Here is a 57671-nt window from a genome sequence, read left to right as displayed (position 1 = left end):
CGTCATCTTACAATTTTATAACGCAACCTTTATGAACATTTTGCATCTACTAATAAATAGTTGGGAAGATATTGCTATGAAACAAATATTAAGAATGCTTTAAACGCAGACTAACTCAAACTATTCTTAGGAAGCACCTGTTTTATAAATGGGTGCTTTTTTTGTGATTATTGTGCTAGTTTTTTTAAAAATTGTAACTTTGTGCCTTAAAACAATCTTTAACCTTAAAACATTAGTATAGCATGCAACTGTACAATAAATTAAGCGCAAAAGAAAGAGCCGAATTAATAGACCAAGCAGGAAAAAAACGTTTGACGCTTTCTTTTTATCAGTACGCTAAAATTGAAAATCCACAAATTTTTAGAGATCATTTATTTTTAACCTGGGATGCCTTAGAGGTATTGGGTAGAATTTATGTAGCTCACGAAGGTATTAACGGGCAACTCTCTTTACCTGCCGACCGATTTAATGAATTTAAAGAACACTTAGACAGTATCGATTTTCTAAAAGGAATCCGATTGAATATCGCTATTGAGCAAGACAACAAGTCGTTCTTAAAGCTAAAAGTAAAAGTACGCAATAAAATTGTTGCCGATGGTTTGGATGATGATACCTTTGATGTAACTAACAAAGGCATTCACTTGGCAGCAGAACAATTTAATGATTTTATTGAAGATGAAAATACCGTTTTGGTTGATATGCGAAACCATTACGAAAGTGAAATTGGCCATTTTAAAAATGCTATAACCCCCGATGTGGATACGTTTAGGGATTCTTTAGATATTATTGAAGCCGACTTAAAAGACCATAAAGAAGATAAAAATTTGGTAATGTATTGCACCGGTGGTATTCGTTGCGAAAAAGCCAGTGCCTACTTTAAGCACAAAGGTTTTAAAAACGTGTACCAATTGGAAGGCGGCATTATTGAATATACCAGACAAGTAAACGAACAAAAATTAGAGAATAAATTCTTAGGAAAAAACTTTGTGTTTGATGACAGGCGCGCGGAAAAAATAAGCGACGATGTGATAGCCAATTGCCACCAATGTGGCGAACCTTTTGATGTGCATACCAATTGCGCCAATGAAGCATGCCATTTGCTATTTATTCAATGTCCAAAATGCAAGGAAGAAATGGAAAACTGTTGCTCTACAACCTGTATGGAGATAAACCGTTTGCCTTATGAAGAACAGAAGGAACTGCGTAAAGGACAAGGCAATAGCAACGATATCTTTAAGAAAGGACGTGCAGACCATTTGCCGCATAAAAAGGATTTAAGAAACATTTTTGATCATTTTCAGAAGCAAAACAAGTAGTTTTTTTATTTGAAATACGATCTTAAAAATTCTTTGCTTTAAGTCTTTAGAATAATCTTATCTTTACGTTTTTAAAAGAATTATGAACCTTCTTCCGGTAAAGCTCTGGTTTTAGTCGGAATCAATATATAAAAACTTATGGCTTGTAACAGTTGTTCAACTGGAAAAGACGGTCAACCAAAAGGATGTAAAAATAATGGCACATGTGGAACGGACAGTTGTAACAAACTAACCGTGTTCGATTGGCTTGCCAACATGTCGCTTCCTAACGGAGAAAAACCGTTTAATTGGGTTGAAGTCCGTTTTAAAAATGGTAGAAAAGAATACTATCACAATACCGAAAATTTAACATTAAGTATTGGTGATGTGGTAGCTACACAAGCCCAGTCTGGTCATGATATTGGTATGGTTACCCTTACGGGGGAATTGGTGCGTGTTCAAATGAAGCGCAAAAATATTTCAGAAACCCCTGAAGAAATTCTAAAAATTTACCGAAAAGCAAGTCAAAAAGACATTGATATTTGGAAAGATGCACGTGAAAAAGAAGAACCTATGAAGGTGCGTGCACGTCAATTTGCGATTGATTTAAAGTTGCAAATGAAAATTTCCGATATCGAATTTCAAGGCGATGCCAGTAAAGCCACTTTTTATTACACCGCTGAAGAACGCGTAGATTTTAGAGAGCTTATCAAAGTATTTGCACGCGAGTTTAGAACCCGAATTGAGATGAAACAAGTTGGTTTTCGTCAAGAAGCTTCAAGACTTGGCGGTATTGGTTCTTGTGGTCGCGAATTATGTTGTTCTACCTGGTTAACCGATTTTCGTTCGGTAAGCACATCGGCAGCACGTTACCAGCAATTATCGCTAAACCCATTAAAACTTGCAGGGCAATGTGGTAAACTAAAATGTTGTTTGAACTACGAATTGGATAGTTACCTAGATGCTTTAAAAAGTTTTCCAAAAACAGAAATAAAACTTCAAACCGAAAAAGGAACAGCCGTATGCCAAAAAACCGATATTTTTAAAGGACATATGTGGTATGCTTACGAAGGGGAGTGGGCAAATTGGCATAGAATAACCACCGATCAAGCTAATGAAATTATTAGCTTAAACAAGAAAAACCAAAAGGTTGCCAGTTTAGAAGAATACGCTTCAGAAGTTTCGGAAGATACTAAAACCGATTTTGGGAACGTTGTAGGTCAAGATAGTTTAACACGATTTGATAGTCCAAAACCGAGTAAAAAACGTAAAAACAATAGACGAAAACAAAATCAAGGTAATAAAAATACTGCTCCTGAAAACAAAACGAACCAAAGTCAAGGTGCTAAAAAAAATAATAACAGAAACAAAAAGAATAGAAATAAACCTCAAAACACTAAAAATGTTGAGAAATAGTGCACCTTTATTTTTTTTATTAGTTTCTTTTGTGTTTACATCTTGTGACCCAAATCGTGTTTTCGATGTGTATGAAACGGTACCAAACAAATGGCATAAAGATTCTGTGGCAACCTTCAATATCAAAGCTCCAGATTCAACAAACGCCTACAATTTGTTTGTTAATTTAAGAAACACCAATGCCTATAAATACAATAACATCTTCCTAATTGTTGAAATGACTTTTCCACATGGGAAAACTCTAAAAGATACTTTAGAATACAAAATGGCAGATCCAACAGGCAAACTTTTAGGCACAGGTTTAACTGGTATAAAAGAAAACAAACTTTGGTATAAAGAACAGGTTGTTTTTAAAGAAAAAGGAAACTATGTGGTTAAAATTCAACATGCTATGCGCGAAAATGGCAAAGTTAATGGCGTTGTTGAGCTTGAAGGTATTACCGATGTTGGTTTTAGAATTGAAAGACCTAGCAAAAAATAATTTTATAAATTAAAAATCTTAAGCCACTTAAACTATGGCAGCAAAAAATCAAACACCAGAAACTCAAGACTTTTCAAAATACATTCGTTGGTTTTGGATGCTGTTTTTAGGAGGTATTCTGTTTGCAATACTTATATTTTTATTTGCCTCTTGGGGGCTTTTTGGTGAGATGCCAGACCACACGGTTTTAGAAAACCCCGAAACAAATTTAGCCGCTGAAATTATTTCTTCTGATGGAAAAACAATAGGTAAGTTTTATTTAAATGATAATAGAACGCCAGTTGAATATGATGGATTACCAAAGCATTTAGTAGAAGCTTTACTGGCAACTGAAGATGCACGTTTTCACGACCATTCTGGTATCGATGCCGTTGGTACATTAAGAGCTATTGTTAAATTGGGCAGAGGCGGTGGCGCCAGTACCATTTCTCAACAATTAGCAAAACAGTTGTTTCATGGGGAAGGTTCTAAAAACAAATTGGGGAGGATGACCCAAAAAATTAAAGAGTGGATTATAGCTACCCGTTTAGAGCGCCAATATACCAAAGAAGAAATTATTGCCCAGTATTTTAATATATACGACTTTTTAAACAATGCCGATGGTATTAGAAGTGCCGCTAAAATCTATTTTGGGAAAGAACCCCAAGATTTGGATTTAAAAGAATCGGCAATGCTTGTTGGGATGTTTAAAAACTCATCTTTATTCAATCCTAGAAAGCGTCCTGAACTTACACTTCAACGAAGAAATGTGGTATTGGCGCAAATGTATAAGTACAATTATATTGATGAGAAAGTTAAAGACTCTCTTCAAAAAACACCACTGGATTTAAACTACAATCCAGAATCACATCGTGATGGTCTTGCTACCTATTTTAGAACCTATTTAGATGGGTTTATGAAGGATTGGATAAAAAACAATCCGAAACCAGATGGTACAAAATGGAATTTATATAATGATGGTTTAAAAATTCATACTACTATCGATTATAGAATGCAGTTATATGCTGAAAACGCTGTGCAAGATCATATGTCTAGGTTGCAAGCGGCTTTCTTCAAACAGAATACACCTGAAAAAAATAAAACAGCTCCTTTTATAGATTTATCAAAAGAAGAAATCGACAAATTGTTAAAAGGCGCTATGAAGCAATCAGAACGTTGGAGAAAAATGAAATATGATTTAGGAAAGTCTGATAAAGAAATTGAAGCCTCTTTTTACAAACCAACCGAAATGTCTGTTTTTGCATGGGAAAAAGGAAAAGCGACAGAGTTTGATACGGTTATGAAGCCTATTGATTCTATACGTTATTATAAAACATTTTTACGTACAGGTATGATGGCCATGGAGCCGCAAACAGGTTATGTTAAAGCATGGGTTGGCGGTATTAATTACAGGCATTTTCAATACGACATGGTAAAGCAAGGGAAACGACAAGTTGGTTCTACCTTCAAGCCATTTGTTTATGCTACGGCCATAGATCAATTACACTATTCACCTTGCGATGTATTTCCAGACACCCCTTTTTGTATAGAGGCAAACAAATACGGAAACCTACAAGACTGGTGCCCTAAGAATTCTGATGGTGGTTATGGAGGTTCTAGAACGCTAAAAGATGCGTTAGCAAATTCTGTAAATACAATTACAGCACGTTTAATGGATAAAGTAGGGCCTAAACCTGTGATAGATTTGGTTAAAAAACTAGGTGTTGAATCTGATATTCCTGCGGTACCATCCATCGCATTGGGAACAGCCGATTTAAGCGTTTACGAAATGGTAGGTGCTTATGCAGCCTTTGCCAACAAGGGAGTTTATACAAAACCCGTAATGGTAACTACTATTGAGGATAAAAATGGTACTATTTTATATCAGTTTAAACCAGAAACACGCGATGTTTTAGGTGAAGAAGAAGCCTATGTTACCGTAAAATTACTTCAAGGAGTTGTAGAATCTGGTTCTGGTGCTAGATTGAGAAGAACTGGCGAACCTTATGGTGTTTATAAAGAAATTATTACAGGATTTCCTTATGCATTTACAAACCCGGTTGCCGGAAAAACAGGAACTACCCAAAACCAAAGTGATGGATGGTTTATGGGTATGGTACCAAATCTTGTAACAGGTGTATGGGTTGGAGGTGAAGATAGGGCTGCACATTTTAGATCCATAACTTATGGACAAGGAGCTTCTATGGCTCTACCAATTTGGGGATTGTTCATGAAAAGTTGTTATGCAGATAAAACCCTAGATGTATCAACCAGTAATTTTGAAGTGCCCAGAAACCTTTCTATTAATGTAGATTGCTCTAAAAGTAATGGTAACTATGTTGATGGTAATGATTCTAACACTCCAGATGATTTAAATTTTTAAAATAAGTTTTGTAATTTTTAACATAAAATTGAAAAGCCATTCCTTTTAGAATGGCTTTTTTATTTTGTATTTTTAAAAAGCAATAAACGAAATAAGCATGATTAATAAAAAAGTAGCCAACGTTGAAGATGCACTTAAAGGCGTTACCGATAATATAACCTGTATGGTAGGTGGTTTTGGACTTAGTGGTATTCCAGAAAATGCCATTGCGCAGTTAGTTAAATTAGGAGTTAAAGGTTTAACCTGTATTTCAAATAATGCAGGTGTAGATGATTTTGGTTTGGGTTTGCTGCTTCAAAAGCACCAAATAAAAAAAATGATATCTTCTTATGTAGGTGAAAATGATGAATTTGAACGCCAAATGCTTTCTGGCGAATTGGATGTTGAGCTAATTCCGCAAGGCACTTTAGCGGAACGTTGCAGAGCAGCTCAAGCAGGTTTTCCAGCTATTTACACGCCTGCAGGTTATGGAACGGAAGTGGCTGAAGGAAAGGAAACCCGTGAATTTGACGGGAAAATGTATGTCTTGGAACATGCTTTTAAAGCGGATTTTGCATTTGTAAAAGCTTGGAAAGGTGATGCAGTGGGCAATTTAGTTTTTAAAGGAACCGCTAGAAATTTTAATCCAGTGATGTGTGGTGCAGCTAAAATAACAGTTGCCGAGGTAGAAGAACTTGTCCCTCTAGGAACTTTAGATCCCAATCAAATTCATATTCCAGGAATTTTTGTTCAGCGTATTTTTCAAGGTAAAAATTATGAAAAACGTATTGAGCAACGCACGGTTAGAGCTAGAAATTAGTCAATTCGATAATCATGCGATTTGAAAATGAGAAATGATTCGGATAATTTAATAGTTAGATTAACATTTGAACTTGCATTGGATGTAGTTTCATTTTCCGAAAAAATTAGAGCAGGAAATAGGTTTGAAATGGCCTCTCAAATATTTAGAAGTGGAACATCTATTGGAGCTAATATTCGAGAAGCTCAGAATGCTGAAAGTAAAAGAGACTTTATTCATAAATTTAAAATTGCAGCAAAAGAAGCAGATGAATTAGAGTATTGGCTGAAACTTTGTCAATCTTCTGAACATTATCCAAACCCTGATGAAAAATTATTAAAAGATTTAAAATCTGTCATTCTAATAGTTTCTAAAATAATCTCATCTAGTAAAAAGATATAATTAGCTAATTTTCAAATCATCACATTAAAAAAATTAGAACATGTTAGACAAAACAGGAATAGCAAAACGAATCGCTAAAGAAGTGAAAAATGGTTACTACGTAAACCTTGGTATAGGTATTCCAACCTTGGTTGCAAACTATGTTCGTAATGATATTGAAGTAGAATTTCAAAGTGAAAATGGTGTTTTAGGCATGGGACCCTTTCCTTTTGAAGGAGAAGAGGATGCCGATGTTATCAATGCAGGCAAACAAACCATTACAACATTGCCCGGAGCGAGCTTTTTCGACTCCGCTTTAAGCTTTTCAATGATTCGTGGTAAGCATGTAGACCTAACTATTTTGGGCGCCATGGAAGTAGCTGAAAACGGCGATATAGCCAATTGGAAAATACCAGGAAAAATGGTTAAAGGCATGGGGGGTGCTATGGATTTAGTGGCCAGTGCCGAAAATATCATTGTTGCCATGATGCACACCAACAAAGCAGGTGAGTCTAAATTGCTTAAAAAATGTACACTGCCATTAACGGGTGTTGGTTGTGTAAAAAAAATTGTCACCAATTTAGCCGTTATAGAAGTTACCAATAAAGGTTTTAAACTATTAGAACGCGCTCCGGGGATTTCGGTAGAGGAAATAAAAAAAGCTACCGAAGGTACCTTAATAATTGAAGGCGATATTCCAGAAATGGTTATTTAATTTTTTGGTTAAAAGATAGACCGTTTTAAATATCTTATAAGATAGAAAATCCGTTTAAAATCGATTAAATGTTAAAAGTTTAAACACTTAATCGATTTTTTATGTTTTTAAACAGATTTATAGAAAATTTATTTGATATTAGCAGTAACCAAAAAAACCAAGCAAAATAAAAAAGTACCCAAATCTACCATAAACTTGAAGCCTATGAATTTTGCAACAAATCTACCTGAACAACCTACATTAAGTGAAAGTAAATTCAAAGAAACTGTTCGTGAGAATTTACAATTTTTAAGAAGTTTATTGTATTTAACTAAGAAAATTTTTATGCTATAATCCTTTCGGAATAGCGTTGATAAGTTTTTTTGTATAATCTGTTTTGGGCGATGCGTAAATAATATCAGCATCGTCCAATTCTTCTATTTTACCTTTATTCATTACCAATAATTGATCGCTCATATATTTTACAACCGCCAAATCGTGCGATATAAAAATATAGGTAAACCCAAACGTTTCTTTTAGTTCGTTTAGCAAGTTTAAAACTTGTGCCTGCACCGAAATATCCAACGCAGAAACGGATTCATCACACACTATTAATTTAGGTTGCAAGGCAATAGTTCTGGCAATACCAATACGTTGCCTTTGTCCGCCCGAAAACTCATGTGGATAGCGATTAAAGTAGTCTTCAGTTAAACCGACTCTATTTAAAATTTCAATGGTTTTTTCTTTGCGTTCCGCATCATTATTATAAAGCTTATGGACTATCATAGGCTCCATAATAGCTTCACCCACAGGAATTCTTGGGTTTAATGAAGAATAGGGATCTTGAAAAATTATTTGAATGTCTTTCCTAAGTTTTTTAATTTCTGCTTTTGAAAGCTTTGTGATATCAACACCATGGTACAAAATTTGTCCTGCGGTGGCTTTATCCAACTGAAGGATGGCATTTCCTAAGGTCGATTTACCGCAACCCGATTCGCCTACCAAACCCAAGGTTTCGCCTTCATACAATTTAAAACTCACATCGTTTACGGCTTTAAACGATTGCGGTTTTGTAAACCAACCCGATTTTGAAATATATTCTTTTTCAACATTTATAACTTCTAGTAAAGGCGGTTTGCTGTATAGTTTTTCATGATTTAATTGACGTTCTTCTTGCGTAATAATCTCATGTTTGGTAGTGTTTTCCAGATAATCTTTAATACTTGGCAATACTTTTAAACGTGTTTTTAATGATGGTCGCGAATTAATAAGTGCCTTGGTGTAATTATGTTGAGGTGTTTTAAATATGGTTGAAACAGCGCCTTGTTCTACAATATCGCCTTTATACATTACCAATACGCGGTTTGCTATTTCAGATATTAAAGACAAATCGTGCGTAATAAAAATAATGCTCATTTGAGTTTCAATCTGCAGTTCTTTTAGCAATTGAATGATGTTTTTTTGAACGGTAACATCCAAAGCTGTTGTAGGTTCATCGGCAATTAAAATATCGGGTTTGCAGCTTATGGCCATGGCAATCATAACCCGCTGCTTTTGTCCGCCCGAAATTTCATGTGGGTAGGCATCGTAAACACGCTTAACATCTGGAAGCTTTACTTTTTCAAAAAGTGAAAGGGTTTCTGTTTTTGCTTCTTGTTTAGATAATTTGGTGTGTTGTAATAAAATTTCCCGAACCTGTTTTCCGCAAGTCATCGATGGATTCAAAGAACTCATGGGTTCTTGAAAAATCATCGCTATTTTTTTGCCTCTTATATTTTGGAATGCTTTTGATGAAATTGAGGTTAAATCTTCATCCTTATATAAAATACTTCCCGAATTTATTTTTGAAATTTTCTTTGGAAGCAACCCTAAAATAGCCAAGGAAGACACCGATTTCCCAGAGCCCGATTCGCCTACAATTCCTAATATTTCATTTTGGTTTAAATGATAGGAAATGTTATGGATTACTTCGTTCTCTCCGAAGGAAATTGAAAGGTTGTTGATGGATAAAATGGTATTTTGAGGCATTTGTAAATTAAATAGTATGGTTGCTTTTTTTATTTTGAAGACCTCACAGGTTTTGAAAACCTGTGAGGTCTATTTATATATGTATAATTTCATCTTCGGTCAATAGATTATCACCACGTAAGCGCAAAAATATTTGAGCTACGGCAATGGTGTCTTTTTCGCAATAGATAATAATGCGGTCAATTTCATTTTCTTCATAGTACACCCTATAAACTTCACTACCGTCAATATCATCCTTTGGCGATGGAATACCTAACACGTTGGTTAATAATTTTAAGGATGTATAAGATTTATAATCGCCAAATTTCCACAATTCCAAAGTGTCTAAATGCGGAATTTCCCAAGGTTTTTTTCCAAAAAGATTGAGTTTATATGGCAATTCTATATTGTTGATTATCATGCGTCGGGCAATGTACGGAAAATCAAATTCCTTACCATTGTGCGCACAAAGTAAATGTTTTGTTTCACTAAAATGCGAAATAAGCAAGTTTTTAAAATCCTTTAAAATTTTAATTTCATCGCCGTAAAATGAGGTCACTCTAAAGTTTCTTATATCGCCACGGAAGGTAAAATAGCCCACCGAAATACATACTATTTTTCCAAATTCAGCCCAAATGCCTGCACGTTCGTAAAAATCTTCGGCCGTTTCATCTTCTTTTCTTTGGTATTTCGATTTGTGTTCCCACAACGCTTGTTTGGTTTCATCCAATTCAGAAAAATATTGAACTTCTGGTACGGTTTCAATATCTAGAAATAAGATGTTTTCTAAATGGAGCTTCGAAATCATTTTTCAAGCATTTTATAAGCTTCTTCAATATAAACTGAAATGTCTTGGGTAAACTGTCCCACACCCTCATCGGGCGATTTTCTATGTCCTAAACGCACAATAATCACATTATCGTTAGGTTCTACAATAACGTATTGCCCAAGGTGCCCACGCATCATAAAAAAATGTTTATCGCCAATATCTTTTAGCCACCAACCGTAGCCGTATTGCGGACTTTCCTTAAAACGTGGTGTGATGGATTTTGCAACAAACGCCGAATCCAATAGCTGTTTACCGTTCCATTTGCCGTGGTCTTTATAGAGTTTTCCAAAGCGTGCAAAATCCCTAGCGTTACTGGAAATACAGCAAAATGCTTTTGCTAAACGGTGTTCACCATCATCCAATTGCCAAAGTGCATCCTCGGTAGCGCCCATAGGTTCCCAAAAACTTTCAGAAAGGTAACTGGCTAATGATTTCCCTGTCGCTTTTTGAATAACCATTCCCAATAGTTGGGTGTCGCCACTTAAATATTTGAATTTTTTACCGGGTGTTTCCACTATTTTTTGGTTTAACATGGTTTCGGCCAAATCATCGTCGTAGTTAGCTCGAGCAGTAATGGAAAACGGTCCTGTATAATCTTCAACCCAATCTAAACCAGAAGCCATGGATGCTAAATCACCCACCGTTGTTTTGGCATCTTTATATTCTGGGTAAAAATCGCTTAAAGGCTGGTCTAAGCTTTTAATATAGCCTTCCATAATGGCTTTACCTAGTAAGGATGTTGTGATGCTTTTTGCCATGGAAAACGAGTTGGTTTTAGATTCATCGCTAAATCCGTTATAATAATTTTCAAACCAAATACTATCGTTTTTTATAATAAGGTAAGCAATGGTACCCCAATCTTTATGCACTTCAGCAAGTTTTTTGGTCTCCTTAACGCTGTTATATGCTTTGTGGTGGGGCCAAGGGTTGGTATTGGTTCCTTTTTTTATGGTATCATTTTCAAAATAGGGGTAATCATCTATAAAAGCCGTATCGTGCCCCGTAAAATAAACTACCCTAACACCTTTTAAAATATAACTATAATCGAAAACATAAAGCAGAATTATAATGACTCCTACTGTAATAAGAATCCATTTAAGGAGTTTTTTTAAGAATTTCATATGTTTTATTTGATTGGGTTTCGTTGAATTAAATATAGGAAATATTTTATGTATTTCTAAAAAGCTCCTAAAATAAAGATTGCTGTTTAAAAGGGCTTTCATGTTCCAATAACCATTGCTTGCGGTGTAAGCCCCCGGCGTAACCTGTTAAACTGCCATCGGTACCAATAACACGATGGCACGGAACAATAATCCACAACGGATTTTTACCATTGGCACTAGCAACGGCTCGAATGGCTTTTACATCGCCCAATTGTTTAGAAAGTTCTAAATAGGAAATGGTTTTTCCATAAGGAATTTGCTCCAGCTGCTTCCACACTTGCTTTTGAAAATCGGTGCCTTGTGGATTTAATTTAAGGCTGAATGGTGTGCGAGATCCTTCAAAATATTCGTTAAGTTGAAATACGCAATCTTCCAATTCAACAGGAATGATATCAGTTATTTTTTCTTCGGAATTAAGCACAATCACCGAAGCAATGCCATCTTCATCACCAACAATTTTGGTAAAACCTAAAGGCGATTTGATGATGCAGGTTTCCATAAGATTAAATTTTAACGCTAATGTACAAAAACCAATCAAAATAAAAATTTGTAAGAATTTGTTTTATATTGGTATGATAATTGTGAAGGGTTTTAAACCAAACTAAATTTTTTATGAAAAACCATTACCGTGTCCTCCTTTTCAGTTTCTCCCTTCTTTTTTTAAATTATCAAGTTCAATCTCAAGAAAAGACATTGGTTATAGATTCCAAAAACGCATATGCCGAAAAAATCTATCTGCAACTGAGCAGCACCGTTTTTACCACCGACAACACCATTTGGTTCAAGGCCATAGTGACTGATTTTGCACACTTACCGACCAAAATAAGCAGTGTCCTACATGTGGAACTCATTGATTTCGACAAGCGCATCATAGACAAAAAACTGTTGAAACTGGAGTATGGAAAGGCCGATAGTTTTTTCGATTTGAATGAAGAGTTGCCCCCGGGACGCTATATGGTACGAGCCTATACCCAATGGAACAAAAATTTCGACAACCAATTCATATCCCAGACCTATATCGATATCTACACAGCCAAAAAAGTTACGGAAAGCGAAGAGGCCATCAGGAACATCACCCTTACGGAAACCGCACCCAACCAATTTGAACTTTCGGCAAAGGCCTACCCAAACTTACTGAACCCAAAATACAAGGGCAAGTTAAAAATGTACATCCATACCGATAAAAAAACAGATTCGGTAGAAATAAAAAAAGGTGCCGATGAAGGCTATACATTTCAATATGTACTGCCAAAAGATGTGATAAAAGCCCGTATGGAACTAAAACTGGACTCTGTAAAACTAAGGAACAACAATTTGGGACATGTAAGTTCATACAGTAAAACGGTGGCGGTAAACAAGGAGTACCTGGATTTACAGTTTTTCCCCGAAGGCGGCAAGTTGGTAGATGGACTCACAAGTACCATCGGTTTTAAGGCACTCGATTATAACAATAAAGGAAAGGAAGTCAACGGTTATATTGTAGACCAGGATAGCAACATCATCATGCCCTTCCAAAGCAACACTTTGGGCATGGGTACGACCTATTTAACACCCGACATCCAAAAAACCTACTACGCCAGCGTAAAAGGTAAGGACGATATAGAATACAAATACGAACTGCCCAAACCCAACCCAACGGGCGTGGTTATAAAGGTAAAGGAGCTACAGGAGTATATCATCATCACCTTAAACTCCAAAGACCCGAACCAAGAGGAACTGCACGTAAATGCACAGGCACGGGGCGTGGAGTACGATAGTTTCTATCTGCCATTCAAAAAAGGAGTTGCCAATACGGGTATAGAAAAAAGCATGTTTCCCGAAGGCATCATAAAATTCACCATCACCAACAAACAAAACCAAATTGTTGCCGAACGCTTGTTTTTCAACTATAAAGAAGAGGAGCGCATCAACATAAACGCCACCCCACATTTAAAACATTACAGACAACGGGATAAGACCGTTTTGAACCTGAGAACTAAAGATAAAGACAGTAATGCCATTAAAACCAATCTTTCGGTATTGGTGGTCAACAAGGAACAATTGGGAAGCATGAACGATGCACGAAGCAACATTCTATCCTATTTTCTGTTGAACTCGGAATTAAAAGGTACCATAGAAACCCCTTCCCATTATTTCAACCCGAACAACCAGAGCAGAAAACACGATATGGATGCCCTGTTATTGACCCAAGGTTGGAGCAATTATAAATATGAAAACACGGAGTTTAGTACCGACTTTGAGTTTCTGCCAGAAACAAGTTTATCCGTTACAGGAAGGGTAAGGAACTTGTTCGGTGTCAACAAACCGTTAAGAGACCCCGTAGACCTCACTATGGTTTACGGCCCTTTAAACGTAGCAACCCAACAGGTGGACAGTACGGGGGTTTTCCATTTTCTATTGGAGGATTATTATAAAGATGATTTTAAAGTTACGATCCAGACCAAAAACGAAAAAGGAAATAAAAAGGATTATACTATAAATTTGGATACGCCTATAGGTCCAAAAGTGGAATTTTTAAGAGAAGAACAGGTACAATTGGCAGATAGTGTCAATGTTTTTGTGGAAGAGAGCATTGCCCGAAAGCAAGCATTGGAAGACTTTAAAACAGCCAATGGCACCATTGCTTTAGATGAAGTGAAATTAGATGGGTATAACATGACACCAGCTAGGGAAAAGATGATGGAGTTATATGGCCCACCGGATTTAGTTATAGAAAATGAAGAGTTGATGACTAAAACAAAAAAATGGCATTATGGATTGTATAGTTTATTGCTATTCAGTTATCCTAATGATATTGATATAATAGAAATCGATTCACCGTCACCTCCTTTTCAATATTTAAAAGCTAAAGTATATGGTACAGACCGTACAATTATCCTTATTGATGGCATTCCAGTAAAACGTTTTGATTATCCATATTTACAAAGTTTACCTACCGAAGAAATTAAAAGTTTTGAGATAATAAAGCATCCTAAACGATCAGGATACTCCGAAGATGCGCTTTCGGAATTTTCTGATTTGGAATTAGAAGAAGATATGCTTCCTGAAATTAATATTGCAGGAAGGGTATCAATTATAAGCATTTATACCTATGCAGGAAAAGGATATTATGGTATACAAAGGGCAAAAGGCATATTTAAAGGCAATGTTTCTGGTTTTTCACCTAAACGTGAATTTTATGCGCCAAAATATGATGATAACACTGAAAATGATTGGAACTTGCCCGATTTACGTTCAGTAGTCCATTGGTCACCAAATTTCAATACAGATGAAAATGGAGAGGCAAAAGTTGAGTTTTATAATGCAGACAATATAGGCGATATGCTTGTTATAATTGAAGGCATTACCAACCAAGGCAACATTGGGTATTTTGAAACTACCTATAGCGTTGATAAAAAGTTGTAACAATAGGTTAATTTATGAAACCATCATCAAAAAACATACTCCATTTGAAAGCACATTTTCACATCGCCCTGTTCAGTTTTTTTGTTTTAGTAACAAACCCTCAGATTCATTCCCAAGAAAATTCCTTAGGTAAAATAGGTTCAAAATCCGCATATGCCGAAAAAATCTATCTGCAACTGAGCAGCACCGTTTTTACCACCGATAACACCATTTGGTTCAAGGCCATCGTGACGGATTTTGCACACTTACCCACCAAAATAAGCAGTGTCCTACATGTGGAACTTATTGATTTTGATAAGCGCATCATAGACAAAAAACTGTTGAAACTGGACTATGGAAGGGCCGATAGTTTTTTCGATCTAAATGAAGAGTTGCCACCGGGGCGCTACATGGTGCGTGCCTATACCCAATGGAACAAAAACTTTGATAGTGCATTCGTATCACAGACCTATATCGATATCTACGCAGCCAAAAAAGTTTCGGAAAGCGAAGAGGCCATCAGGAACATCACCCTTACGGAAACCGCACCCAACCAATTTGAACTTTCGGCAAAGGCCTACCCAAACTTACTGAACCCAAAATACAAGGGCAAGTTAAAAATGTACATCCATACCGATAAAAGAACAGATTCGGTAGAAATAAAAAAAGGTGCAGATGAAGGCTATACATTTCAATACGTCCTACCAAAAGATGTGATAAAAGCCCGCATGGAACTAAAACTGGACTCGGTTAAACTAAGGAACAACAATTTGGGACATGTAAGCTCGTACAGCAAAACCGTAGCGGTAAACAAGGAGTACCTGGATTTACAGTTTTTCCCCGAAGGCGGCAAGTTGGTAGATGGACTCACAAGTACCATCGGGTTTAAGGCACTCGACTATAACAACAAGGGGAAGGAAGTCAATGGCTATATTGTAGACCAAGACAGCAACATCATCATGCCCTTCCAAAGCAACACTTTGGGCATGGGCACGACCTATTTAACCCCCGACAACCAAAAAACCTACTACGCTAGCGTAAAAGGTATGGACGATGTTGAATACAAATACGAACTGCCCAAAGCAAACCCAACGGGCGTAGTGATAAAGGTTAAGGAACTACAGGAATATATCATCATCACCTTAAACTCCAAAGACCCGAACCAAGAGGAACTGCACGTAAAGGCACAGGCACGGGGTGTGGAATATGATAGTTTCTATCTACCATTCAAAAAAGGAGTTGCCAATACGGGTATTGAAAAAAGTATGTTTCCCGAGGGCATCATAAAATTCACCATCACCAACAAACAACACCAAATTGTTGCCGAACGTTTGTTTTTTAATTATAAAGAAGACGAACGCATCAGCATAACAGCCACCCCACATTTAAAGCATTACAGACAACGGGATAAAACCGTTTTGAACTTGACCACGAAGGATAAAGACAATAGCGTCATTAAAACCAACCTTTCGGTATTGGTGGTCAACAAGGAACAATTGGGAAGCGTGAACGATGCGCGTAGCAACATTCTATCCTATTTTCTGTTGAACTCGGAATTAAAAGGCAACATAGAAACACCTTCCTATTATTTCAACCCAAACAACCAGAGCAGAAAGCACGATATGGATGCCCTGTTATTGACCCAAGGTTGGAGCAATTATAAATATGAAAACACGGAGTTTAGCACCGATTTTGAGTTTCTGCCAGAAACAAGTTTATCTGTTAAAGGAAGCGTAAGGAATCTTTTCGGTGTCAACAAACCGTTAAGAGACCCCGTAGACCTCACTATGGTTTACGGACCTTTAAACGTAGCCACCCAACAAGTGGACAGTACAGGGGTTTTCCATTTTCAATTGGAGGATTATTATAAAGATGATTTTAAAGTTACGATTCAGACCAAAACCGAAAAGGGAAATAAAAAGGATTATACTATAGATTTGGATACGCCTATTGGGCCGAAAGTGGAATTTTTAACGGAAGAGCAGGTACAATTGGCAGATAGTGTCAATGTTTTTGTGGAAGAGAGCATTGCCCGAAAGCAAGCATTGGAAGACTTTAAAACAGCCAATGGCACCATTGCTTTAGATGAAGTGAAATTAGATGGGTATAACATGACACCAGCTAGGGAAAAGATGATGGAATTATATGGGCCACCAGATCTGGTTATTGAAGGTAAAGAACTTTTAACTAAGGTAAAAAAATGGCATTATGGACTATATAGTTTATTATTATTCAATTACCCCAGGGACATTGAAATTACGGGTACAGATTACTTGAGAGCTAAAGTTTATGGTACAGACCGCACAATTATCCTTATTGATGGCATCCCAGTAAAACGTTTTGAGTATCCATATTTGCAAAATTTGCCTACAGAAGAAATTAAAAGTTTTGAAATAATAAAGCATCCAAAACGATCAGGTTACTCCGAAGGCGTGTTTTCAGAATTTTCTGATTTGGAATTTGAAGAAGATACCCTTCCTGAAATTAATATTGCAGGAAGGGTATCTATTATAAACATCTATACCTATGCTGGAAAAGGATATTATGGTGTACAAAGGACAAAAGGCATTTATAAAGGAACAGTTTCTGGTTTTACAGCTAAGCGTGAATTTTATGCGCCAAAATATGATGATAACACTGAAAAAGACTGGAGCTTACCCGATTTACGTTCAGTAGTCCATTGGTCACCAAATTTCAATACAGGTGAAAATGGAGAGGCAAAAGTTGAATTTTATAATGCAGACAATATAGGTGACATGCTTGTTATAATTGAAGGCATTACCAACCAAGGCAACATTGGCTATTTTGAAACTACTTATAACGTTGATAAAAAGTTGTAACAATAGGTTAATTTATGGAACCATCATCAAAAAACATACTCCATTTGAAAGCACATTTTCACATCGCCCTGTTCAGTTTTTTTGTTTTAGTAACAAACCCTCAGGTCCATTCCCAAGAAAATTCCTTAGGCAAAATAGGTTCAAAATCCGCCTACGCCGAAAAAATCTATCTGCAACTGAGCAGCACCGTTTTTACCACCGATAATACCATTTGGTTCAAGGCCATAGTGACTGATTTTGCACACTTACCCACCAAAATAAGCAGTGTCCTGCATGTAGAACTTATTGATTTCGACAAGCGCATCATAGACAAAAAACTGTTGAAACTGGACTATGGAAAGGCCGATAGTTTTTTCGATCTAAATGAAGAGTTGCCCCCGGGACGCTACATGGTACGTGCCTATACCCAATGGAACAAAAACTTTGATAGCGCATTCATATCACAGACCTATATCGATATCTACGCAGCCAAAAAAGTTTCGGAAAATGAAGAGGCCATCAGGAACATTACCCTTACGGAAACCGCACCCAACCAATTTGAACTTTCGGCAAAGGCCTACCCAAACTTACTGAACCCAAAATACAAGGGCAAGTTAAAAATGTACATCCATACCGATAAAAGAACAGATTCGGTAGAAATAAAAAAAGGTGCAGATGAAGGCTATACATTTCAATACGTCCTACCAAAAGATGTTATAAAAGCCCGTATGGAACTAAAACTGGATTCCGTAAAACTAAGGAATAACAATTTGGGACATGTAAGCTCGTACAGCAAAACCGTAGCGGTAAACAAAAATTTTTTGGATTTACAGTTTTTCCCCGAAGGCGGCAAGTTGGTAGATGGACTCACAAGCACCATCGGGTTTAAGGCGCTCGATTATAACAACAATGGAAAAGAAGTCAACGGATACATTGTGGACCAGGACAGCAACATCATCATGCCCTTCCAAAGCAACACTTTGGGCATGGGGACTACCTATTTAACACCCGACATCCAAAAAACCTACTACGCCAGTGTAAAAGGTAAGGACGGTATAGAATACAAATACGAACTGCCCAAAGCAAACCCAACGGGCGTAGTGATAAAAGTAAAGGAGCTACAGGAGTATATCATCATCACCTTAAACTCCAAAGACCCGAACCAAGAGGAGCTGCACGTAAAGGCACAGGCACGGGGTGTGGAATATGATAGTTTCTATCTACCATTCAAAAAAGGAGTTGCCAATACGGGTATTGAAAAAAGTATGTTTCCCGAGGGCATCATAAAATTCACCATCACCAACAAACAAAACCAAATTGTTGCCGAACGTTTGTTTTTTAATTTTAAGGAAGAGGAGCGCATCAACATAAACGCCACCCCACATTTAAAGCATTACAGACAGCGAGATAAAACCGTTTTGAACTTGACCACAAAGGATAAGGAAAGTAATGCCATTAAAACCAATCTTTCGGTATTGGTGGTCAACAAAGAACAATTGGGAAGCGTGAACGATGCGCGGAGCAACATTCTATCCTATTTTCTGTTGGACTCGGAATTAAAAGGCAACATAGAAACACCTTCCTATTATTTCAACCCAAACAACCAGAGCAGAAAACACGATATGGATGCCCTGTTATTGACCCAAGGATGGAGCAATTATAAATATGAAAATACGGAGTTTAGCACAGATTTTGAGTTTCTGCCGGAAATAGGATTGAGTATTTCTGGAAAGGTTAAGGATATATGGTTTTCCAAAAGAGAATTGAAAAAGCCCGTAGAGCTTACAGCTGTTTACGGTCCATTAAACGTAGCAACCCAACAGGTAGATAGCACAGGATATTTTAATATGTATTTAAACGATTACTATAAAGATGAATTTGATGTGGTGCTTCAGACTAAAAACGAAAAAGGGAAGAAACAAGAGTTTACCATCGAATTGGATGAACATGAAAGCCCGATTATAAACTACCATGAAGAAGAAAGGGTTTATTCGGCAGATAGTGTCAATGTTTATGTGGAACAGAGCATAGCCCGAAAACAGGCCGAGGAAGATTTAAAGGTGGCAGATGGTACCATCGCACTAGATGAAGTGAAACTGGATGGCTATAACCTAACGCCGCAAAGACAAAAAATGATGGATTTGCATGGACCACCAGATTTGGTGATAGAAAATAAAGAATTAATAAGCGAAGCTCCAAAATGGAATTCAGGATTGTTCAGTGCTTTACAAGCTAGTTTTCCTGATGATGTAGATGTAAGTGATGCTGGAGGGTTTTTACAAGCTAAATTATATGGTAGTAACTTTACTTTCATTGTAATAGATGGTGTTCCCGTAACATTGTTGGACTATCCCTATATCCAAAGCTTGCCCATTGAAGAAATTAAAAGTTTTGAATTGATAAAGCATCCTAAAAACGCCAATTATTATATTAATGAAGTTTTCCGAGAACCTTTTGGTGAAGAAGAAATTAGACTTATAGGACCTATACCCAATCTTTCGTACAATCTTAAGGGAGGACTTGATGGTATAGGGTTGTTTGAAGATAGGCTAATAAGAGATCCAAAAACATCCATTATAAGCATATATACTTATGCAGGCAAAGGATTTAATTATGTTAGCAATAATAAAGGAATTGATAGATTCTCGGTTCAAGGCTTTACCCCTAAGCGTGAATTTTACGCCCCAAAATATGAAACAGATGACATTAATGATTGGAAGATACCCGATTTACGTTCGGTAGTACATTGGTCACCAAACGTTGATACAGATGAAGAAGGCCATGCAAAAGTTGAGTTTTATAATGCAGACAATATAGGTGACATGCTTGTTATAATAGAAGGCATTACCAATCAAGGCAACATTGGGTATTTTGAAACTACCTATAGCGTTGATAAAAAGTTGTAAAATAATGCTGTTAGTAGCTTCAATAATTATCGGATAACGAAGCAGTTGGTTTAATCAATGACGACATTATTAAGCTTTTGCTTTATTTCGTTTTGTCTTCATCTTCACCATTAATCATCCCAAGGCGTTTGGCACGTTGTTCCCAACTTTTTCGGGCTTGTAGTTGTAAGTCTTCTACATTATCGCTTTCATCCATAATTTCCAATCCAAGAAGTGTTTCAATAACATCTTCCATGGTTACCAACCCCGAAACGGTACCATATTCATCAACCACCAATGCCATGTGGTTTTTACTTGCTACCAACTTTTCAAATAACGTAGGGATGGGAAGTTTTCTTTCTACAATAATGATGTCTCTTCTAATATCGGCTAAGGTTCTTTCATCATGATCTAGCGCCATTTCTTTGTAAACATCATCTTTTAATACCAATCCGGTAATATTATCAGGGTTCTCTGAATAAATGGGTATTCGTGAAACACGTAGGTTTTGATTTTTTTCGAAGAAGGTTTTTACCGAAGTATTTTCATCTTCCGATACCATAATGGGTCTTGGCGTCATAATATCTTTGGCAAAAATCTTCTTGAAATTGATGAGGTTTTTAATCACCTTACTTTCCGATTCTTGAAAAACGCCTTCTTCATGTGCAATGTCGGCCATGGCTAAAAAACTATCACGACTTACGGTACTAACATGGGCGTTTTTTCCGCCAATTAATTTCGTTGTTAGTTGTAACAACCAAAGAATGCCTGTATATTTTAAAGGAAAAATAAGAATGTTAAGTCCTGTTGCCGTAAAGTTTGCCAAACCTTTCCAATAGGTAGCTCCAATGGTTTTAGGGATGATTTCCGAAAGCACCAAAATTAGAAACGTCATAACAGCCGATACAATCATAATGGCATTGTCTCCATTTCCAAAAACTATTTCTGCCTGTACACCAACCAAAATAGCACCAACAGTGTGTGCAATGGTATTTAGCGTAAGAATGGCAATTAGTGGCTTGTCAACATCCTTTTTTAGTGCATCTAAAGTTGTTGCATAGCTTCTACCTTCTTTCTTTTTTATATTAATGAACGTTGGTGTGACGCTTAAAAGTACAGCTTCCAAAATGGAGCATAAAAACGAAAAAAAGATGGATATAATGGCATATATAATTAGGAGCGTCATAGGTACAAGGTTTTTGCTAATTTAAGAATATTCTGCTTTCGTTCCTTCAAATTGTGCATGTAATTATTATGCTTATTAGCTCTCCAAAATAATGCTTGTATTGGGAATACCATATTGAGAAATTCGTTCAATGAATATAACTAAATCTTTATGTCCTTTAAAAAAAGCCAAGATTTGTAAGCGGTCTTCACCCGTAATTCTGTCGCATCGTTGTACTTCTTCCAAGTTTAAAATTTGGTTGTAGGCGGTTTTTAAGGTGCTTGACTGATGAATTTTTAGAACGATATATGCTTTGGTTGTAATGCCGAGTTTTTTATGATTTAGTTGTAAAGAATACCCTTGAATAATGCCCTTTTCTTCCAATTGTTTGACGCGTTTACCAACCGCAGGAGCTGTTAATTGAACCCGTTTGCCTATTGTAGCGAATGATTCACGAGCGTTTTTTTGAAGCATGTTGATGATTTTAATATCAATGTCGTCCATTTTGAATCGAAAGTATAATTGTATTTATTGGAACTAATCAAAACTAAATATAATAAAATATTTTCGATTAATAACCAAATAGCCAATTATTGATTCAGGAGTCTAGCAACATCTTTGGCAAAATAACTCGCAATCACATCGGCTCCAGCACGTTTTATAGCTGTAATTTGTTCCATCATAACAGCATCATGGTCTAGCCAACCTTTTTCGGCAGCGGCCTTTAACATGGCGTATTCACCAGAAACCTGATACACAGCTACAGGCACATCAACGGCGTTTTTAATGTCGCGAACAATATCTAAATAACATAAACCTGGTTTTACCATCACAATATCGGCACCTTCGTCAATATCCATTTCGGTTTCTCGAATGGCCTCCAATCGGTTGGCATAATCCATTTGATAGGTTTTTTTGTCTTTTGGAATGTCAATCATATCCACCGGCGCAGAATCTAAAGCATCGCGAAACGGCCCATAAAAAGCCGAGGCATATTTTGCCGAATAACTCATAATACCTGTATTGATAAAGCCTTCGTCTTCCAAAGCTTCACGAATGGTTAAAATACGACCGTCCATCATATCACTTGGTGCTACAAAATCGGCACCTGCTTTAGCGTGCGAAACGCTCATTTCTGCCAGAAAATCAGCAGTAGCATCGTTTACTATGATGCCGTTTTCAATAATACCATCATGACCGTAAACTGAATAGGGGTCCAGCGCCACATCGGTCATAACCAACATATCGGGGCATGCGTTTTTAACCGTTTTGATGGCGCGTTGCATCAATCCGTTTGGGTTTAGGGCTTCTTTTCCTTTATTGTCTTTTAAGTTGTCTGGTACTTTTACAAATAGCAACACCGATTTTAAACCCAACTTCCAAAGTTCTTTTACTTCATGTTCCAGTAAATCCAAACTGTAACGAAAGTAATTGGGCATGCTCGGAATTTCATCTTTAATGCCTTTGCCTTCTACTACAAAAAGAGGTACTAAAAAATCGTTTGGAGATATGATGGTTTCGCGAACTAAACTTCTAATGGCTTCGTTGGTTCTTAATCGTCTATTTCTTCTTAAAGGATACATATGAAAAATTAAAAGTGTAAAGTTAAAAGTTTATAATTCATTACATGTTAAATACAGAAAAATTCAAATGCTTTATTCACTCAGCCCTAAATATTTCCAAGCATTATTTTCTTTTATAAAAGCTGATTTTTCATGAATAACTTCAACGTTTCCGTTTTCATAAAAATACGCATTAAATGTAACAGTACCTTCGGTATCTATTGGTTTTCCTTTTGAAGTTTCCAATACTTCAAGTTTTATCCATTGCACTGATTTTGCCCATGCAACAATAGACTTTTTCTCTTTTATTGGTCTTGTTGAACTGTGATGGCTCTGCATTAAATAATCGCCATCAGCTTTCGCAAAGGCACTGTATCTGGAACGCATTAATTGTTCTGCGGTTATCGCTAGTTGAATGTTGCGGTGTATTTTTTCGCAACATTCTGAATAAGGGGTTGTATTTCCGCAGTAGCAGTTCATGGTCTTCGTTATTCTCTAAACCCAATCCACAGGTTTTTTTAATACGTCTATTAATTTTTCTTCCTCGCTTCCTGGTTCGGGTTGATGGTCGTAAACCCATTGTACGTGTGGCGGCAAACTCATTAAAATACTTTCTATACGCCCGTTTGTTTTTAGTCCGAATAAGGTGCCTTTATCGTGTACCAAATTGAATTCTACATAGCGCCCACGACGGATTTCTTGCCAGTCTCTTTGTGTTTTAGAAAATGGTAAATCTTTACGGTTTTCAACAATAGGCACGTAACTTTCTAGAAAGCTATTGCCAACTTCGGTTACAAAATCATACCAGTTTTCCATGGTCATGGTTTCGGTGGCTTTGCAGTAATCGAAAAATAATCCTCCAATGCCTCTGCCTTCATTACGATGTGCATTGTAGAAATACTCATCGCAACGTTTTTTATAAGTTTTGTAAAATTCGGGTTGGTGCTTATCGCAGGCGGTTTTACATACCGTATGAAAATGAATGGCATCCTCTTCAAATAGATAATAAGGGGTTAAATCTTGTCCGCCACCAAACCATTGATCTACAATAGCGCCGTTTTTATCATACATTTCAAAGTAGCGCCAATTGGCATGTACGGTAGGAACCATTGGGTTTTTGGGGTGCAATACTAAACTTAATCCGCAGGCAAAAAAATCGGCATCTTCAACACCAAAGTATTTTTGCATACTGTCTGGTAATTTTCCGTGAACACCAGATATGTTTACGCCGCCTTTTTCAAAAACGTTGCCGTTTTCTATAACGCGGGTGCGTCCGCCACCACCTTCTGGTCGTTCCCAAATATCTTCTTTAAAAAGGGCTTTACCATCAACAGTTTCTAATTTTGAAGTGATGGTGTCTTGTAGTTCGTGTATGTATTTAAAGAATTTGTCTTTCATTGTGGGTGGTTCTTTTAAACCTGCAAGGTCTTTGAGACCTTGCAGGTTGGGCTTGGTGGTGTTTGAGTTTTCTAGACCTGCAAGGTTTTCAAAACCTTGTAGGTCTGATTGATGCACTAATTCAAAATTTTCCAAATCTTCAAAAAGGGATAGCACATACGATTTGCTTTTAGAAATAAGGGTTCTAACATCATTACCCAAAAAATAACCTTTATAAGATGTAAATTTATAAGCTTCAAAATGTTTAACTACTTTGTGGTTTTGAGGGTTTTTATGGACGTAAAGTATTAGGTTTTTCAAATAAGTCTCATCCGTTATTTTTTTTCGTTTGAAATGTTTTTCAAACAAGCTTCCCGTTCTATTTTGTTGTTTATTAAATGCTTTTGCATAAGCGTTGAAAAGATTTGAAAAAGCTTGAATAGCCATAGTCTCATCTTCAATTATTTTAACAATAAGATGAAAATGGTTACTCATCAAGCAAAAGGCAATTATATCAACCTTATCTGTTAAATGTTTTTCAATTAAATTTAAGAAATAAGACATGTTACTCTCATTCGGAAAAATAACAGAGCTATTTATTCCCCGATTGAAAATATGATAGTAATGGCCCTTTTCTATTTTTTCTAACATCTGTTTTTTATTTAGACCTACAAGGTTTTTGAAACCTTGCAGGTTTTATTTCAAGTGTTCCTTAATAGTTTTATAGTTTCTGTTGAAGCCGCAGTTACCGAAAGTGGCAGCACTAAAATTACGCCAATTACAGGAATTAATAAAAACATCATAAAAACGATACCATTTCCAATAGCCAACCCACGATGTTGTTTAACAAATTGAATACTTTCATGGTATTTAAAATGGCGCTCTAGGGTATAATCCATATTTCCAAAACCAGCATAATAGGCTTGTACTAAAAACAATAAAACTGTAGAAATAATGCCTATTATTGGGATAAAACCTAAGAGTAAAATGGGAATGGTCAACAATAATTCTAAACTTAAATTTCTAATATTTATTCTAATACCTCGCCACAGTTGCTCGGAAAAATTGGTTTTTCTATGGTTGTGTTTTAAACTGCCTGTTAAATGTGCTTCAATTTTTTCAGAAACGGGACTCATAAAAGGTGCCGATAATGCCATGATGATGTGCTTAAACAGGATAAGACCAATAAGTATAATAAACAAACCCCCAATAATATTGCCAATAGTAGTAAACGTATCTTTTCCCCATTCCCAAACCCAAAGTTTGGCGATGTAGTAACCAATATTATCGGACAAGCCATACGCCGAAACGCCTATAAGAATTGCCGTTACAAAACTTATTAGCATAGGGATAGCAAAGAATTTCCAGAGTTTTAGTTTGGAAATTAAACTAAAGGCGCCGAAATATGCTTTTATTCCTAAAATAATATTTTTAACCATAAAGTTGGTTTGCGTTAGCGATTGAGCAATTGTTGGAGCACCTCGCAGAGTGCGACTTGCGAAAGCGCGACCCTTGTGGTAACGCCCAAAAATTAAGCTTTATACTCTTTTACTGCATCTATAAAGGCTTGGGCATTTTCTAACGGAATGTTAGGTAAAATACCATGGCCAAGGTTTACAATGTATTTGTCTTTGCCAAATTCGTTAATCATTTGGGTCACCATTTTCTTGATTTCTGATGGTGGCGATAATAAACGCGAAGGGTCAAAATTACCTTGAAGCGTGATGTTTCCGCCTGTTAAATAACGTGCATTTCTTGCAGAACAGGTCCAATCTACCCCTAAAGCAGAGGCGCCCGATTTAGCCATATCGTTTAGCGCAAACCAACAACCTTTACCAAAAGCAATTACAGGCGCATCGTCTTTTAATGCGTCGATAATTTGTTGAATGTATTGCCATGAAAATTCTTGATAATCTACTGGCGACAACATACCGCCCCAAGAATCGAATACTTGTACCGCATTACATCCTGCTTTTACTTTTTCTTTTAAATAGGCAATGGTGGTATCGGTTATTTTTTGAAGTAGCAAATGTGCGGCTACTGGGTTTGTAAAACAAAACTCTTTGGCTTTATCAAAGGTTTTACTACCTTGCCCTTGTACACAGTAGCATAAAATGGTCCATGGTGAACCTGCAAAACCAATTAAAGGAATTTCATCATTCAGTAATTCTTTAGTGGCCTTTATGGCTTGATATACATAGTCTAAAGCAACGGTAACATCAGGAACAATCACATTATCAACATCTTTAGATGTGCGAATTGGGTTTGGTAAATATGGACCAAAATTTGGTTTCATCTGTACCTCAATATTCATTGCCTGTGGTATTACCAAAATATCACTGAATAAAATAGCGGCATCCATACCGTAACGACGAATGGGTTGCACCGTAATTTCACTGGCAATTTCTGGGGTTTGGCAACGTGTAAAGAAATCGTATTTCTCACGAAGCGCTATAAATTCTGGTAAATAGCGACCTGCTTGACGCATCATCCAAACTGGTGGACGTTCAACAGTTTCTCCTTTTAATGCTCTTAAAAATAAATCGTTTTTTATCATCTTAAATATTCTTATTTCTTAAATCGTATTCTTCTTCACCCATGCAGTAGTTTTCAATATCTTTATTGTTACCGTAAACTACTAAAATATCATTGTTTAAAATAACGGTTTCGGGTGAGGTACGACCAATGGTTTCTTTAACAATGGTTTTCTTTCCTATTAAATTCTTTTTTTCAACTTCGCGAATAATGGTAATTAAAGTGAGACTGTATTCGTCTATAGAATCCAATTCGTGTAATGTTTTGCCGTAAAATTCTTTCTTAGCTTTTACTTCTGAAATGGTATAATTATTATCTAGCTGGTAGTTTTCCAGCGTAGATTTAAAATTAATTTGTTTGGTAAGTCTATCGGCCGAATCTTGCTCGGGATGTACAATACTGTGTATGCCCATGGCTTCCAAAACCGTATCGTGTATGGGTGATAACGCACGACTAATAATTTTAACATCGCACAGTTTTTTAATAATGGCGGCGGTAATAATGGCAGCACCCTCGTTTTCGCCAATGGCAACAATAACTTTATCGGCATCTTTTAATGGAACCGCATCGTAAGCCAATTCGTTTGTAGAATCCATACAAATGGCGTGCGAAATTTTATCTTTTACAAGATTTATTTTATCCATTTGTTTATCGATGGCTATCACCTCGTTGCCAGTTTCAGTAAGACTAAAACATAGCGACATTCCAAAATTTCCAAGTCCGAAAACAATTATTTTCATCTTGTAAAACGTATTAGTTAATTAAAATATTTTCTTTTGGATACTCATAAAATTGGTGGTTTACTTGTCGTAATAAACCAATCATTAAATTGAGCATTCCTATTCTACCAATAAACATAACGGCTATAATAACGTATTTGCTGGCTTCGGTAAGCGTTGGAGTAAAATTTAAGCTTAAACCAACGGTACTATATGCCGAAAAACATTCAAAAACCACTGTTAACAGCGGTGTGTCTTTGGGTTCTAAAATTAATAAAGCCATAATTGCTATACCAATTATAATTAAGGAAATACATAAAATGGCAAAAGCTCTGGAGGTTGATTCTGCTGAAAAGCGCCTTCCAAAAACTTCTATTCTACTCTTTCCTCTAGCAATGGCAAATATGTTTAAAGTAGCCAATGCAAAGGTACTGGTTTTTATACCACCACCAGTTGAAGCAGGTGATGCCCCAATCCACATTAGAAATATAATGAATAATAGCGAAGGCACCGTCATTTGCGTATAGTCTACCACATTAAAACCGGCCGTTCTTGGTGTTACCGAATTAAAGGCTGCATTTGTTATTTTTCCAAAAGCTGTTGTATGTTCTAAAAGGGTATTATTGTATTCTGAAATAAACAAGAAAATCCATCCAACAAACAATAATACTGCCGTTGTATAAATAACTATTTTAGAATTAAGAGTTATAATGGGTACACGTTTGTGAATTATTTTTTTATTGAATAATTCTAAAACATAGGTTTTTAAATATTTATAAAAATTGAATATGATGTGATGCCCAAGCCCTCCAAAAACAATAAGGACCATGATAATCCATTGAAAGGAATAATTAAAACGGATACTTTGGTCGAACAATCCCGATGGAACTATAGAAAATCCTGCATTACAAAATGCTGAGATAGAATGAAACAAGGAAAAGAAAAACTTGTTGCCTATTGTTGCATTGGTGTTAATTGAAAAATAGATGAATAATGCCCCAATAATTTCGACACCCAGTGTAAAAACCACCACGTTTAGTGCTACCCTAAAAACATCTTTCAACCCTTCCTGAGCTAAAAAATCTTTAGTATTCAAGCCTTCTTTAAATGAAGAACTTCCCCTAAAGAAAAAGGCAAAAAACGATGTAAAGGTTAAGATACCAATACCGCCTAATTGTATCAATGTTAATATAATGGATTGCCCCATTACGGTAAAATCGGTACTGGTATCAACTACAGCTAAACCCGTAACACATACACTACTGGTAGCTGTAAATAAGGCATTTGTAAAGCTAATTCCGTTGGTAGTGGCACTTGGCAACAAAAGTAAAAACGCACCGGCCAACGCCAAAATTAAAAAACTGCCAACAAAAACAATGGCAGGGTTAAAATATACATCGTAAATATGTCTTACTAAAACAAACAACCTTAAAAGGAAATATAGGATTAAACCACTTTCAAGAACAGGTTTGATTTTTTGTAAAATATGGTGGAAATCGTGCTTGATATGAACCAATGCCACTATAAAAGAAATTGCTAATAAAACAGAAATAATAATCATGTTTACTAAAGCAATTTTTTTTCCTTTTTTTAGTCTATATACGAAAAGCTTAAAAGCATTAAATAATAGTAAGAAAAACGATAAGACTATAAGGCCTCCCACATGGGCTGAGGTAAAATTTTCGGCAAAATCGTAACCAAAATCAAATACAATAAAGAAAAGAACAATAATATCGAAAAAGCGATAAAGATAGTTGAGTAACGATTCTCCTTTCATTATAATTGATTATTTCACTTAAGTAAAAAACAAAGTTTTAGGTTGAAGATTCTATACTCCCTATTTAAAACTTATAACAAATATCTAAATAATAAGTTAATTTAAATATAATGCTCGTTTACTAATTCAATAACACTTTCAACTGTCGGCACCTTAGAAATCCGAACATCGTTAAAGTGTTTTTTTGCTTCATTAGCGGTTGTTTCGCCAATGCAAAAAGCTATAATTTCTGCTTTGTTTTTTTGAACAAAACTTTCAACGGTTGAAGGGCTGTAAAACATAACGCTTTCAACACTGTCCGCTACTTTTAAACCGTCATATTTGGTTTGGTAAGCTTCAACTTCGGTTACTTTTATGTTGTTTTTTTCCAGAACAGTAGGTAAATCATCCAACCTTAAATCACTACAAAAATAAGTAACCTCGGTTCCTTCCATGTATTCCACTAAATAATTGGCAAGTTTTTTAGCATTGTTTTCAAAATGCGAAACTTTGCCTATTTTTTGCTCTACCAAGCGTTTCGTACGACGCCCTACACAATAAATATTTTTAAACTGAAGTTCGATGGGGGAAAAGTTGGTAAGTAATGCCTCCACAGCATTTTTACTGGTAATAATAACGTTTTGAATCTCGTTTTTTACGAAACGTGGATGGATTCTATTCAAACTTATTTTAATGAAATCGCTGCTTTCAACCGTTACTTTTTCATGAAACAACAAACGCTGTGCTTCGGTAAACGATTTGGTTGAATAAACATTGGTTTTTTTGTTGGAATTTTTAATGGTATCCATTAATCGTTTGCCACCGCGCTCAATAACGAAATTAGCACAGAAATTGGCAATATCGTGGTGTTCGCCTAATTTTTTAACACGGGTTACATCAATGCGTTTAGAACCATCAACACTTAGCAAAACCCCTTTAAAATTTACTTCTTCATCTTTAATGTAAGCCAATGCGCCTATAGGAGCTGTACAACCACCCTCCAATTTGTTTAAAAATTCGCGTTCAATCGAGGTGCAAATTTCGGTTTCTTCGTGGTTAAGTCCTTTGCATGCTTCAAGAACAAATTCATCCTCAGCCAAAGCAGTAATCATAATAGCGCCTTGTGCTGGTGCAGGAATCATCCAATCTAAATTAATGGCTTCTTCAGGTCTAATTCCTATTCTACCAATACCAGCGGCAGCAAAAATAGCACCGTTCCAATCTTCATTTTCTTCCAGTTTTTGTAAACGTGAATTCACATTGCCTCGTAAACCAACAACGGTATGTGTTGGGAAACGGTTAAGCCATTGGGCACGTCTGCGTAAACTTCCTGTGGCAATAATGGCTTCTTTAGAACCTAAAAACTCTTCGTTATTTTTAAAAACCAGGGTGTCGTTTACGTTGCCACGTTTTAATACGGCTGCTTGTACAATCCCTTTTGGTAAAACGGTAGGCACATCTTTTAACGAGTGCACCGCAATATCAATATCATGGTTAAGCATGGCGATGTCCAGTGTGCGTGTAAATATGCCTGTGATACCTAATTCGTAGAGGGGTTTGTCTAAAACCAAATCGCCTGTAGATTTTACAGGGACCAATTGAGTTTTATGACCTAAATTTTCGAGTAAACTTTGTACTATTTTGGCTTGCCATAACGCTAATTCGCTATCGCGGGTACCAATTCTTATAATTTTAGACATGTATTGTTGTTTCTAACTGAAACACTTTTTTTATGAGTTCCAGACTTTCATCGGTAGGAATGCCATCATCTTTTAAATGATGCGCAAAATGATTTGTAATTTTTTGTATGATATTATTGCTAATTAACTCAGCTTGTGCTTCGTTAAAATCACTGTTTTTTTTGCGTTGAGTATCTAATTCCGCAGCAGCGAAATCTTGCAATTTATCTTTTAAAGCTTTTATGGTTGGTGCAAATTTTCGGGTTTCCAACCAATTGTTAAACTCCGCTTTTACTTCTTTAATAATAGTTTCAGCTAGGGGAATATGCGCTTTTCTAGCTTCTAAAGTTTTATCGGTAATTTGAGATAAATGATCTAAATGTACCAGCGTCACGTTATCCAACTCTTCCACATTGGCATCCACATTTTTTGGAATGGATAAATCTAAAATCAGCAGTGGTTTTTGTGTTTGAATGATGTGCTTATCAATAGTAGGGCGTTGTGCACCTGTTGCAACAATTAAAATATCAGACGTTTGGATTTCTTCTTGTAAATTGGCATAATCCTTAACTAGTAAATTGAATTTTCCAGCAATTTGTTCTGCTTTGTCTTTCGTTCTGTTTATTAAAGTAATATGCTCGTTTTTAGTGTGTTTCACTAAATTTTCGCAAGTGTTTCTGCCTATTTTTCCTGTTCCAAAAAGTAAAATATTTTTGTTTGAAACATTTTCAACGGTATTAAAAATGTATTGTACCGAAGCAAAAGAAACAGAGGTTGCACCCGATGAAATTTCGGTTTCATTTTTTATACGTTTACTAGCTTGAATCACAGCATTTACCAAACGTTCGGTAAAATGGTTTAACAAACCTAGTTTTTTAGAATTACGTGCACTTTTCTTTAATTGGCTGATAATTTCAAAATCACCAAGAATTTGGCTATCCAAACCAGAACCTACACGAAACATGTGGGCAATGGCATCATTATTTTTATAAACGTAAGCTACTTTTTGAAATTCTTCAACCGTGCCTCGCGTATTATCGCAAAGTAATTGAATCAATTGAAATGGATGTTCTGCAAACCCATAAATTTCGGTACGATTACACGTAGAGGTTACCACCAAACTTTCAATAGCATTCTCTTTAGCTTGATTAAGTAGTGCTAATTTTGCAGTATCATCCAAACTAAAATGCCCACGTACGTCCGCATCAGCTTTTTTATAACTTAAGCCAATGGCGTAAAAGTACTTGCTTTTAGATATATTGTATTGGTGCATAGTTGGTTTTGTAATTCCGAAAGCAAATGTAGATGTATGGAAACAAAAAAAATAACGCTGAAAGAACTTTTAGTGTCGTTTGTGGTTTTTTGGCGTGTTTTTAAAGGAATATATGATAAATGTCATATTTTTGCAGTAAAACCAATGTGTTTGGAGTAATTAATTTAGAATAAATCTAAATAAGATGATTGGAAATAACGATAAAAGTCCACTAAAAAATAACGCTGTAAGTTCTTTTGACGAAACAAAAGTAGAAGATGGTTTTTTGGTTTTGGTTTATAAAAATGATGGAAGCGAAACGCAAAGTCTTCTTAAAGAAATACATAGCGATTACATTCAATTTCATTTTTGCGTTAAGGGCTCCAGTAAATTTGTTTTTAACGAAGGGCGCTATGTGCTCAATATTTTAGAAGAAAACTCATTGTTGTTGTACAATCCACAACGCGATTTACCCATCAATTTGCAAGTAAGTCCCCATTCTTGGATGGTTTCTGTGCTCATTTCCATTAAAAAATTCCACGGATTGTTTTCCCAGGAAGCCGATTATATTTCATTTTTAAATGAAGATAACAAGGATAAAAAATATTATAAAGATGGAGGCATAACGCCCTCTATGGCCATAGTGCTTAATCAATTAATCAATTACAACCTCAATCAATCCATAAAAGATTTATATTTCAAAGGAAAAGCCTATGAGCTTTTAAGTTTGTATTTTAACAGAAGCGAAGATGCCAATATTGAACAATGTCCGTTTTTGGTTGATGAAACGAATGTTATTAAAATTAGAAAAGCTAAGGATATTATAATAAACCGAATGGCAGAACCACCAAGTTTACAGGAACTTGCCGATGAAATTGGGTTGAATCTAAAAAAATTAAAAGAAGGTTTTAAGCAAATTTATGGCGATTCGGTGTTCAGTTTTCTGTTCGATTATAAAATGGAAGTAGCTAGAAAATTGCTTGAATCGGGAGAAAATAACGTGAATGAAGTCGGCTTAAAAGTAGGTTACAGTACCGCAAGCCATTTTATTGCGGCTTTTAAAAAGAAATATGGCACAACACCCAAAAAATATTTAATGTCTTTAAACTAAATTTATGAAAAACATTTTAATTGCTTTTGTTGTTTTATTAACACTTTCTTGCAAATCATCAGACACACCTAAAAGTCCAGACAAAGTGCTTGTTTTTACTAAAACAAGTGGTTTTCGTCACGAGTCTATTGAAATAGGCGTAAAAACCATTGAAGCATTAAGCAAACAAAATAATTTTGAAATAACACACACCGAAGATGCAGCGCTATTTACCCCAGAAAATTTAAAACAATACCAATTAGTTATTTTTCTTAATACAACGGGCGATGTTTTAAATGCCGAAGAAGAAAAAGCCTTTGAAACCTTTATTAAAAATGGGGGTAGTTTTATGGGCATCCATTCAGCTACCGATACCGAATACGATTGGGCGTGGTACGGTAAACTTGTGGGCGCTTATTTTTTAAACCATTCAAAACAATCGAGCGCAACCATAACACGCATAAACAGCACACATCCATCAACAAAACATTTGCAAGAAAAGTGGGTTCATTTCGACGAATGGTATAACTTTAAATCCATCAATCAAGATATTAATGTGTTGTTGAATTTAGACGAATCAACTTATGAAGGCGGAAAAAATGGCGCGTTTCACCCTATAGCATGGTATCATGAGTTTGATGGCGGGCGCTCGTTTTACACAGGTTTAGGTCATACCAACGAATCGTATGCAGAACCAGAATTTAAACAACACCTTTTAGGTGGTATTTTGTATTGTTTAAAGCGGTAATTTTAGAACAATAAAAATTAACAGATGAAGTATTTAACCCCAGAAATTGAAGCATTATCTAAAAATGCAAACACAAAATCGTTAGTGCGTTCCAGTACTTCTTGCGGTATTTTTCAAGATTGCGATTATACTGAAGAACGCCCAAAACTATACCATCAACAAAAAATTGAAGAGAACAAAGGTTGATTTTGAAAGTAGACCTCACAGGTTTTTAAAACCTGTGAGGTCTGAGAAACAATAAAATTATTAAATGAAAAAAGGAATTTTACTAGTAAACCTTGGCTCACCCGATAGCCCAACCCCAAAAGACGTAAAAAAATATTTAGGCGAATTTTTAATGGATGAGCGCGTTATCGATATTCCCTTGATAGCCAGAACAGCACTTGTAAAAGGCATTATTTTAAAAACACGCCCAAAACAATCGGCAGCGGCGTATAAAAAAATATGGTGGGAGGAAGGTTCTCCTTTAATTGTGCTTTCAGAAAGGCTTCAAAAGAAAATACAAAAACAGGTTGAAATGCCTGTGGCACTAGCCATGCGTTATGGCAGTATGACCATTAAAAAAGGACTTCAAGAATTGGTAGATAAAGGTGTTTCTGAGGTGTTGCTGTTTCCACTATATCCACAATTTGCCATGGCAACTACCGAAACCATTACGGTTTTAGCCGAGGAACTTCGCCAGCAATACTTTCCTAATTTAAAAATTGAATCGGTGCCTGCATTTTACAACAAACCCGATTATATTGAAGTGCTTTCAGATTCCATAAAAAAACATTTGGAGGGTAAGAATTACGAACATCTATTATTTTCATATCATGGGGTTCCAGAACGGCATATTCGAAAAAGCGATATTACAAAATCGCATTGTAAAATAGATGGTAGTTGTTGTGTAACGCCAAGTAAGGCACACGAGTTTTGTTACCGCCATCAATGTTTAGAGGTTACTAGATTGGTGGCCGAAAAACTTCAATTAAAGGAAGGTTCGTATTCAACATCGTTCCAATCCCGTTTAGGATTCGACCCATGGTTACAACCGTATACCGATAGAACCATTGAGCGTTTAGGTAAAAAAGGCCTTAAAAGTATGGCCATTGTTACCCCAGCATTTGTAAGCGACTGTTTGGAAACGTTGGAAGAAATAGCGATGGAAGGTCAGGAAATTTTCCATGAAATGGGTGGAAAGGATTTTACAACCGTACCTTGCTTAAACGATGATGATGCTTGGGTAGCCTTACTTTCTAAATGGATCAATCATTGGGCAACTGCTGAAACAATTAAAGCGTAATGGCAAAAGTATCATCACAAGATTTAGGCTCGCAACCCATCGGGAAAATTTTAATCAAGCAAGCGGTTCCGGCATCTATTGGTATTTTGGTGATGTCGCTAAATATTTTGGTTGATACTATTTTTGTGGGTCATTGGATAGGCTCTACAGCCATAGCGGCCATTAATGTGGTGTTACCCGTATCGTTTTTTATAGCGGCTCTGGGTATGGCCATTGGCATAGGTGGTTCTTCTATTATTTCTAGGGCATTGGGCTCTGGCAGTAAAGATAAAGCGCTTAAAACCTTTGGAAATCAAATTACACTTACCTTATTGCTTACTATTTCTTTAGTTGTGATTGGATTGTTTTTTGCAGATGCTATCATCCTATCGTTTGGTGGAAAGGGCGCTATTTTTGAACCTGCAAAAATTTACTATACCATTGTGTTGTATGGCGTACCGTTTTTGGCGTTGAGTATGATGGGGAATACGGTAATTAGAGCCGAAGGGAAGCCTAAATTTGCCATGTATGCTATGATGATTCCATCGGTAAGCAACTTACTTTTAGATTATATTTTTATAAACGTATTGGACTTTGGAATGGAAGGTGCTGCTTGGGCAACCTCCATTTCGTACATCATTTGTTTCATTTTTATTTTTTGGTTTTTCCTTTCTAAAAACTCCGAATTAAAAATTAACGCTTTGCATTTTGGCTTAAGTCCGTCTATAGTTTCCGAAATAGCATCCTTAGGATTTGTAACCTTGGCACGACAAGCTGTAGTGAGTATTACCTATTTGTTTATGAATAATATTTTGTTCGATTTAGGTGGTGAAATCTCTGTAACAGCTTACGCCATTGTGGGTCGTATGCTCATGTTTGCCATGTTTCCGGTGTTGGGTATTACACAAGGCTTTTTGCCCATTGCGGGCTTTAACTATGGCGCTCAAAATTACCATAGGGTTCGGCAAAGCATCAATATCGCCATAAAATATGCCACCATATTATCAACCTGCATATTTATTGTATTAATGGTGTTCCCAGAAGCTATTACCCGCATGTTTACTACCGATGTAGAGGTTATAAAACAAACACCAAACGATATGCGTTGGGTATTTGCCGCCACACCAATTATAGCAGTACAACTTATTGGGGCAGCCTATTTTCAGTCTATCGGGAAAGCAATTCCTGCCTTGTTATTAACCTTAACGCGCCAAGGGTTTTTCTTCATTCCGTTAATTTTAATATTGCCAAAGTTTTATGGCGAATTAGGAGTGTGGATATCCTTCCCTATTTCCGATGTGCTTTCAACCATCGTAACTGCTTATTTTTTAAATAGAGAAGTAAAAACCACTTTAATCAATCAACCCGTTTAGTTATGGAGTATTACAACTACATAAAATCGTTTCATCTTATTTTTGTCATTACTTGGTTTGCAGGTTTGTTTTACATTCCTAGGTTGTTTGTGTATCAAATTGAAGCGTTCCATAAACCATCACCCGACAAAGAAATTCTAGGGAAACAACTCAAACTTATGGCAAAGCGTTTGTGGTTCATCATCACATGGCCATCAGCTATTTTAGCTACCATTTTCGCTATTTGGCTGCTCATTTTACAACCGTTTTGGTTACAACAACCTTGGATGCATGTAAAATTAGCATTCGTTTTATTGCTCATCATTTATCACCTAAAAACACATCAATATTACAAGCAACTTCAAAACGATGTGGTAAAAAAAACATCCAGTTTTATGCGTATTTGGAATGAAGGTGCTACGTTTATCCTATTTGCTGTTGTGTTTTTGGTCATTTTAAAAAGTGCCATCAATTGGGTTTGGGGCGTTGTGGGCATTATTGTTTTGGGAGTTTTAATCATGTTAGGTTTCAAGGTTTATAAAAACATCCGAAGTAAAAATCCGGAAGCTTAATTGAAAACCCAATTTTCAAACAGCAAATCCCAATAGATACGTTTAGAATTTGGAATTTATTTTTTTTGGAATTTTCCCTTGCGGTCTTTGGTTCGATTATTGCTATATTTAAGGCATCATTCATTATATGAAACTAAAAAAACTCTCTTTACGAACCCGTATTTTTTTAGCTATGATACTCTTGGTATTGTTGGCATCCGTACTTATTTCGGCGGTAGCCATTTACCAATACAACGAACAAAGTGGCGATTACCACAAAGAACGTTTAGAACGTAAAGAAGAGAACATTCAAACCCATTTAAGACGGGTTTTAAACGGCAGACAAAACACTTGGGAAGTAAAAACGGAAAACATCCCCATCATATTTAAAGAAGAAGTTTACAACATTGCCGATATCCATAAACTTCAAATTAATTTATACGATTTAGAGGGCTCTTTACTAATTTCTTCAAAAGCTGGTTTGCAAAATAATGTAGCAGACCAATGTATAGATGCCGAAATTTTAAATGCCCTATCCAATACAGCACACCATCGATATGTTTTTAAGCGCGTTGAAAATGGAGAAACCTTTCAATCATCGTACACTTATCTTGTAGACCAAAAATCCAAATCCATTGCCATATTAAATTTACCCTATTTAGAAAAGGACGATTTTTTAACCAAAGAGCTTTTAGAATTTTTAAAACGTATCGCCTTTGCCTTTATGTTTGTGTTGCTTATGGCCATTGCAATTGCGTTTTTATTATCTAAATACATTACAAAATCGTTAAAAGCCATAAGTGATAAAATCAATACCACCCGATTGGAAAAACGCAACCAAAAAATTATTGTGAATGATACCAGTGAAGAAATATCAACACTAGTGAGTTCGTATAACAGCATGATTGACGAACTGGAGGAAAGTGCCATACAATTGGCACGAAGCGAGCGCGAACAGGCTTGGAGGGAAATGGCAAAACAAGTAGCGCACGAAATTAAAAACCCCTTAACTCCCATGCGATTAACAGTTCAAAACTTCCAACGAAAATTTAATCCTCAAGATGAAAATATCCATTCCAAATTAGATGAATATAGCAAAACCTTAATTCAGCAAATAGATACCATGAGTTCTATAGCATCTGCATTTTCAAATTTTGCAAATATGCCAGCGCAACAAAACGAAACTTTAAATGTGGTGAATATTGTAAGGCTCGCTTTAGAAATATTTAATGAAGATTATATCGATTTTTCGGCGGAGAAAGAAGAAATTATAGCTAAATTAGACCGAACCCAATTAATACGTGTGGTTACCAATTTGGTTAAAAATGCTATTCAATCCATACCAGATACTATAACCCCAAAAATAAGCATCAATGTATCTACCGATGCCAAAGATGTGATTATTACGGTGGCAGACAATGGTTCGGGTATTTTAGAAGAAAATGTGGATAAGGTTTTCGAACCCAAATTCACCACCAAAACCAGTGGTATGGGGCTTGGTTTAGCCATGGTTAAAAACATGGTAGAAACCTATAAAGGCACCATTACATTTACAACCGAAAAAGATAAAGGCACTATATTTAGGGTAACGTTTCCCAAGGAATAAAATGAGTCTGTCTGAAAAGTGCAGTTCTATGTCATATTGAGCTTGTCGAAATATTTCAACTTACTGATAATCAATATCGGTTTCGACAAGCTCAACCTGACAAATAAAACATTAAACACTTTTCAGACAGCCTCATCTAAATAATAATAAAACAATGGCATACAAAAATATTTTAGTAGAAGAAAACAATGGTATCACTACCATAACCATTAACCGACCAAACAAATTAAATGCTTTAAACAAAGAAACGATTGAAGAATTGCACGAAGCTTTTAACGATGAGGAAGAAGATGACGACACTAAAGTTATTATTTTAACCGGAAGTGGCGAAAAAGCCTTTGTTGCCGGTGCCGATATTAGCGAATTTGCCGATTTTAATGTAAATGAAGGCACAAAACTGGCAGCTAAAGGTCAAGAAATGCTGTTTGATTTTGTTGAAAACCTATCAAAACCCGTAATTGCTGCTGTTAATGGTTTTGCGCTTGGTGGTGGCTTGGAATTAGCCATGGCATGCCATTTTAGGGTAGCGAGCGATAATGCTAAAATGGGACTTCCAGAAGTGTCGCTTGGGGTGATTCCCGGGTATGGAGGCACACAACGTTTGCCTCAATTAATTGGTAAAGGGCGCGCTATGGAAATGATTATGACCGCAAATATGATTGATGCCAACCAAGCCTTAAATTATGGTTTGGTAAACCATGTAGTGCCACAAGAAGAATTGCTTCCACTTTGCGAAAAAATAGCCAATAAAATCTCAAACAATTCATTGGTTGCCATAAGTTCGGCCATTCGAGCTATTAACGCTAATTTTGAAGATGGTGTTAATGGTTATGATGTTGAAATAGAGGAATTTGGAAATTGTTTTGGTACCGATGATTTTACGGAGGGTACTACCGCTTTTTTACAAAAGCGGAAGGCTAATTTTCCTGGGAAGTAGGTTTTGGGGTTAAATAATAATGTTAGTTTATGTATGTTTTTCCGACTAAAAAGAGTAATTAAGATATAGATGAGATATAATTTGGGATAAATTTAGTTGTTTTTAAATACTCTGTTGGGTGAGGTTATTTATTTTTGTTACCTTTGCAGAGTATAACGACAATAGGTTGTTAAAAAATATTAGGATTGGGGTGTCCCCGGTCGGCGTAAAAGGTTGGGTTTTCTCAGCCTTTTTGTTTTTATGGAAATTTCTTAAGTCCGTAAACCTTACCGTTTTTTGTGTAAATATTATGTTTTAATTTGTCAAAAGATAAATTAACGCCTTGGGGATTTAGAATTTTCCTTGCAATTGGATAAGCAATTAAATCGGATAGTTGAAGTCCATTAATATTTTCATTTTTCCAACTAAACTTTGGTTTGAAGCCATAATTTTGAATTCTTTCAGCGTCAACGTAATATGTCCCAATTTGCCTGACTTTCTGTATATGTTCCCCAAGTTTAGTATCTTCTTTTTTCCCTCTTCTTTCAATAATTATCTCTAATTCATTACAATTTCCAAGGTTATCTAAACAAAAAACAGTTCTTTCAAGTATAAAAGAAAGAGATATTTCGTAAACATCGTTTTCTAGTTTTCCATATTTTTTTATGAACTCTGTTTTATTTATTGCAGCAGCAATAATATGATATAGAGGTTTTTCTACTAGACTATTAATAGAATTATAAAATTTCTTTTTAATATCTAAATCAAATAATATTTGAAATTCATTATTACATTTTCTAATATCTCTTGAATGGAAAATCACATTTTTATTATTCCAAAATTCAATTTTAATTTGATTAATATCAGCCCTAATTAATCTGTAATTTTCTTCAGAAATCAGAATTCCACACAACAAAAAAATCGGAAAACTTTTGTCGATTGTTTTTAATCCGTGGTCTCCACTTTCATCAAGAAATAAATAGTATTTCAAATTAGTGTTTTTTCCTTTATTTAGTATTACATTACTTTTTTGATTTTCTACAATTATGTAGAAAAATTAAAATGACTGAAATCACAAAAGTAGGAAGCCATAATATAAAACAAATCTCTCCAATTGTACTCATAATAGGATTGATATTACTTGTTGTGGTAAACTGATCAACCGCAACAAAAAACATTATTGCGACTGTAATAAATAATGTTATAGATATTTTATAAAGATTCACAATTACTTTTTAAAATGAAAACAATAAGGATATAACCCCAATCCTACTCATGAAAAATACTAGACTTCCCTTTTTTCTTTCTGTAAATTTTAATCGAAATAATAATAACCCAAATAATAAATAAACTTAAAAAGAAGTAAGTAGCCAACACGTAGCCATATCTGTATTTTGGTGCTTTCCCTAAATATTGGCTAATATCGTTCTCGGTATTTATTTTAACGGAGTTGAAAAGCTCGGTTTTAACGTCGGCATTAAACTGCGTGTCGCTAGCATAGAAAAACGTGTATAAATTTTTGTTTAATAAGTAAAATTCAGCCTCGTAAGTAGGGGTTCCTAAATCGTTTTCAAATTTCAAATTATAACCTGTAAAACCATCTTTTTTTACAAGTGTCGTGTTTTTTAAGTAATAAGGCACTCTATAGCGCATTCTGGCTATAACTCGTTCATATTCATCAATTAAACTGGCGTAATCGTAAGGCAGCCTAGAAAGACTTGTTTTTTGGTCTTCATTTTCAAAAAGCACTCTTTGGGCAATAAAATTGTAAGTATCGGTTTTAAATCTAATTTGGCGTATTTGTACACCATCTACAATAGTGTCCGATTCCACGAAATTTTTTGGAACATCCAAACTAACCACGTCATCTAATTTATACGAGAGCATCTCTCTGTTTTGTGCGGTTAAAGTGCTGGTAATTAAAACGAAAAGTAATATATAAAGCTTTTTCATAACGGTTTGTTTCTTAAAATCCTTTAATAAAGTTTAAAAAATTTGAACAAGTCTAAAATATGGATTTTTTTAACTCCACAGACAATTTAACACATATTTGATAAAACATTAAGGAATCTGTTTTTAAGATCGAATTTGTGCTTATAAACTAAATGGATTTTTTTCTTTTATAAAGATAATTTTTCTTTCAATACCTTACTTTGTTAATAACCCATTGTTCTTTTAACAGTTTTCACTGGAAATTATAAGTAATTTTAAAGTGCTACTTTCTGCATACAATCTTTATTTTTATTAAAAATGGATTCAAAATCTACCATAAAAGGCCGTGGTGCTCAGCTTAATGTACCCAATAAATTCTTCGAATTAAGCCACGACATGCGTGATGATTTTTTAGAATTCTGCCATAAAGAAGGAGAAGAAAGCGATAAAAACAAAACACTTTATCTAGAGGTGTTTCCAAAAACCATCGTCAATAAAGTTGAAAGTCCGGATATTGGTATGGCCTATTCCATGAATGCCTACCAAGGTTGCGAACATGGGTGTATTTATTGTTATGCGAGAAACAGTCATGAATTTTGGGGTTATAGTGCTGGTTTGGATTTTGAGCGTCGCATTATGGTAAAAAAAGATGCGCCAAAACTTTTGGAAGCCTTATTGAAAAAGAAAAGTTGGCAAGCGCATCCCATAGTAATGTCTGGTAATACCGATTGTTACCAACCTGCCGAAAAGCAATTTGAAATTACCAGACAATGTTTGGAAGTGTTTTTAAAATACAAACACCCCGTTGCCATTATTACAAAGAATGCTTTGATTTTGAGGGATTTGGATGTTTTAAAAGAGCTTTCAAAAGACAATTTAATAGGGGTAAATGTATCAATTACTTCGCTATCAGAAGAAACCAGACGTGTTTTAGAACCTAGAACTGCTACCATAAAACGGCGTTTGGAAACTGTAAAAACTTTAAGTGATAATGGTATTCCTGTAAATGTGATGTTGGCACCCATTATTCCATCTATAAACAGTCATGAAATATTGCCTTTAGCAAAAGCAGCTTCTGAAAATGGTGCCTTAGGAATAGCACATACTATCGTAAGACTTAATGGTGCCATTGGAGAAATTTTTTCCGATTGGATTCACAAAACCATGCCCGATAGAGCAGAAAAAGTGCTGCATCAAATTGAAAGTTGCCACGGCGGAACTTTAAACGATAGTCGTTACGGAACCAGAATGTGCGGTGAAGGAAAAATTGCCGAACAAATCAATAATCTTGTAAAATTGGCGAGACAAAAATATTTTAAAGATAAGGTGATGCCTAAGTTAAACACCCCATTGCATGAGCAGTTTAAAGATGGTCAGCTAAAACTATTTTAAATTAAAAAGAGTGAGCAAAATGCCCACTCTTTTTAATAGTAATTAGGGTTGGTTAGTTAATTTCTGTAGTAAAAACACGCTCTTCAGTAGTAAAAACAATTTTGTAATTACCATGGTTTCTGCCTGTTAGCTTATAAATTCTGCTAGTGTTTTCTGTATTTTCAATAGTTTCAGAATAAATAAGTTCTTCGTTGCTAAAAGTGTTATTAGTGTCTGTACGGTAAATAGCTATTTCCATTGGAGCTTTGTTTAACGACAATCTTGATACATAAACTACATCGCCTTTAACTCTTGTTACTGGTTTAAAAATGGTAGCTTCCATTTCTTTGTTAAAAGTAACTGTGTTTACTGATACTGTAAAAGGGATTGTTTGTATTTCTACATCTTTATCAAGTTCAAAAATGTAACCACCATTTGGAAGTGTGGTTAAATCGAAACCATTCGTGTAGGTTCCAGATTCTTGAATGAGTTCTTTATATAGTACAACACCATTATTATCCTTAATAGATAATAGGTTTCCTTGCTTTACATTGTTTAAAGTAATGGAGGTCTTTTCAGCATCATTTTCAATTTTAAATAATGATACTTCATTTGCGAAACTTAACAAGGTAGCAAACATTGTTACCATTAAGATTCCTTTTTTTGAGTTGTTTAATACGTTTTTCATAATTTGGGTTTTTTAACGTTTTACAATACAAATGTACAACCGCTTTTTAGTTATTAAAACACTGATATTGATGTATTTATATGCTATTTTATCTGTTATTTTTACATCAATTTTGTGTTAAATTAAAATAGAATATATTGGGGTTAAATATGTATATTTAAGAAAATACTTTAGGAAATGGATAATAAATAAATGATACTCTATAATTAAATTAGAGCAAAAAAAAGTGGGCCACCACAGCCCACTTTACCAACTAAACTAAATAAGACATTAAACTAATTATTAATGAATTTTGTGAACTCTTTATTATCAGAGTTAATTACTATTTTATAATTTCCTTTTTCTAATTTATAAGCTCTTTCTACAGATTGTAAACCTTCAATTTTTTCTGAGTGAAGTAATTCGTAATCATTGTTGTTATCGGCATAAACGCTAATTTTTACTGCTCCTAAGTTTGGAGACAATTTACTAACAAATAGTAAGTTTCCTTTTTGAGACATGTAAGGCTTGTAACTTGTAGTTTCTTTGTTTCTATTTATTACAATGTTTTTAAAACTTACTGTAAATGGAATTGTTGTAGTTTCTAAATCTTTATCCAATTCAAAAACATATTCTCCTTCAGGTAAAGATGTTAAATCGAAACCTTTAGCATATATACCAGATTTCTGGATAAGTTCATTATATAATATAACACCATTGGCATCCTTTATATATAATTGGTTACCTGCTTTTACATTAGTTAATGTTAGAGCCGTTTTTTTAGCGTCATCTTTAATTGTTGAGAATGATCCTTCATTTGCGAAACTTAACAAGGTAGCAAATAATGTTACCATTAAGAATCCTTTTTTTGAGTTGTTTATTACGTTTTTCATAATTCGTTTTTTTATAACGTTAATACATGGCAAATATATGCTGGTATTTCATCTGAAAAAACATTCATCTTGACCGAAATGTGTGCTAAATTATCTGTTAATAAAATATTAACATTATGTAAAGTTAATATAGCATATGTCTGTGTTAAATTTGAATAGTTCTGCAAAAAAGCCTCAGAATTTTTTTAAAATTGAAAATGAAAACGATGTTCAAAATAGAGATAGAACATGATTATTAGTAAATCGATTAGATTGAAAACGTAATACCTTAGATAAGAAAAGAATAAATATGATATTCTATATATTAAGGAGTAAGATGTGTACTTCAATAGAAAAAGATAAAGTTTAGGCAAAAAAAAAGTGAGCCACCACAGCTCACTTTACCAACTAAACTAAATAAGACATTAAACTAATTATTAATGAATTTCTGTAAACTCTTTGTTGTTCGAGTTATATTATATAGTATTTTACTTTTCTATTTTTGGTTGCTTAATCAGTAATTATATTTACTAAATATCAACAGTACAAATATACACTGGATGTATTTATTTAAAAACAACAGATTTGACCACTTTATATGCTATATTAACTGTTAATTTAATGTTAAATGGATGTAATGTTAATATAACATACAATAGGGGTAATTAAAGTTATGTTTGCATAATAATATATTGTAATTTTGCTTTAAATAAATTTGTATGATTAATAAAAAACCAACTTTTAGAAAAGTTACCCCAAGTTTCGGAAGTTCTATATTAGTTAAACAACATGTAGAAACGATAGATAAAGATGGCGCTTACTGGCATTTTCATCCAGAATTAGAGCTTATTTATATAAATAAAGGACAAGGTAAAACTCACATAGGAAATCATTTATCCTATTTTAATAACAGTCAATTAATACTTATTGGATCTAATTTGCCACACAATGGATTTACTGATAGGTTAACAGCGAATGGTACAGAAACTGCAGTACAGTTTAAATCGAACTTTTTAGGAGACGATTTTTTAAACGTTCCAGAAATGGCGCCTATTGTATCGTTGTTTGAAAGAGCTAAACAAGGTATTCGTTTTAAGGTTGAAACCAAAAAGGTAATTGGACCAAAAATTGACAAACTATTAGAGCACCAAGGCTTAAAACGTGTTTTAAAATTTTTAGATATTTTAAACTATTTAGCAACCACGGAAGATTATACATTGTTAAATGCTGATGGTTTTGCTTTTGAAACAGAACCACAGGATAGTTCTAAAATTGATATCATTTTTAAATACGTTAATAAGAATTTTCAAAATCATATTACTTTAGATGAAATAGCAGATGAGGTAAGTATGACAGTGCCAGCATTTTGTAGATACTTTAAAAAAGCTACCGGTAAAACATTTACACAATTAGTAAATGAATATAGGGTGGTGCATGCTACCAAATTGCTTAATGAAAGCCAAAAAAGTATTGCTGATATTTGTTTTGAATGTGGATTTAATAATTTTTCACATTTTAACAAGCAGTTTAACGAAATTACCGGTAAAAGTGCCTCAAACTATAGAAAGGAAATTAAGCTTATTATCCAATAATTAAGCCTCTCCATTCCATTCTTTATAAAATTGAGTAAGATATAGTTTCATAAAGTCATGTCTTTGTGTAGCTATATCTTTTCCCGTTTTAGTATTCATCTTATCTTTTAGAAGCAATAATTTCTCATAAAAATGGTTGATGGTTGGGGCGTTTGATGATTTATATTCCTCTTTTGTCATATTCAGATTCGGTTTTATATCAGGATTATAAAGCGCTCTGTTTTTAAATCCGCCATAATTAAAACAACGTGCAATCCCAATAGCTCCAATAGCATCTAGTCTATCCGCATCTTGAATTACATCCAATTCGGCCGATTTAAATTTTTGTGCCTCATTTCCACCTTTAAAAGAGATATTTTCAATAATATTCACCACATGTTCAATAACTTTTGAATCTACATTTAGGTTGAACAAAAATTTCCGGGCTTTGTTTGGGCCCACAGTTTCATCGCCATTATGAAATTTACTATCGGCAATATCGTGTAATAACGCACCAAGGGATACGGTAAAGTGATCTACCTTTTCATTTTTAGCTATCAGTAAAGCGTTTTTGTAAACACGTTCTATGTGAAACCAATCGTGTCCGCCTTCAGCATCTGCAAGGGTTTCTTTTACAAAATCGATGGTTTTATTGATTATTTCTTCTGAAGTCATAAGCGTATAAAAATAAAAATTCCTCTCAGTTTAGAAAGGAATTTTATAATGATATTTTAATTGTTTTATTATTTAGTAACAGCAGGTTCTACCCATTTAAACTGAAAAGAGTTTTGAGGTATTTTCATGCGTTCTGATAAACGATACATTCTAGCAGGTAGCTTCATTAGGTAGTCTCGGGCTTTTTCAGCTTCATCCGTAAGTCCTGTAATTTTATCTATTTCCCAACGGTTGATTAATTTATCTAAAATATCAACATAATCGTTGGATGTGTAAACACCTATACGTTGCGCTGTATTAGAAAACTCTTCAAAAGCAGTACTGATTTTATTGCCCGATTCTCTTAAAAAATGTGCAGGCATCGTGATTTTTTGCTTCATCATATCGTGAAACGCCATCATCATTTGGCTTGGATCTACTTTAAAAATGCGCTCCACAAACTCTGAATAGGCGTGGTGGTGCCTCATTTCATCTCCAGAAATAATCTTACACATTTTACCAAGTTGCTTATTGCCGTTTTGACTCGCAATTTTAGCAACACGGTTATGTGAAATATAGGTTGCCAACTCTTGGAAACTGGTATAAACAAAGTTTTTGTATGGGTCTCTATCGGTTCCAATATCAAAGCCATCGGCAATTAAATATTGCGTTGTTATTTCAATTTCTCGCATATTTACGCGCCCAGAAAGGTATAGATATTTATTAAGCACATCGCCGTGGCGGTTTTCTTCACCTGTCCAATGGCGTACCCATTTGGCCCAACTATTTTCTTTTTCTCTATCTATTTGGTCAACACCTTCAACATCCATTAACCACGATTCGTAGGTTGGCAATGCTTCTTCAGTAATCATATCACCTACTAAAACCACCCAAAAATCATAAGGCAGTTCTTTTGAAAGTTCTCTTATTTCGCGTACTTCTTCAAAAAAAGTATCTTTTTCAGAATTTGGTAAAAAATCGGTTGGTTGCCATATTTTATCAACAGGAATTAAGTATTTCTGTATTAAAGATTCTACGTCTTTTTCCAAAAACTGCATTACTTCTAATCTTACATTTTTTAACGACATCTTTATATTTTTAATGATTTATATTGTCTGTAATAGTTTTTTCGATACTATTAATAAGTTCTTCTTTGTTTACAAAGGTACTAACTTTTAAAGGCTTATGCACGGTAAAAGTTATATGTGTACCTAAACCCATTGGAAATTTACCATATTTTAACATTTTCCATGAATTGTTTATGGTAATGGGTACCACAAGAGCCGATGGAATTTTTTTAAACAATACGTCTAAACCTTTGGTTTGAAATGGCTTAGGCTCTCCGTTTTTGCTTCTGGTACCTTCTGGGAAAATAACGGCTGCTCGTTTGTTTGTTTCAATGTATTCGCCAAATTTCATTAATGCAGGTAGCGATTGTCTTGGGTTTTTTCTATCAATTAAAGCGGCACCACCATGGCGTAAATTATAAGATACGCTAGGTATACCTTTTCCTAATTCTATTTTACTAATAAATTTAGGATGATGTTTACGCATGTACCAAGTAATAGGGTAGATGTCGTGCAAACTTTGGTGATTGGCAACAATTATTAAAGGTTGATTGGTGTCTATTTTATGTGGATTGGTAAATGTAAAACGCGTGCCTAATATGTTGGCACAACGCATGAGACAAAACTGTAAAACATCCACACTTTTTTTATGTGCTTGATAACCAAATACATTAAAACAAAACCATTGAATGGGATGAAATACAACAAGTGTTAAAAAAAAACACAGATAATAAATAACACTTAAAGGGTATGATATTAGTTTTTGCATACCCCAAAAATAAACAAAAACAGGTTTTAATAAACAGCGATGCAGTTGTTATTTTCGCAATTTACGCTTGTTGGAGGCATTACGAACATACAATCTGATGCAACTCCCCATTTTTTATTATAATCGGTTTCTTTTTTATTATGTGTTTCAACCATTTTTTCAAGTTTTTCAGTATCTATTGAAGTTGAATACACCACGTAACCCCACGGGCCACCACAAGGTTTGCTGCCTAAGGCAATAAAATGGCATTCATACGTGTCGTTACAAATAGAAGTAGCGGCTAAATCTTCAATCGCTTTTTTAGATGCATTTAAAGCTTTTTGCTCACTTTCTTGTGTTGAAATGTTATCATCTTCACATTGAAATGCCATAAAAAACAAGCAAGTAATAAATAAAAATGGGAGTAACTTTTTCATTTGTTTATTTTATTGTTAGATGAACGTTTATCTAAAAGGTTGCGTTATTAAAACAAAAAAACCCACGATTATATCATGGGTTTTTTTATGCTTCAGTCATTGACCTTCGGTCTTCCGTCTTTTTTAACAATACTCATTATAAGCATCAGTAAGGTTTTCTGCAATTAATTGTGCAGGTCTGCCTTCAATGTGGTGACGCTCTAACATGTGTACCAATTCGCCATCTTTAAACAAAGCCATACTTGGTGAGCTTGGAGGGAATGGAACCATATAACCACGAGCTGCATCAACAGCCTCTTTATCAACTCCTGCAAAAACCGTTACAATATGGTCAGGTCTTTTTGCATTTTGTAAGCTCATTCTAGCACCTGGGCGTGCATTTGCAGCTGCACAACCACAAACCGAATTAACTACAACCAGTGTCGTTCCTTCTTTTGCTAAAGCAGCATCAACAGCCTCGGCAGTATGTAATTCTTCAAAACCAACCTTGGTTAAATCTTCGCGCATTGGTTTTACTAATTCTGCTGGATACATATTTTTTAAATTTTAATAATTAACAACTTTTTAGACTGCAAAGATACACAAAAGTATTGACTATGTAGTCGCAGTTTGCAGGCACAGTTTACAAATCGTTTTCGAAATATTTCAAATTAGTTTTCAAATAAGCATCAAACGCTTATCTAAACACATCAAAGTAACAAATCATTAAAAAACCCAACTAACAGTAGTATATTTGAAGCGTATTTTAAAAAAAAAGAAGATTACATGAGTTTTTCAAAATGGATTGGGGCAGCCATAGGCTGGTCATTTGGTGGGCCAATTGGTGCCATTTTAGGGTTGGCATTAGGAAGTGTTATTGATGGGATGTCCAATGGAACAGTGGTTTATACCAATAACCCACAACAACGTCCGCAAACACAACCGGGCGATTTTGAAGTAAGTTTGCTCATTTTAGCATCTATCGTTATAAAGGCCGATGGAAAACAAGACCAACGCGAATTGGATTTTGTACGCCTGCAGTTTGTAAACATGTACGGTAAAGAGCGTGCAAACCATGCTTTTAAGTTGTTTAAGGAAATAAATAAACAGCAAAATATCTCTACAAGGCAGGTGTGTTTGCAAATTAGACAAATGATGCAACATGCATCACGTTTGCAACTTATTCACTTTTTGTTTGGAATAGCTAATGCTGACGGTGTTGTTACTGAAGACGAGGTTGTACAAATACATACTATGGCGGGCTATTTAGGGATTAGCCATAACGATTATGAAAGTATTAAAGCCATGTTTTACAAAAGTAGCGATAGCGCTTATAAAATATTGGAAATTGACAAAACTGCGACTAATGATGAGATTAAAAAAGCCTACAGAACCATGGCTAAAAAATATCATCCTGATAAAGTGATCCACTTAGGGCCAGAGCACCAAAAAGGTGCTGAAGAAAAATTTAAAAAGGTGCAAGATGCTTATGATCAACTGCAGAAGGAGCGTGGATTTTAAAGGTATTTAGATATTTCTAATTAATAATATTAAAGGAAAATTCCTGATAATATAACAGCAATTATTAATAAAACTAAAACAATAATCACGAACGCGCTCGTTTTTTTTGTAATGCCGTCTTTTTGAAAAATATAATTCCTTTTGTTGTTTTCGGGGTTTTTTACAACTTCAAAATCTTCTTTGCCTTGTTTCTTTTCCATAATAAAGTTTATTTATACAAAGATGATGTAGATTAGGCTCATATGCTTTACAACATTTTTATGTTTTCTTATACTATTTTCATTTGGAAGGAATCGGATTAAGAAAATATCCAAATATTTAATATTGAAGAAGTTTCAAGAATAAAATTAAAATAAATAAATTGCGATTAGTTTAAATTAAAAGAATTTATCATGATAAACATGTTTGATATGAACGAAACCAATGCGGTTATCCAACGAATTAATAGTCTTAAACCAGATTCGCCAGCATTATGGGGCAAAATGAGTGTTGATAAAATGTTGGCACATTGTAATGTTGCTTATGAAATGGCTCTGGAAGACACCCACCCTAAACCAACAGGTTTAAAAAAAACCATGCTTAAACTATTTGTAAAACCCATTGTTGTAGGCAAAAAACCATATAAGCGAAATAGTAGAACAGCGCCAGAATTTTTAATTACAGATTCCAAAAATTTTGAATTGGAGAAAGTAAGACTCATCAATTACATTTTGAAAACCATTACTTTGGGTGAAGATTATTTTGATAATCGTGAATCCCATTCTTTTGGAAAACTTACCAAAACCGAATGGAATACGATGTTTTACAAACACTTAGATCATCATTTAAACCAATTTGGTGTTTAAATCATCAAAGTTCATTAATTATATAAATATCAAAATCCTTTAATTATTTCTGAACTCTAATATATTTTGAATGGCTAAATGTGCTTTGTTTTTTACTTTATTCATACTAATTGTTTTTAATATTTCCTGCGCTTCCAAACAACAGCTCATGACACTGAAACCAGAACCTGAAGAAGCTGTTTCGCCATTGGTGTACGATAATGTTCCGTCGTTTATAAATGTTCCTGTAAGTGTTAAATTGAAAGATATTGAAAATCAAATCAATAGTATATTGAAAGGTTTGATTTATGAAGATAAAACCATTGAAGACGATGATATTGAAATAAAAGTTTGGAAACAAGCCCCTATCACGATTCAACACGATGCTTCTTCGGGCAATAAAATTAAAACCACGCTTCCTTTAAAAGCCATTATAAAATACCGAATTGGTACACAAACATTGGGTGTCAATCTATATAAAACCAGCGAATTCAACCTTAATGGTGTGGTTACTTTAAGCAGCGATATTGGTTTAACCAACTGGCAACTAAAATCTAAAACACGTATTACAGATTTGGTTTGGAAAGAAAGCCCCTCCATGGTTGTTTACGGAAAAAATTTACCTGTAACCTACCTTGTAAATCCTGCTATAAAAATATTTAGAGCCGATATAGAAAAAAGTATCGATGCTGCCATTGAAGCATCAATGGATTTTAAACCAAACGTTCTGGAAGCCATAGAAAAGTTGACCGTGCCTTTTAAAATGAATGATGATTACGAAAGTTGGTTAAGGATTGTGCCTATTGAAATTTATAGTACCGATGCCCAACTAAAAAACGATAAGGTTTTGCTCGACATGGGAATGAAATGCGATATGGAAACCGTTATTGGGCAGCAACCCCAATCTAAATTTGATGCTAAAAAAATAGTGTTAAAGCCAGTTGCTAAAATGCCAAACCATGTAACATCCAATATTGTTGCCATATCTACTTACCAAGATGCTTCTAAAATAATGACCAAGAATTTTTCAGGTGAAGAATTTGGTTCTGGTTCAAAAAAAGTAACTGTAAAAAAGGTTGATATTTGGCATAAACAAGGAAAAATGGTAATTGCTTTAGATCTTCAAGGATCGGTAAATGGCACGATTTATTTAGAAGGTGTACCGTTTTATAATAATGTAACCAAAGAATTGTTTTTTGATAATTTAGATTACGTTTTAGATACAAAAAGCCGATTGTTAAAAACCGCAAATTGGCTGGCAAAAGGCACGATTTTAAAACGCATACAAGAAAATTGCAGATATTCCATTCAACCTAATCTAGATGAAGGCAAAAAAACCATGCTAAACTATTTAAATAACTATTCGCCAATGCCTGGGGTTTTTGTAAACGGTACTATGGAAGATATCGATTTCCAAAGAGTACAATTAACCAACACTGCTATTTTGGCGTTTTTAAAGGTAAAAGGTAATATTAGTGTTACTGTAGATGGTTTGAAGTAAAGCGTCATTGCGAACGCAGTGAAGCAATCTGTTTATTTTTTCTCGTTAAAAAAAATTAGTGCCCGTTTCTTAACGAGCACTAACCATATATTTTCTATTTTTTATCTGCAATTAGTTCAATTGCAAGGTCAAGTACAAACTAAGGTTACTGTTTTTTCCATCAGGAATGGTGTAAGTTTGTCCCCCAACGGTGCGTTCTTTTCCAACGGTGGATAGTCCGTAATTATATCTTAGGCCAATACCAACTTTATCCAAATCAATCCCAACACCGGCAGCTATACCCGTATCAAATTTATTGAAATCGTCGTTGTCATAATTCTCTTCAAAATTAAAACTTCCACTATCCGATTCATTAGTAATTTGGGCATCTACCAAATAAGCAAAATAAGGACCTGCATGAACGTTAAGGTTTTTTGCCAAATTAATCTTCAATAGTACAGGTAATTCGATATAATTTAGTTTGAATTTTGCCGTTCCCGAAGCAAAAGCGTTATCATAAACCAATTCAGAACCTTTTCTGGAATACAAGAGTTCGGGCTGAATGGCAATGAAATCTGTTAAAGGAAACGTGGTGTAAATACCAGCATTAAAACTGGTTAACACATTGTTATCGTCTACATCATCGGTATATAAATTTGAAAAGTTAGCACCACCTTTTATACCAATTTGAGGGCTTGGTGCATCCGTAACTTGTGCATTTGCTGTTGAGGTTAATCCAAATAATAAAATAACCGCAACCGAAAATTTTCCTATGTTTTTCATGATTTTTCTGTTTTTAAAATTTTACAATACAAAGATGCGGTTGTAATTATCCAAACGTGTTATAATATTTTTTGGATGAATTATAAAATTTCCATTTGTGGAAAGAAACTGGCTATTGTTTTATTAGAGCCTTTCGGCTAATTTCAAAATTTGATTTAAAAAGCTAAGTGTGTTGGTCATTTCTTTACTGAATTTAAAAAAATCAAATATTTTTTCTGGTAGTTTTTTATCTAATATGAGTTTTTCTTCTTCAGATAATTTTTCAAATGATTTAATCCAGTTCTCAAAGTAATTGATGCCTTCAAAAGTTAAGTAAGTGGCATTTCTATTGATGTAATTTTTATTTACATGAAGATATTTAATATTAATTAAGTATAGTTCATTATTGAAATTGTCTTCATAAAGATTTATAATATCAGTTTTTATATCAAATATTTGTTTTAAAGCTTCTCCTTTACTTTCAACATATAATTTAAATAATATGATATGTCTCATCAACTCATTTGATTCTAATATTTTTAGAGCATCATTCATGTTAACAATATTAGTTTTGAAAAACAACTGTAGACTGGTCTTGGCTCACGTTTAGCTGAACCGCTCTACCAAAAATCATGGCACGATTATCTTTTTCATGTCCTGCGGGCATATTAAAAGCTACAGGTATGTTATAATCTGTCAAAACATCCAGAATAAGTTGCTCCACAGAGCTTCCCCATTGGGTGGTATTCCTTCTTACTTTAGTGATATCGCCAACAATAACACCCTTGCAATGTTCAAAATAACCGGCACGTTTTAAACTTTGTAACATGCGATCTATATGGTATTCGTATTCGCCAATTTCTTCAATAAATAAAATTTTATTCTTAGTGTCAATACTGGTTTTAGATCCCAACATACTGTACAAAATACTTAAGTTGCCACCAACCAATAATCCCGAAGTAGTGCCTGTTTTGTTGTGTTTTGAACCTTGTAAGGTGTACGATAACGGATTGCCAAAAAGGGCATCCTTAAAGGTAGAAATCGTTTCTTTGATGGTTTCATTATTATCTTGCAAACTGGTACACATCATGGCATGCAAACTTTCAAAACCTTCATTATGAACTTGATTGTGAATTGCCGTAATATCAGAATAACCAATAATCCATTTGGGTTGTTTTCTAAATTTAGTGTAGTTCAATTTATCTAAAATACGCACCGCTCCATAACCACCACGTGCACACCAAATGGCGCTGATTTTTGGGTCGTCCATCGCTTTTTGAAAATCTTCGGCACGTTCAGCGTCTGTTCCGGCAAAGTGGTTGTTTTGGTTAAACACGTTTTTACCAACTACCGCGTGCAAGCCCCAACTTTTAAGCAGGTTTTTTGCTTGTTCAACTTCAGCAGTTCGGTTTCTTAAAATGCCCGATGGTGCAACAATGGCAACAGTATCGCCAGTTTTCAAATAAGGTGGACGTATCAAAGTAGTAGTTTTATTAAAGGTTGTGTTTTGTGCCGAAACAGTTGTTTTTCCGCAGAAAAAAACAGCACAAAGTAGGATTGTAAATAATGTGATTCTAGACATAATGTAAATGTACATTTTTTTTCTAAATCGCAGTCAAATTGTGTACTTTTGCGGCTTTAAATAAAGCAGTCTAACATACTTTTGTCCCCTCGAGCGCAGTCGAGAGGTTTTAAAGTATAAATATTAAACAAGGTTTAGTCCCAATAACTATCGGGAGCGCTCGACCTGACACAATAATAATTGAGATGAACAAACCAAAAAGATACACCATAACCTCTGCATTACCTTATACCAATGGTCCCATACATATTGGGCATTTAGCAGGTGTTTATGTTCCAGCCGATATTTATGCTCGCTATTTACGTTTAACAGGAAACGATGTGGTTTTTATTGGTGGTAGTGATGAACACGGTGTACCCATTACCATAAAAGCAAAAAACGAAGGTGTTACACCGCAAGATGTGGTTGATAAATACCATACAATCATCAAGCAATCATTTGAAGAATTTGGTATTTCGTTTGATAATTATTCGCGTACTTCGGCTAAAATTCATCATGAAACAGCTTCGGAATTTTTCAAAACTTTATACGATAAAGGCGATTTTATTGAAGAAACTACCGAGCAGTTATACGACGAAAAAGCAAACCAATTTTTAGCCGACAGATTTGTAACGGGAACCTGCCCAAAATGTGGTAATGAAGAAGCTTATGGCGACCAATGTGAAAAATGTGGTACCAGTTTAAATGCTACCGATTTAATCAATCCAAAATCAGCTTTAACAGGCAATGTGCCAACACTAAAAGAAACAAAACACTGGTTTTTACCTTTAGATAAACACGAAGCCTTTTTACGTGAATGGATTTTAGAAGGCCATAAAAAAGATTGGAAACCAAATGTGTACGGACAAGTAAAATCGTGGATAGATGATGGTTTGCGTCCGCGTGCCGTAACCCGCGATTTAGACTGGGGTATTCCAGTACCGGTGCCAGGTGGCGAAGGCAAAGTGCTGTATGTGTGGTTTGATGCGCCAATTGGTTATATTTCATCAACAAAAGAATGGGCACAACGCGAAGGTAAAGATTGGGAACCCTATTGGAAAAGCAACGACACAAAGTTGGTGCACTTTATAGGAAAGGACAATATTGTGTTCCATTGCATTATTTTCCCAGCGATGTTAAAAGCAGAGGGGTCTTATATTTTACCTGAAAATGTGCCAGCAAACGAGTTTTTAAATTTAGAAGGGAATAAATTGTCTACCTCAAAAAATTGGGCGGTTTGGTTACCAGAATATTTAAAAGAATTTCCAAACCAGCAAGATGTATTGCGTTATGCGTTAACCGCCAATGCTCCAGAAACTAAGGATAACGATTTTACATGGAAAGATTTTCAAGCTAGAAATAATAACGAATTGGTAGCTATTTTTGGTAATTTCATCAACCGTGTTGTGGTGCTAACCAATAAATATTACAACGGCATTGTGCCTGCTCCAGGTGCTTTTTCACAAGTAGATGAAGAAACTTTGGCAGCTTTAAAAGCGTATCCAGAAGTGATTTCAAGTTCTATTGAACGTTACCGCTTTAGAGAAGCCCAAACAGAACTAATGAATTTGGCTCGACTTGGAAACAAGTATCTAGCCGATGAAGAACCTTGGAAAGTAATAAAAGTAGATGAAGCACGTACACAAACCATTATGTATGTAGCGCTTCAAATAGCATCTGCTCTAGCCACTTTAAGCGAACCGTTTTTGCCGTTTACTTCAACAAAACTTAAAAGTATTTTAAATGTCACGTCGAGCGCAGTCGAGACGTCTTGGAATGAAGTAAGTACTAAAGATGTATTGCTCCCAGTCGGGCACCAAATAGGAGAAGCCGAATTGTTATTTTCAAAAATTGAAGATGAAACCATTCAATTTCAATTGGATAAATTAGAAGCCAGCAAAAAAGCTAACGAAGCTGCAAATAAAGCTGTAGAACCCCAAAAACCGACCATTACGTTTGATGATTTTACAAAACTTGACATGCGTGTGGGTACTATTTTGGAAGCTGAAAAAATGCCAAAAGCTAAAAAACTGTTGGTTTTAAAGGTAGATACAGGTTTGGATGTGCGCACCATTGTTTCGGGCATTGCAGAAAGCTTTACACCCGAAGAAGTGGTTGGAAAAAAGGTAACGGTTTTAGTAAATCTAGCTCCTAGAGCA

52 protein-coding genes (1 of these 52 cut by a window edge) are annotated in these 57671 nt (G+C 35.1%); 24 read left to right on the top strand and 28 right to left on the bottom strand.

Annotated features, from left to right (window positions below; translation table 11 throughout):
• The first annotated feature begins 242 nt into the window (after positions 1–242).
• The 7 genes from trhO to J8H85_RS03095 all read left to right on the top strand — a co-directional run bounded on the left by trhO (position 243) and on the right by J8H85_RS03095 (position 7428).
• Complete coding sequence (gene trhO, locus J8H85_RS03125; RefSeq protein ID WP_209652594.1) at positions 243–1316, top strand: oxygen-dependent tRNA uridine(34) hydroxylase TrhO; 1074 nt, start codon at positions 243–245, stop codon at positions 1314–1316.
• A gap of 138 nt (positions 1317–1454) precedes the next feature.
• Positions 1455–2711, top strand: a complete 1257-nt coding sequence (locus J8H85_RS03120; protein ID WP_209652592.1) for a PSP1 domain-containing protein — start codon at positions 1455–1457, stop codon at positions 2709–2711.
• Positions 2698–3192, top strand: coding sequence for a gliding motility lipoprotein GldH (locus J8H85_RS03115; RefSeq protein ID WP_209652591.1), 495 nt, complete (start codon positions 2698–2700; stop codon positions 3190–3192). The genes J8H85_RS03120 and J8H85_RS03115 overlap by 14 nt, the downstream gene beginning before the upstream one ends.
• Positions 3193–3226: 34 nt before the next feature.
• Entirely contained in the window at positions 3227–5554 is a 2328-nt protein-coding gene (locus J8H85_RS03110) for a penicillin-binding protein 1A (protein ID WP_209652589.1), read from the top strand.
• A gap of 97 nt (positions 5555–5651) precedes the next feature.
• Positions 5652–6353, top strand: a complete 702-nt coding sequence (locus J8H85_RS03105; RefSeq protein WP_209652587.1) for a CoA transferase subunit A — start codon at positions 5652–5654, stop codon at positions 6351–6353.
• Between the two features lie 27 nt (positions 6354–6380).
• A complete protein-coding gene (locus J8H85_RS03100) occupies positions 6381–6734 on the top strand; it encodes a four helix bundle protein (protein ID WP_209652585.1) in 354 nt (117 codons plus the stop codon).
• Between the two features lie 40 nt (positions 6735–6774).
• A complete protein-coding gene (locus tag J8H85_RS03095; protein ID WP_209652583.1) occupies positions 6775–7428 on the top strand; it encodes a 3-oxoacid CoA-transferase subunit B in 654 nt (217 codons plus the stop codon).
• 327 nt (positions 7429–7755) lie between these two features.
• Here the strand turns inward: J8H85_RS03095 and J8H85_RS03090 are convergent, their stop codons facing one another.
• From J8H85_RS03090 to J8H85_RS03075, 4 genes are all read right to left on the bottom strand, one after another.
• On the bottom strand, positions 7756–9435 hold the full coding sequence (locus J8H85_RS03090) for an ABC transporter ATP-binding protein (RefSeq protein WP_209652581.1): 1680 nt from the start codon (positions 9433–9435) through the stop codon (positions 7756–7758).
• A 73-nt stretch (positions 9436–9508) separates the two neighbouring features.
• Entirely contained in the window at positions 9509–10222 is a 714-nt protein-coding gene (locus J8H85_RS03085; protein WP_209652579.1) for a 3'-5' exonuclease, read from the bottom strand.
• Positions 10219–11364 carry a serine hydrolase domain-containing protein gene (locus J8H85_RS03080; RefSeq protein ID WP_209652577.1) on the bottom strand — a complete coding sequence of 382 codons (1146 nt, stop codon included), beginning with the start codon at positions 11362–11364 and terminating at the stop codon, positions 10219–10221. The genes J8H85_RS03085 and J8H85_RS03080 overlap by 4 nt, the downstream gene beginning before the upstream one ends.
• Positions 11365–11431: 67 nt before the next feature.
• The gene (locus tag J8H85_RS03075) at positions 11432–11905 is read right to left on the bottom strand and encodes a methylated-DNA--[protein]-cysteine S-methyltransferase (RefSeq protein WP_209652575.1); all 474 of its coding nucleotides are present in this window, start codon (positions 11903–11905) and stop codon (positions 11432–11434) included.
• Between the two features lie 113 nt (positions 11906–12018).
• Between J8H85_RS03075 and J8H85_RS03070 the strand changes: the two genes are divergently transcribed.
• Genes J8H85_RS03070 through J8H85_RS03060 form a run of 3 tightly spaced genes read left to right on the top strand, consistent with a single transcriptional unit; the run spans position 12019 to position 20515 of the window.
• Entirely contained in the window at positions 12019–14811 is a 2793-nt protein-coding gene (locus J8H85_RS03070) for a hypothetical protein (protein WP_209652572.1), read from the top strand.
• Positions 14812–14825: 14 nt separating this feature from the next.
• The gene (locus J8H85_RS03065; protein WP_209652570.1) at positions 14826–17630 is read left to right on the top strand and encodes a hypothetical protein; all 2805 of its coding nucleotides are present in this window, start codon (positions 14826–14828) and stop codon (positions 17628–17630) included.
• Between the two features lie 14 nt (positions 17631–17644).
• On the top strand, positions 17645–20515 hold the full coding sequence (locus tag J8H85_RS03060) for a hypothetical protein (RefSeq protein WP_209652569.1): 2871 nt from the start codon (positions 17645–17647) through the stop codon (positions 20513–20515).
• Between the two features lie 82 nt (positions 20516–20597).
• On the opposite strand, the gene J8H85_RS03055 is transcribed toward J8H85_RS03060, so the two are convergent.
• The 11 genes from J8H85_RS03055 to hemA form a co-directional block, all read right to left on the bottom strand.
• Complete coding sequence (locus J8H85_RS03055; protein WP_209652567.1) at positions 20598–21680, bottom strand: CNNM domain-containing protein; 1083 nt, start codon at positions 21678–21680, stop codon at positions 20598–20600.
• A gap of 75 nt (positions 21681–21755) precedes the next feature.
• Positions 21756–22163, bottom strand: coding sequence for an Lrp/AsnC family transcriptional regulator (locus tag J8H85_RS03050; RefSeq protein ID WP_209652565.1), 408 nt, complete (start codon positions 22161–22163; stop codon positions 21756–21758).
• A gap of 86 nt (positions 22164–22249) precedes the next feature.
• Positions 22250–23242: a porphobilinogen synthase gene (gene hemB / locus J8H85_RS03045; protein ID WP_209652563.1), complete on the bottom strand. Its 993-nt coding sequence runs from the start codon at positions 23240–23242 to the stop codon at positions 22250–22252.
• A 72-nt stretch (positions 23243–23314) separates the two neighbouring features.
• The gene (locus tag J8H85_RS03040) at positions 23315–23701 is read right to left on the bottom strand and encodes a YchJ family protein (protein ID WP_209652561.1); all 387 of its coding nucleotides are present in this window, start codon (positions 23699–23701) and stop codon (positions 23315–23317) included.
• Between the two features lie 15 nt (positions 23702–23716).
• Positions 23717–24619 (bottom strand): oxygen-dependent coproporphyrinogen oxidase, encoded by a 903-nt coding sequence (gene hemF, locus J8H85_RS18870; RefSeq protein ID WP_245243722.1) that lies wholly within the window; start codon positions 24617–24619, stop codon positions 23717–23719.
• A gap of 680 nt (positions 24620–25299) precedes the next feature.
• On the bottom strand, positions 25300–26037 hold the full coding sequence (locus J8H85_RS03030; RefSeq protein ID WP_209652557.1) for an EI24 domain-containing protein: 738 nt from the start codon (positions 26035–26037) through the stop codon (positions 25300–25302).
• 92 nt (positions 26038–26129) lie between these two features.
• Positions 26130–27155, bottom strand: coding sequence for a uroporphyrinogen decarboxylase (gene hemE, locus J8H85_RS03025; protein ID WP_209652555.1), 1026 nt, complete (start codon positions 27153–27155; stop codon positions 26130–26132).
• Between the two features lies 1 nt (position 27156).
• Positions 27157–27873, bottom strand: coding sequence for a potassium channel family protein (locus J8H85_RS03020; protein WP_209652553.1), 717 nt, complete (start codon positions 27871–27873; stop codon positions 27157–27159).
• 13 nt (positions 27874–27886) lie between these two features.
• Positions 27887–29629 carry a TrkH family potassium uptake protein gene (locus J8H85_RS03015; protein WP_209652552.1) on the bottom strand — a complete coding sequence of 581 codons (1743 nt, stop codon included), beginning with the start codon at positions 29627–29629 and terminating at the stop codon, positions 27887–27889.
• A gap of 101 nt (positions 29630–29730) precedes the next feature.
• Positions 29731–31308, bottom strand: a complete 1578-nt coding sequence (gene hemC, locus J8H85_RS03010; RefSeq protein ID WP_209652550.1) for a hydroxymethylbilane synthase — start codon at positions 31306–31308, stop codon at positions 29731–29733.
• Complete coding sequence (gene hemA, locus J8H85_RS03005; protein WP_209652548.1) at positions 31301–32560, bottom strand: glutamyl-tRNA reductase; 1260 nt, start codon at positions 32558–32560, stop codon at positions 31301–31303. The genes hemC and hemA overlap by 8 nt, the downstream gene beginning before the upstream one ends.
• Before the next feature lie 184 nt (positions 32561–32744).
• Here hemA and J8H85_RS03000 point away from each other — a divergent pair, with 184 nt between their 5' ends.
• The 8 genes from J8H85_RS03000 to J8H85_RS02965 all read left to right on the top strand — a co-directional run bounded on the left by J8H85_RS03000 (position 32745) and on the right by J8H85_RS02965 (position 40087).
• Positions 32745–33650, top strand: a complete 906-nt coding sequence (locus tag J8H85_RS03000; protein WP_209652546.1) for an AraC family transcriptional regulator — start codon at positions 32745–32747, stop codon at positions 33648–33650.
• Between the two features lie 4 nt (positions 33651–33654).
• Complete coding sequence (locus tag J8H85_RS02995) at positions 33655–34377, top strand: ThuA domain-containing protein (protein WP_209652544.1); 723 nt, start codon at positions 33655–33657, stop codon at positions 34375–34377.
• A 24-nt stretch (positions 34378–34401) separates the two neighbouring features.
• On the top strand, positions 34402–34563 hold the full coding sequence (locus J8H85_RS02990) for a hypothetical protein (protein ID WP_209652542.1): 162 nt from the start codon (positions 34402–34404) through the stop codon (positions 34561–34563).
• Positions 34564–34627: 64 nt separating this feature from the next.
• The gene (gene hemH / locus J8H85_RS02985) at positions 34628–35662 is read left to right on the top strand and encodes a ferrochelatase (protein WP_209652540.1); all 1035 of its coding nucleotides are present in this window, start codon (positions 34628–34630) and stop codon (positions 35660–35662) included.
• On the top strand, positions 35662–37014 hold the full coding sequence (locus tag J8H85_RS02980; RefSeq protein WP_209652538.1) for an MATE family efflux transporter: 1353 nt from the start codon (positions 35662–35664) through the stop codon (positions 37012–37014). The genes hemH and J8H85_RS02980 overlap by 1 nt, the downstream gene beginning before the upstream one ends.
• 2 nt (positions 37015–37016) lie before the next feature.
• On the top strand, positions 37017–37565 hold the full coding sequence (locus J8H85_RS02975; protein WP_209652536.1) for a CopD family protein: 549 nt from the start codon (positions 37017–37019) through the stop codon (positions 37563–37565).
• 127 nt (positions 37566–37692) lie between these two features.
• A complete protein-coding gene (locus J8H85_RS02970; RefSeq protein WP_209652534.1) occupies positions 37693–39150 on the top strand; it encodes a sensor histidine kinase in 1458 nt (485 codons plus the stop codon).
• Positions 39151–39304: 154 nt separating this feature from the next.
• Positions 39305–40087 carry an enoyl-CoA hydratase/isomerase family protein gene (locus J8H85_RS02965; protein WP_209652532.1) on the top strand — a complete coding sequence of 261 codons (783 nt, stop codon included), beginning with the start codon at positions 39305–39307 and terminating at the stop codon, positions 40085–40087.
• 238 nt (positions 40088–40325) lie between these two features.
• Here J8H85_RS02965 and J8H85_RS02960 read toward each other — a convergent pair whose 3' ends face one another.
• Together J8H85_RS02960 and J8H85_RS02955 are read right to left on the bottom strand one after the other, a co-directional pair.
• Entirely contained in the window at positions 40326–41057 is a 732-nt protein-coding gene (locus tag J8H85_RS02960; RefSeq protein ID WP_209652530.1) for a DUF3800 domain-containing protein, read from the bottom strand.
• A 278-nt stretch (positions 41058–41335) separates the two neighbouring features.
• Positions 41336–42019 carry a hypothetical protein gene (locus tag J8H85_RS02955; RefSeq protein WP_209652528.1) on the bottom strand — a complete coding sequence of 228 codons (684 nt, stop codon included), beginning with the start codon at positions 42017–42019 and terminating at the stop codon, positions 41336–41338.
• A gap of 297 nt (positions 42020–42316) precedes the next feature.
• Between J8H85_RS02955 and J8H85_RS02950 the strand changes: the two genes are divergently transcribed.
• Positions 42317–43390 (top strand): PA0069 family radical SAM protein, encoded by a 1074-nt coding sequence (locus J8H85_RS02950; RefSeq protein WP_209652526.1) that lies wholly within the window; start codon positions 42317–42319, stop codon positions 43388–43390.
• Positions 43391–43442: 52 nt separating this feature from the next.
• Here J8H85_RS02950 and J8H85_RS02945 read toward each other — a convergent pair whose 3' ends face one another.
• Both J8H85_RS02945 and J8H85_RS02940 read right to left on the bottom strand, forming a co-directional pair.
• Positions 43443–44057 carry a hypothetical protein gene (locus J8H85_RS02945; protein WP_209652524.1) on the bottom strand — a complete coding sequence of 205 codons (615 nt, stop codon included), beginning with the start codon at positions 44055–44057 and terminating at the stop codon, positions 43443–43445.
• Positions 44058–44332: 275 nt separating this feature from the next.
• The gene (locus J8H85_RS02940; protein ID WP_209652522.1) at positions 44333–44929 is read right to left on the bottom strand and encodes a hypothetical protein; all 597 of its coding nucleotides are present in this window, start codon (positions 44927–44929) and stop codon (positions 44333–44335) included.
• A gap of 698 nt (positions 44930–45627) precedes the next feature.
• On the opposite strand from J8H85_RS02940, the gene J8H85_RS02935 reads away from it, so the two are divergent.
• Positions 45628–46500, top strand: a complete 873-nt coding sequence (locus tag J8H85_RS02935; RefSeq protein WP_209652520.1) for an AraC family transcriptional regulator — start codon at positions 45628–45630, stop codon at positions 46498–46500.
• Here J8H85_RS02935 and J8H85_RS02930 read toward each other — a convergent pair whose 3' ends face one another.
• From J8H85_RS02930 to J8H85_RS02910, 5 genes are all read right to left on the bottom strand, one after another.
• Complete coding sequence (locus J8H85_RS02930) at positions 46501–47154, bottom strand: HD domain-containing protein (protein WP_209652518.1); 654 nt, start codon at positions 47152–47154, stop codon at positions 46501–46503.
• A 68-nt stretch (positions 47155–47222) separates the two neighbouring features.
• Positions 47223–48221, bottom strand: a complete 999-nt coding sequence (locus tag J8H85_RS02925) for an acyl-ACP desaturase (RefSeq protein WP_209652517.1) — start codon at positions 48219–48221, stop codon at positions 47223–47225.
• A 10-nt stretch (positions 48222–48231) separates the two neighbouring features.
• Positions 48232–48969: a lysophospholipid acyltransferase family protein gene (locus J8H85_RS02920; protein WP_209652514.1), complete on the bottom strand. Its 738-nt coding sequence runs from the start codon at positions 48967–48969 to the stop codon at positions 48232–48234.
• A 26-nt stretch (positions 48970–48995) separates the two neighbouring features.
• The gene (locus tag J8H85_RS02915; RefSeq protein WP_209652512.1) at positions 48996–49385 is read right to left on the bottom strand and encodes a hypothetical protein; all 390 of its coding nucleotides are present in this window, start codon (positions 49383–49385) and stop codon (positions 48996–48998) included.
• A 123-nt stretch (positions 49386–49508) separates the two neighbouring features.
• Positions 49509–49919 (bottom strand): BrxA/BrxB family bacilliredoxin, encoded by a 411-nt coding sequence (locus J8H85_RS02910; RefSeq protein ID WP_209652510.1) that lies wholly within the window; start codon positions 49917–49919, stop codon positions 49509–49511.
• 231 nt (positions 49920–50150) lie between these two features.
• Here J8H85_RS02910 and J8H85_RS02905 point away from each other — a divergent pair, with 231 nt between their 5' ends.
• Positions 50151–50885, top strand: coding sequence for a TerB family tellurite resistance protein (locus J8H85_RS02905; protein ID WP_209652508.1), 735 nt, complete (start codon positions 50151–50153; stop codon positions 50883–50885).
• 29 nt (positions 50886–50914) lie between these two features.
• Here J8H85_RS02905 and J8H85_RS02900 read toward each other — a convergent pair whose 3' ends face one another.
• Positions 50915–51085, bottom strand: coding sequence for a hypothetical protein (locus J8H85_RS02900; RefSeq protein WP_209652506.1), 171 nt, complete (start codon positions 51083–51085; stop codon positions 50915–50917).
• Positions 51086–51277: 192 nt separating this feature from the next.
• On the opposite strand from J8H85_RS02900, the gene J8H85_RS02895 reads away from it, so the two are divergent.
• Together J8H85_RS02895 and J8H85_RS02890 are read left to right on the top strand one after the other, a co-directional pair.
• Entirely contained in the window at positions 51278–51730 is a 453-nt protein-coding gene (locus tag J8H85_RS02895; protein WP_209652504.1) for a DUF1569 domain-containing protein, read from the top strand.
• A 70-nt stretch (positions 51731–51800) separates the two neighbouring features.
• Positions 51801–53210 carry a DUF4403 family protein gene (locus tag J8H85_RS02890; RefSeq protein ID WP_209652502.1) on the top strand — a complete coding sequence of 470 codons (1410 nt, stop codon included), beginning with the start codon at positions 51801–51803 and terminating at the stop codon, positions 53208–53210.
• Positions 53211–53321: 111 nt separating this feature from the next.
• Here the strand turns inward: J8H85_RS02890 and J8H85_RS02885 are convergent, their stop codons facing one another.
• The 3 genes from J8H85_RS02885 to J8H85_RS02875 form a co-directional block, all read right to left on the bottom strand.
• A complete protein-coding gene (locus J8H85_RS02885; RefSeq protein WP_209652500.1) occupies positions 53322–53972 on the bottom strand; it encodes a porin family protein in 651 nt (216 codons plus the stop codon).
• Positions 53973–54095: 123 nt separating this feature from the next.
• Positions 54096–54506 (bottom strand): hypothetical protein, encoded by a 411-nt coding sequence (locus J8H85_RS02880; protein WP_209652498.1) that lies wholly within the window; start codon positions 54504–54506, stop codon positions 54096–54098.
• A gap of 10 nt (positions 54507–54516) precedes the next feature.
• A complete protein-coding gene (locus J8H85_RS02875) occupies positions 54517–55533 on the bottom strand; it encodes a S66 peptidase family protein (RefSeq protein WP_245243713.1) in 1017 nt (338 codons plus the stop codon).
• Between the two features lie 185 nt (positions 55534–55718).
• On the opposite strand from J8H85_RS02875, the gene metG reads away from it, so the two are divergent.
• Positions 55719–57671, top strand: partial view of a methionine--tRNA ligase gene (gene metG, locus J8H85_RS02870; RefSeq protein ID WP_209652494.1) — the 5' portion only. It continues 114 nt past the right edge of the window; only the first 1953 of its 2067 coding nucleotides appear in the window; it begins with the start codon at positions 55719–55721; its stop codon lies off the right edge, out of view.

The organism is Mariniflexile gromovii, assembly GCF_017814435.1.
GTDB lineage: Bacteria > Bacteroidota > Bacteroidia > Flavobacteriales > Flavobacteriaceae > Mariniflexile > Mariniflexile gromovii.
The sequence above is the reverse complement of the archived record's forward strand: the minus strand, read 5'-3'. Positions and strand labels throughout refer to the sequence as shown.

What these genes read in the sequence shown, in the direction of transcription:
- trhO (WP_209652594.1), top strand. Translation starts at nt 243, where the DNA reads ATGCAACTGTACAATAAATTAAGCGCAAAAGAAAGAGCCGAATTAATA.
- J8H85_RS03120 (WP_209652592.1), top strand. Translation starts at nt 1,455, where the DNA reads ATGGCTTGTAACAGTTGTTCAACTGGAAAAGACGGTCAACCAAAAGGA.
- J8H85_RS03115 (WP_209652591.1), top strand. Translation starts at nt 2,698, where the DNA reads ATGTTGAGAAATAGTGCACCTTTATTTTTTTTATTAGTTTCTTTTGTG.
- J8H85_RS03110 (WP_209652589.1), top strand. Translation starts at nt 3,227, where the DNA reads ATGGCAGCAAAAAATCAAACACCAGAAACTCAAGACTTTTCAAAATAC.
- J8H85_RS03105 (WP_209652587.1), top strand. Translation starts at nt 5,652, where the DNA reads ATGATTAATAAAAAAGTAGCCAACGTTGAAGATGCACTTAAAGGCGTT.
- J8H85_RS03100 (WP_209652585.1), top strand. Translation starts at nt 6,381, where the DNA reads ATGAGAAATGATTCGGATAATTTAATAGTTAGATTAACATTTGAACTT.
- J8H85_RS03095 (WP_209652583.1), top strand. Translation starts at nt 6,775, where the DNA reads ATGTTAGACAAAACAGGAATAGCAAAACGAATCGCTAAAGAAGTGAAA.
- J8H85_RS03090 (WP_209652581.1), bottom strand. Translation starts at nt 9,435, where the DNA reads ATGCCTCAAAATACCATTTTATCCATCAACAACCTTTCAATTTCCTTC.
- J8H85_RS03085 (WP_209652579.1), bottom strand. Translation starts at nt 10,222, where the DNA reads ATGATTTCGAAGCTCCATTTAGAAAACATCTTATTTCTAGATATTGAA.
- J8H85_RS03080 (WP_209652577.1), bottom strand. Translation starts at nt 11,364, where the DNA reads ATGAAATTCTTAAAAAAACTCCTTAAATGGATTCTTATTACAGTAGGA.
- J8H85_RS03075 (WP_209652575.1), bottom strand. Translation starts at nt 11,905, where the DNA reads ATGGAAACCTGCATCATCAAATCGCCTTTAGGTTTTACCAAAATTGTT.
- J8H85_RS03070 (WP_209652572.1), top strand. Translation starts at nt 12,019, where the DNA reads ATGAAAAACCATTACCGTGTCCTCCTTTTCAGTTTCTCCCTTCTTTTT.
- J8H85_RS03065 (WP_209652570.1), top strand. Translation starts at nt 14,826, where the DNA reads ATGAAACCATCATCAAAAAACATACTCCATTTGAAAGCACATTTTCAC.
- J8H85_RS03060 (WP_209652569.1), top strand. Translation starts at nt 17,645, where the DNA reads ATGGAACCATCATCAAAAAACATACTCCATTTGAAAGCACATTTTCAC.
- J8H85_RS03055 (WP_209652567.1), bottom strand. Translation starts at nt 21,680, where the DNA reads ATGACGCTCCTAATTATATATGCCATTATATCCATCTTTTTTTCGTTT.
- J8H85_RS03050 (WP_209652565.1), bottom strand. Translation starts at nt 22,163, where the DNA reads ATGGACGACATTGATATTAAAATCATCAACATGCTTCAAAAAAACGCT.
- hemB (WP_209652563.1), bottom strand. Translation starts at nt 23,242, where the DNA reads ATGTATCCTTTAAGAAGAAATAGACGATTAAGAACCAACGAAGCCATT.
- J8H85_RS03040 (WP_209652561.1), bottom strand. Translation starts at nt 23,701, where the DNA reads ATGAACTGCTACTGCGGAAATACAACCCCTTATTCAGAATGTTGCGAA.
- hemF (WP_245243722.1), bottom strand. Translation starts at nt 24,619, where the DNA reads ATGAAAGACAAATTCTTTAAATACATACACGAACTACAAGACACCATC.
- J8H85_RS03030 (WP_209652557.1), bottom strand. Translation starts at nt 26,037, where the DNA reads ATGGTTAAAAATATTATTTTAGGAATAAAAGCATATTTCGGCGCCTTT.
- hemE (WP_209652555.1), bottom strand. Translation starts at nt 27,155, where the DNA reads ATGATAAAAAACGATTTATTTTTAAGAGCATTAAAAGGAGAAACTGTT.
- J8H85_RS03020 (WP_209652553.1), bottom strand. Translation starts at nt 27,873, where the DNA reads ATGAAAATAATTGTTTTCGGACTTGGAAATTTTGGAATGTCGCTATGT.
- J8H85_RS03015 (WP_209652552.1), bottom strand. Translation starts at nt 29,629, where the DNA reads ATGAAAGGAGAATCGTTACTCAACTATCTTTATCGCTTTTTCGATATT.
- hemC (WP_209652550.1), bottom strand. Translation starts at nt 31,308, where the DNA reads ATGTCTAAAATTATAAGAATTGGTACCCGCGATAGCGAATTAGCGTTA.
- hemA (WP_209652548.1), bottom strand. Translation starts at nt 32,560, where the DNA reads ATGCACCAATACAATATATCTAAAAGCAAGTACTTTTACGCCATTGGC.
- J8H85_RS03000 (WP_209652546.1), top strand. Translation starts at nt 32,745, where the DNA reads ATGATTGGAAATAACGATAAAAGTCCACTAAAAAATAACGCTGTAAGT.
- J8H85_RS02995 (WP_209652544.1), top strand. Translation starts at nt 33,655, where the DNA reads ATGAAAAACATTTTAATTGCTTTTGTTGTTTTATTAACACTTTCTTGC.
- J8H85_RS02990 (WP_209652542.1), top strand. Translation starts at nt 34,402, where the DNA reads ATGAAGTATTTAACCCCAGAAATTGAAGCATTATCTAAAAATGCAAAC.
- hemH (WP_209652540.1), top strand. Translation starts at nt 34,628, where the DNA reads ATGAAAAAAGGAATTTTACTAGTAAACCTTGGCTCACCCGATAGCCCA.
- J8H85_RS02980 (WP_209652538.1), top strand. Translation starts at nt 35,662, where the DNA reads ATGGCAAAAGTATCATCACAAGATTTAGGCTCGCAACCCATCGGGAAA.
- J8H85_RS02975 (WP_209652536.1), top strand. Translation starts at nt 37,017, where the DNA reads ATGGAGTATTACAACTACATAAAATCGTTTCATCTTATTTTTGTCATT.
- J8H85_RS02970 (WP_209652534.1), top strand. Translation starts at nt 37,693, where the DNA reads ATGAAACTAAAAAAACTCTCTTTACGAACCCGTATTTTTTTAGCTATG.
- J8H85_RS02965 (WP_209652532.1), top strand. Translation starts at nt 39,305, where the DNA reads ATGGCATACAAAAATATTTTAGTAGAAGAAAACAATGGTATCACTACC.
- J8H85_RS02955 (WP_209652528.1), bottom strand. Translation starts at nt 42,019, where the DNA reads ATGAAAAAGCTTTATATATTACTTTTCGTTTTAATTACCAGCACTTTA.
- J8H85_RS02950 (WP_209652526.1), top strand. Translation starts at nt 42,317, where the DNA reads ATGGATTCAAAATCTACCATAAAAGGCCGTGGTGCTCAGCTTAATGTA.
- J8H85_RS02945 (WP_209652524.1), bottom strand. Translation starts at nt 44,057, where the DNA reads ATGAAAAACGTATTAAACAACTCAAAAAAAGGAATCTTAATGGTAACA.
- J8H85_RS02940 (WP_209652522.1), bottom strand. Translation starts at nt 44,929, where the DNA reads ATGAAAAACGTAATAAACAACTCAAAAAAAGGATTCTTAATGGTAACA.
- J8H85_RS02935 (WP_209652520.1), top strand. Translation starts at nt 45,628, where the DNA reads ATGATTAATAAAAAACCAACTTTTAGAAAAGTTACCCCAAGTTTCGGA.
- J8H85_RS02930 (WP_209652518.1), bottom strand. Translation starts at nt 47,154, where the DNA reads ATGACTTCAGAAGAAATAATCAATAAAACCATCGATTTTGTAAAAGAA.
- J8H85_RS02925 (WP_209652517.1), bottom strand. Translation starts at nt 48,221, where the DNA reads ATGTCGTTAAAAAATGTAAGATTAGAAGTAATGCAGTTTTTGGAAAAA.
- J8H85_RS02920 (WP_209652514.1), bottom strand. Translation starts at nt 48,969, where the DNA reads ATGCAAAAACTAATATCATACCCTTTAAGTGTTATTTATTATCTGTGT.
- J8H85_RS02915 (WP_209652512.1), bottom strand. Translation starts at nt 49,385, where the DNA reads ATGAAAAAGTTACTCCCATTTTTATTTATTACTTGCTTGTTTTTTATG.
- J8H85_RS02910 (WP_209652510.1), bottom strand. Translation starts at nt 49,919, where the DNA reads ATGTATCCAGCAGAATTAGTAAAACCAATGCGCGAAGATTTAACCAAG.
- J8H85_RS02905 (WP_209652508.1), top strand. Translation starts at nt 50,151, where the DNA reads ATGAGTTTTTCAAAATGGATTGGGGCAGCCATAGGCTGGTCATTTGGT.
- J8H85_RS02900 (WP_209652506.1), bottom strand. Translation starts at nt 51,085, where the DNA reads ATGGAAAAGAAACAAGGCAAAGAAGATTTTGAAGTTGTAAAAAACCCC.
- J8H85_RS02895 (WP_209652504.1), top strand. Translation starts at nt 51,278, where the DNA reads ATGATAAACATGTTTGATATGAACGAAACCAATGCGGTTATCCAACGA.
- J8H85_RS02890 (WP_209652502.1), top strand. Translation starts at nt 51,801, where the DNA reads ATGGCTAAATGTGCTTTGTTTTTTACTTTATTCATACTAATTGTTTTT.
- J8H85_RS02885 (WP_209652500.1), bottom strand. Translation starts at nt 53,972, where the DNA reads ATGAAAAACATAGGAAAATTTTCGGTTGCGGTTATTTTATTATTTGGA.
- J8H85_RS02880 (WP_209652498.1), bottom strand. Translation starts at nt 54,506, where the DNA reads ATGAATGATGCTCTAAAAATATTAGAATCAAATGAGTTGATGAGACAT.
- J8H85_RS02875 (WP_245243713.1), bottom strand. Translation starts at nt 55,533, where the DNA reads ATGTCTAGAATCACATTATTTACAATCCTACTTTGTGCTGTTTTTTTC.